50 protein-coding genes and 1 riboswitch (1 of these 51 running past the window's edge) are annotated in these 56,666 nt (G+C 61.4%); of the genes, 16 read left to right on the forward strand and 34 right to left on the reverse strand.

Annotation, left to right across the window (positions count from 1 at the left end):
- A protein-coding gene (locus AC3IT6_RS27110; RefSeq protein WP_489353673.1) for a substrate-binding periplasmic protein crosses the window boundary here: on the reverse strand, positions 1–675 show its 5' portion. Its footprint begins 63 nt before the window's first position; only the first 675 of its 738 coding nucleotides appear in the window; its start codon is at positions 673–675; its stop codon lies off the left edge, out of view.
- Between the two features lie 256 nt (positions 676–931).
- Here AC3IT6_RS27110 and AC3IT6_RS27115 point away from each other — a divergent pair, with 256 nt between their 5' ends.
- Positions 932–1,384 carry a GNAT family N-acetyltransferase gene (locus tag AC3IT6_RS27115; RefSeq protein ID WP_489353674.1) on the forward strand — a complete coding sequence of 151 codons (453 nt, stop codon included), beginning with the start codon at positions 932–934 and terminating at the stop codon, positions 1,382–1,384.
- Between the two features lie 123 nt (positions 1,385–1,507).
- On the opposite strand, the gene AC3IT6_RS27120 is transcribed toward AC3IT6_RS27115, so the two are convergent.
- Genes AC3IT6_RS27120 through AC3IT6_RS27130 form a run of 3 tightly spaced genes read right to left on the reverse strand, consistent with a single transcriptional unit; the run spans position 1,508 to position 4,501 of the window.
- Positions 1,508–1,804, reverse strand: a complete 297-nt coding sequence (locus AC3IT6_RS27120) for a winged helix-turn-helix domain-containing protein (RefSeq protein WP_007894945.1) — start codon at positions 1,802–1,804, stop codon at positions 1,508–1,510.
- Between the two features lie 36 nt (positions 1,805–1,840).
- Positions 1,841–2,332 (reverse strand): YgjP-like metallopeptidase domain-containing protein, encoded by a 492-nt coding sequence (locus tag AC3IT6_RS27125; RefSeq protein ID WP_223445447.1) that lies wholly within the window; start codon positions 2,330–2,332, stop codon positions 1,841–1,843.
- Positions 2,333–2,377: 45 nt separating this feature from the next.
- Complete coding sequence (locus tag AC3IT6_RS27130; protein WP_489353675.1) at positions 2,378–4,501, reverse strand: putative bifunctional diguanylate cyclase/phosphodiesterase; 2,124 nt, start codon at positions 4,499–4,501, stop codon at positions 2,378–2,380.
- A gap of 323 nt (positions 4,502–4,824) precedes the next feature.
- Here AC3IT6_RS27130 and AC3IT6_RS27135 point away from each other — a divergent pair, with 323 nt between their 5' ends.
- Entirely contained in the window at positions 4,825–5,493 is a 669-nt protein-coding gene (locus AC3IT6_RS27135; RefSeq protein ID WP_489353676.1) for a polysaccharide lyase family 7 protein, read from the forward strand.
- 193 nt (positions 5,494–5,686) lie between these two features.
- On the opposite strand, the gene fba is transcribed toward AC3IT6_RS27135, so the two are convergent.
- The 6 genes from fba to tkt all read right to left on the reverse strand — a co-directional run bounded on the left by fba (position 5,687) and on the right by tkt (position 12,066).
- Positions 5,687–6,751 (reverse strand): class II fructose-bisphosphate aldolase, encoded by a 1,065-nt coding sequence (fba, locus tag AC3IT6_RS27140; protein ID WP_007981624.1) that lies wholly within the window; start codon positions 6,749–6,751, stop codon positions 5,687–5,689.
- Between the two features lie 262 nt (positions 6,752–7,013).
- Positions 7,014–7,346 (reverse strand): MliC family protein, encoded by a 333-nt coding sequence (locus tag AC3IT6_RS27145; RefSeq protein ID WP_489353677.1) that lies wholly within the window; start codon positions 7,344–7,346, stop codon positions 7,014–7,016.
- Positions 7,347–7,402: 56 nt separating this feature from the next.
- Positions 7,403–7,624: a hypothetical protein gene (locus AC3IT6_RS27150; protein WP_150725097.1), complete on the reverse strand. Its 222-nt coding sequence runs from the start codon at positions 7,622–7,624 to the stop codon at positions 7,403–7,405.
- A gap of 35 nt (positions 7,625–7,659) precedes the next feature.
- The gene (locus AC3IT6_RS27155; RefSeq protein ID WP_489353678.1) at positions 7,660–8,823 is read right to left on the reverse strand and encodes a phosphoglycerate kinase; all 1,164 of its coding nucleotides are present in this window, start codon (positions 8,821–8,823) and stop codon (positions 7,660–7,662) included.
- A gap of 12 nt (positions 8,824–8,835) precedes the next feature.
- Positions 8,836–9,888 (reverse strand): erythrose-4-phosphate dehydrogenase, encoded by a 1,053-nt coding sequence (gene epd / locus AC3IT6_RS27160; RefSeq protein ID WP_150725095.1) that lies wholly within the window; start codon positions 9,886–9,888, stop codon positions 8,836–8,838.
- Between the two features lie 180 nt (positions 9,889–10,068).
- A complete protein-coding gene (gene tkt / locus AC3IT6_RS27165; RefSeq protein ID WP_489353679.1) occupies positions 10,069–12,066 on the reverse strand; it encodes a transketolase in 1,998 nt (665 codons plus the stop codon).
- Positions 12,067–12,327: 261 nt separating this feature from the next.
- Here tkt and AC3IT6_RS27170 point away from each other — a divergent pair, with 261 nt between their 5' ends.
- From AC3IT6_RS27170 to AC3IT6_RS27185, 4 genes are all read left to right on the forward strand, one after another.
- Positions 12,328–13,323 (forward strand): ArsR/SmtB family transcription factor, encoded by a 996-nt coding sequence (locus AC3IT6_RS27170; protein ID WP_489353680.1) that lies wholly within the window; start codon positions 12,328–12,330, stop codon positions 13,321–13,323.
- Between the two features lie 18 nt (positions 13,324–13,341).
- Positions 13,342–14,532 (forward strand): methionine adenosyltransferase, encoded by a 1,191-nt coding sequence (gene metK, locus AC3IT6_RS27175; RefSeq protein ID WP_008050251.1) that lies wholly within the window; start codon positions 13,342–13,344, stop codon positions 14,530–14,532.
- Between the two features lie 255 nt (positions 14,533–14,787).
- Positions 14,788–16,467: an NAD-dependent DNA ligase LigB gene (ligB, locus tag AC3IT6_RS27180; protein WP_489353681.1), complete on the forward strand. Its 1,680-nt coding sequence runs from the start codon at positions 14,788–14,790 to the stop codon at positions 16,465–16,467.
- A gap of 96 nt (positions 16,468–16,563) precedes the next feature.
- The gene (locus AC3IT6_RS27185) at positions 16,564–16,959 is read left to right on the forward strand and encodes a DUF1090 domain-containing protein (protein ID WP_057712960.1); all 396 of its coding nucleotides are present in this window, start codon (positions 16,564–16,566) and stop codon (positions 16,957–16,959) included.
- 159 nt (positions 16,960–17,118) lie between these two features.
- On the opposite strand, the gene AC3IT6_RS27190 is transcribed toward AC3IT6_RS27185, so the two are convergent.
- A complete protein-coding gene (locus AC3IT6_RS27190; protein WP_150755131.1) occupies positions 17,119–17,568 on the reverse strand; it encodes a c-type cytochrome in 450 nt (149 codons plus the stop codon).
- 128 nt (positions 17,569–17,696) lie between these two features.
- Between AC3IT6_RS27190 and mltA the strand changes: the two genes are divergently transcribed.
- A complete protein-coding gene (mltA, locus tag AC3IT6_RS27195; protein ID WP_223445423.1) occupies positions 17,697–18,881 on the forward strand; it encodes a murein transglycosylase A in 1,185 nt (394 codons plus the stop codon).
- 145 nt (positions 18,882–19,026) lie between these two features.
- Here the strand turns inward: mltA and AC3IT6_RS27200 are convergent, their stop codons facing one another.
- The gene (locus tag AC3IT6_RS27200; protein WP_008003453.1) at positions 19,027–19,410 is read right to left on the reverse strand and encodes an MAPEG family protein; all 384 of its coding nucleotides are present in this window, start codon (positions 19,408–19,410) and stop codon (positions 19,027–19,029) included.
- Positions 19,411–19,459: 49 nt separating this feature from the next.
- Entirely contained in the window at positions 19,460–20,293 is an 834-nt protein-coding gene (locus AC3IT6_RS27205) for an EamA family transporter (RefSeq protein WP_057712956.1), read from the reverse strand.
- Between the two features lie 315 nt (positions 20,294–20,608).
- On the opposite strand from AC3IT6_RS27205, the gene AC3IT6_RS27210 reads away from it, so the two are divergent.
- Positions 20,609–21,778: an MFS transporter gene (locus AC3IT6_RS27210; protein ID WP_489353682.1), complete on the forward strand. Its 1,170-nt coding sequence runs from the start codon at positions 20,609–20,611 to the stop codon at positions 21,776–21,778.
- A gap of 3 nt (positions 21,779–21,781) precedes the next feature.
- Here the strand turns inward: AC3IT6_RS27210 and AC3IT6_RS27215 are convergent, their stop codons facing one another.
- Positions 21,782–22,678: a formate/nitrite transporter family protein gene (locus tag AC3IT6_RS27215; RefSeq protein ID WP_489353683.1), complete on the reverse strand. Its 897-nt coding sequence runs from the start codon at positions 22,676–22,678 to the stop codon at positions 21,782–21,784.
- A gap of 175 nt (positions 22,679–22,853) precedes the next feature.
- Positions 22,854–23,258, reverse strand: coding sequence for an acyl-CoA thioesterase (locus tag AC3IT6_RS27220; protein WP_008050263.1), 405 nt, complete (start codon positions 23,256–23,258; stop codon positions 22,854–22,856).
- Between the two features lie 197 nt (positions 23,259–23,455).
- Positions 23,456–23,558, forward strand: a riboswitch (S-adenosyl-L-homocysteine riboswitch).
- Between the two features lie 23 nt (positions 23,559–23,581).
- Between AC3IT6_RS27220 and ahcY the strand changes: the two genes are divergently transcribed.
- The 4 genes from ahcY (at position 23,582) to rhlE2 (ending at position 29,100) form a co-directional block, all read left to right on the forward strand.
- A complete protein-coding gene (gene ahcY, locus AC3IT6_RS27225) occupies positions 23,582–24,991 on the forward strand; it encodes an adenosylhomocysteinase (RefSeq protein ID WP_489353684.1) in 1,410 nt (469 codons plus the stop codon).
- 162 nt (positions 24,992–25,153) lie between these two features.
- Complete coding sequence (gene metF / locus AC3IT6_RS27230; protein ID WP_489353685.1) at positions 25,154–25,999, forward strand: methylenetetrahydrofolate reductase [NAD(P)H]; 846 nt, start codon at positions 25,154–25,156, stop codon at positions 25,997–25,999.
- A 193-nt stretch (positions 26,000–26,192) separates the two neighbouring features.
- Complete coding sequence (locus AC3IT6_RS27235; protein WP_150755125.1) at positions 26,193–27,008, forward strand: substrate-binding periplasmic protein; 816 nt, start codon at positions 26,193–26,195, stop codon at positions 27,006–27,008.
- A 223-nt stretch (positions 27,009–27,231) separates the two neighbouring features.
- A complete protein-coding gene (gene rhlE2 / locus AC3IT6_RS27240; protein ID WP_223445413.1) occupies positions 27,232–29,100 on the forward strand; it encodes an RNA helicase RhlE2 in 1,869 nt (622 codons plus the stop codon).
- A gap of 246 nt (positions 29,101–29,346) precedes the next feature.
- Here the strand turns inward: rhlE2 and AC3IT6_RS27245 are convergent, their stop codons facing one another.
- From AC3IT6_RS27245 to AC3IT6_RS27255, 3 genes are all read right to left on the reverse strand, one after another.
- Positions 29,347–29,934, reverse strand: coding sequence for a YceI family protein (locus AC3IT6_RS27245; protein WP_150755123.1), 588 nt, complete (start codon positions 29,932–29,934; stop codon positions 29,347–29,349).
- Between the two features lie 32 nt (positions 29,935–29,966).
- Positions 29,967–30,518: a cytochrome b gene (locus AC3IT6_RS27250; protein WP_489353686.1), complete on the reverse strand. Its 552-nt coding sequence runs from the start codon at positions 30,516–30,518 to the stop codon at positions 29,967–29,969.
- A gap of 264 nt (positions 30,519–30,782) precedes the next feature.
- Complete coding sequence (locus AC3IT6_RS27255; RefSeq protein WP_489353687.1) at positions 30,783–32,546, reverse strand: flavin monoamine oxidase family protein; 1,764 nt, start codon at positions 32,544–32,546, stop codon at positions 30,783–30,785.
- 224 nt (positions 32,547–32,770) lie between these two features.
- Between AC3IT6_RS27255 and AC3IT6_RS27260 the strand changes: the two genes are divergently transcribed.
- Both AC3IT6_RS27260 and AC3IT6_RS27265 read left to right on the forward strand, forming a co-directional pair.
- Positions 32,771–34,177 (forward strand): adenosylmethionine--8-amino-7-oxononanoate transaminase, encoded by a 1,407-nt coding sequence (locus AC3IT6_RS27260; protein ID WP_489353688.1) that lies wholly within the window; start codon positions 32,771–32,773, stop codon positions 34,175–34,177.
- A gap of 151 nt (positions 34,178–34,328) precedes the next feature.
- Positions 34,329–35,048 (forward strand): 16S rRNA (uracil(1498)-N(3))-methyltransferase, encoded by a 720-nt coding sequence (locus tag AC3IT6_RS27265; RefSeq protein WP_489317529.1) that lies wholly within the window; start codon positions 34,329–34,331, stop codon positions 35,046–35,048.
- 106 nt (positions 35,049–35,154) lie between these two features.
- Here the strand turns inward: AC3IT6_RS27265 and AC3IT6_RS27270 are convergent, their stop codons facing one another.
- The 3 genes from AC3IT6_RS27270 to AC3IT6_RS27280 are packed head-to-tail and all read right to left on the reverse strand — an operon-like array spanning position 35,155 to position 37,709.
- Positions 35,155–36,057: a transporter substrate-binding domain-containing protein gene (locus AC3IT6_RS27270; RefSeq protein WP_008050279.1), complete on the reverse strand. Its 903-nt coding sequence runs from the start codon at positions 36,055–36,057 to the stop codon at positions 35,155–35,157.
- Positions 36,058–36,089: 32 nt separating this feature from the next.
- A complete protein-coding gene (locus tag AC3IT6_RS27275) occupies positions 36,090–36,440 on the reverse strand; it encodes a RidA family protein (RefSeq protein WP_489353689.1) in 351 nt (116 codons plus the stop codon).
- 27 nt (positions 36,441–36,467) lie between these two features.
- Positions 36,468–37,709, reverse strand: a complete 1,242-nt coding sequence (locus AC3IT6_RS27280) for a D-amino acid dehydrogenase (RefSeq protein ID WP_489353690.1) — start codon at positions 37,707–37,709, stop codon at positions 36,468–36,470.
- A 109-nt stretch (positions 37,710–37,818) separates the two neighbouring features.
- Here AC3IT6_RS27280 and AC3IT6_RS27285 point away from each other — a divergent pair, with 109 nt between their 5' ends.
- Positions 37,819–38,736, forward strand: coding sequence for a LysR family transcriptional regulator (locus AC3IT6_RS27285; protein ID WP_489353691.1), 918 nt, complete (start codon positions 37,819–37,821; stop codon positions 38,734–38,736).
- Here AC3IT6_RS27285 and trhA read toward each other — a convergent pair.
- A complete protein-coding gene (trhA, locus tag AC3IT6_RS27290; protein ID WP_150725075.1) occupies positions 38,733–39,350 on the reverse strand; it encodes a PAQR family membrane homeostasis protein TrhA in 618 nt (205 codons plus the stop codon). The two genes, AC3IT6_RS27285 and trhA, sit on opposite strands and share 4 nt — an antisense overlap.
- Before the next feature lie 131 nt (positions 39,351–39,481).
- Between trhA and AC3IT6_RS27295 the strand changes: the two genes are divergently transcribed.
- The gene (locus tag AC3IT6_RS27295; RefSeq protein ID WP_489353692.1) at positions 39,482–40,396 is read left to right on the forward strand and encodes a LysR family transcriptional regulator; all 915 of its coding nucleotides are present in this window, start codon (positions 39,482–39,484) and stop codon (positions 40,394–40,396) included.
- 110 nt (positions 40,397–40,506) lie between these two features.
- On the opposite strand, the gene madM is transcribed toward AC3IT6_RS27295, so the two are convergent.
- The 12 genes from madM to AC3IT6_RS27355 form a co-directional block, all read right to left on the reverse strand.
- Entirely contained in the window at positions 40,507–41,271 is a 765-nt protein-coding gene (gene madM / locus AC3IT6_RS27300; protein ID WP_489353693.1) for a malonate transporter subunit MadM, read from the reverse strand.
- A 1-nt stretch (position 41,272) separates the two neighbouring features.
- A complete protein-coding gene (madL, locus tag AC3IT6_RS27305) occupies positions 41,273–41,689 on the reverse strand; it encodes a malonate transporter subunit MadL (protein WP_489353694.1) in 417 nt (138 codons plus the stop codon).
- Positions 41,690–41,746: 57 nt separating this feature from the next.
- Positions 41,747–42,658: a malonate decarboxylase subunit epsilon gene (mdcH, locus tag AC3IT6_RS27310; RefSeq protein ID WP_489353695.1), complete on the reverse strand. Its 912-nt coding sequence runs from the start codon at positions 42,656–42,658 to the stop codon at positions 41,747–41,749.
- Positions 42,655–43,275 (reverse strand): malonate decarboxylase holo-ACP synthase, encoded by a 621-nt coding sequence (locus tag AC3IT6_RS27315; protein WP_489353696.1) that lies wholly within the window; start codon positions 43,273–43,275, stop codon positions 42,655–42,657. The genes mdcH and AC3IT6_RS27315 overlap by 4 nt, the downstream gene beginning before the upstream one ends.
- A complete protein-coding gene (mdcE, locus tag AC3IT6_RS27320) occupies positions 43,269–44,072 on the reverse strand; it encodes a biotin-independent malonate decarboxylase subunit gamma (protein ID WP_489353697.1) in 804 nt (267 codons plus the stop codon). Before mdcE ends, AC3IT6_RS27315 begins: the two co-directional genes overlap by 7 nt.
- A complete protein-coding gene (locus AC3IT6_RS27325) occupies positions 44,069–44,920 on the reverse strand; it encodes a biotin-independent malonate decarboxylase subunit beta (protein ID WP_489353698.1) in 852 nt (283 codons plus the stop codon). The genes mdcE and AC3IT6_RS27325 overlap by 4 nt, the downstream gene beginning before the upstream one ends.
- The gene (locus tag AC3IT6_RS27330) at positions 44,913–45,212 is read right to left on the reverse strand and encodes a malonate decarboxylase subunit delta (RefSeq protein ID WP_007975424.1); all 300 of its coding nucleotides are present in this window, start codon (positions 45,210–45,212) and stop codon (positions 44,913–44,915) included. The genes AC3IT6_RS27325 and AC3IT6_RS27330 overlap by 8 nt, the downstream gene beginning before the upstream one ends.
- Positions 45,212–46,087 carry a triphosphoribosyl-dephospho-CoA synthase gene (locus tag AC3IT6_RS27335; protein WP_489353699.1) on the reverse strand — a complete coding sequence of 292 codons (876 nt, stop codon included), beginning with the start codon at positions 46,085–46,087 and terminating at the stop codon, positions 45,212–45,214. Before AC3IT6_RS27335 ends, AC3IT6_RS27330 begins: the two co-directional genes overlap by 1 nt.
- Positions 46,087–47,757 (reverse strand): malonate decarboxylase subunit alpha, encoded by a 1,671-nt coding sequence (mdcA, locus tag AC3IT6_RS27340; protein ID WP_489353700.1) that lies wholly within the window; start codon positions 47,755–47,757, stop codon positions 46,087–46,089. Before mdcA ends, AC3IT6_RS27335 begins: the two co-directional genes overlap by 1 nt.
- A gap of 232 nt (positions 47,758–47,989) precedes the next feature.
- Positions 47,990–48,451, reverse strand: coding sequence for a chemotaxis protein CheW (locus AC3IT6_RS27345; RefSeq protein ID WP_489353701.1), 462 nt, complete (start codon positions 48,449–48,451; stop codon positions 47,990–47,992).
- Complete coding sequence (locus AC3IT6_RS27350) at positions 48,444–54,458, reverse strand: Hpt domain-containing protein (RefSeq protein ID WP_489353702.1); 6,015 nt, start codon at positions 54,456–54,458, stop codon at positions 48,444–48,446. Before AC3IT6_RS27350 ends, AC3IT6_RS27345 begins: the two co-directional genes overlap by 8 nt.
- A gap of 37 nt (positions 54,459–54,495) precedes the next feature.
- Positions 54,496–56,556 carry a methyl-accepting chemotaxis protein gene (locus tag AC3IT6_RS27355; RefSeq protein ID WP_489353703.1) on the reverse strand — a complete coding sequence of 687 codons (2,061 nt, stop codon included), beginning with the start codon at positions 56,554–56,556 and terminating at the stop codon, positions 54,496–54,498.
- Positions 56,557–56,666: the final 110 nt, after the last annotated feature.

Consider the following 56,666-nt stretch of genomic DNA (forward strand, 5'->3'; position numbering starts at 1 on the left):
GCGGTCGAAACCGGCAACGATCCGTGCATGCTCGGGATTCTTCAGGCTCACCATGATATGCAGGCTGTTCTCGCTCAACGCCTTGGGCAGGAATTCCACGGCGTTTCGCACCTTGGGTGACTCACGAGCCAGGTAGTAGCGGGCGACGAATTCATCCTCCAGCGTCAGCTTGACCCGGTCGGCCGCGAGCATGCGCACCGCCATGGCAAAACTGTGCACAGGGATTTTCTGCAACGACTCGTCGTTGTCGAACGGGGGCGAATAGGCGTATCCACGCACGACGGCAATCGGATAGGTGTGCAATTGCTGCAGTTTATTGAATTCGATGGGCGCGTCTTTGCGCTTGAGAAAGCGCACGCGATTGAGCAGGTACTCGCCGGAAAACTGGCCAAGCCGGGTCCGCTCCTCGGTGTACCAGGCGTTGACCAGCACGTCGTATCGGCCCTCGCCCAATCCCATCAAGGCCCGTGCCCAGGGTACCTGCTCGAATTCACTGGCATAGCCGGCCCTGGCGAGCGCGGTACTGACAATGTCCGTGGCCAAACCACCGTTGACGAGCGTGGCATCGGTAAAGGGCGGCCAGGCATCAGCGACCAACCGCAGTTTTTCTGCCGCCGCCCCCTGAACCAGCAACAGCAATCCAATCAAGGCAAAAGCTCGATGCAATCGCGGCATGCCAGGAAATCCTTAGCGGGCAGGTTGCCCGACGTGTTTTCAGCCAAACCCCAAGGCCCCGTACCGGCAAGTCCCGGGTACTGAGCATTAGCTCATAGAAGCCACAGCACAGCGCTTCGATCCAGATTACACAAAGAAGACATCTGCGCGAGAAATGAATGATGGCATTTTGGCCTATGTCACAGATTCTTCCGCCATAAAGACTTCTGGCGTGAGTGCGCTTAGTATCGGAACGACGTTTTCAGGGAATCAAAACATGACAGTCGATTGGATCTGCAAACACCACAGCGACCTGGGCAAGGAGCAGCTGTACGCCATTTTGCAGTTGCGTGCGCAAGTGTTCGTCGTCGAGCAGCAATGCGCTTATCAAGACGTGGATGGCCAGGACCTGGAAGGTGACACTTGCCACTTGATGGCCTGGGACAGCAACCAACTGGTGGCCTATCTGCGGCTGCTCGACCCGGAACTGCAAGGCGGGGACGTAGTGATCGGTCGGGTGATCATTGCTCCACACGCACGAGGCGCCGGGCTTGGACATGCGTTGATGGACCAGGCGTTGAAGCAGATTGAAGAACGCTGGCCGCAAATGCCGATCTACCTCTCGGCCCAGACGCATTTGCAGGGGTATTACGGGCGGTACGGGTTTGTCGTGACGGGCGAGGAGTTTGTCGAGGATGGCATTCCGCATATCGGGATGCGTCGTCCGTAAGGGCCTCTTCGCGAGCAAGCCCGCTCCCACAGGTTTCCGGTTGGATTGAATAATTTTGATCCAACCGGAAACCTGTGGGAGCGGGCTTGCTCGCGAAGGCGTCAGTCAAACCACTGAAAGATTTCAGGGATACTCCAACACCGCCTTGATCTGCCGCAGATTACGCTCGATCCACCCGCGATCGATCGCCCCCCACTCGCGAATCCGATAGCGCCCCGCATGGTTGCGCGCCCCCTCTTCCTGCTCGAACTCACAAACGATATCCAGATCCGCCAACGCCGCGATGGTGTCCTGTGCCGTGCGCCGGGGCATGCCGGTGACCTCGGTCAGCGCCGGGACACTGCTGGCCAGCCCGCTGTCGATCAGGTACGCCACGTACAACCGACGATAGAAGCTGCTCTTGGTCTTGCTCACGTCCATCCACACACTCCTTGTTGCGATTCTCGGCGGCGATAGCTATTGCATGTCCCGCCACGTCAGGTACACCCGCACATCGAATTCCACCTGGTGATAACCCGGCAGCATGTGCTCGCACAGTTTGTAGAAGGCCTTGTTGTGGTCCGATTCCTTGAAGTGCGCCAGCTCATGCACCACGATCATTTTCAGGAACTCGCAAGGCGCTTCCTTGAACAGCGAAGCGATGCGGATTTCCTTCTTGGACTTGAGTTTACCGCCTTGCACCCGGGAGATCGTGGTATGCAGGCCGAGCGCGCGATGAGTCAGGTCCAGGCGGTTGTCGAACAGCACCTTGTCGATGGCCGGGGCATTACGCAGGTATTCCTGCTTGAGGTCCAGGGCATAGGTGTACAGCGCCTTGTCGCTCTGCACCCCGTGCTTTTGCGGGTAACGCTGGCTCAGGTAATCGCCCAGCCGACCGTCGGCGATCAGCTGGCGCACCTGATCCTGCAAGGTGGCGGGATAGGCTTGGAGATATTTCAACACGGTCATCGGGGCGGCAATACAGGTCACTAAAAGTTCGCCAGTGTAGCGAATTCAGCGGGCCAGCGCGCTCCAGTCAAACGGTTGGACAAAGACCCCGGTGTCTTCGGCCATCATCGGCCGGGCCACCAGAAAACCTTGCACATATTCACAGCCATTGGCTTGCAGCCATTCAAACTGCGCGACGGTTTCGACCCCTTCGGCAATCACCAGCATCCCGAACTGTTTGCACAGGTCGATCACACTGCGCACCAGCGCCGCATCCCTTGCCGACTTCGGCAACCGGGCGATCAAATGGCGGTCGATCTTGAGGGTATCCAGCTCCAGGTCGCGCAAGTGCGTCAGGGAGCAGGGGCCGGCCCCGAAGTCATCCAATGCCACTCGTACGCCCAGATTGTGCAGCAGACGCAATTGCTTGCGGGTTTCTTCGGGGTTGTGCATCAAGGCCTCTTCCGTGACCTCGACTTCCAGATGACGCGGTTGCAGGCCATGGCGCTCCAGCACCTGGCGCAACTCGGTGACCAGATTCGGCATGCCGAACTGCGTACTGCTCAAGCTGACGCCGAGCACCAGGTCCTCGGTAAACAGAGACCCCCAGGCTTTGCGTTGCCCGATGCTGCGATAGTAGATCCAGCTGCCCAGGCGACTGATCAGCCGCGCCTCCTCCAGCAATGGCAAAAACAGCCCCGGGGGGACATCGCCAACGCTCGGATGCTGCCAGCGCAACAAGGCCTCGAAGCCACGAATCCGCCCGTCGGAAATCGCCACCTGAGGTTGATACACCAGATTGAAATCCCGGTTCTCGATGGCTGTGCGCACACTTTCTTCCAGCATCAGCCGCGTGCGCGCCCGGCCGTTCATTTCATGATCGTAGAAGCGATATTGCTGGCGGCCGGCACGCTTGGCTTCGTACATGGCGATGTCGGCCGCCCGCAGCATCCCGTCGAGATTGGCACCACAATCAGGGAACGTGGCGATGCCGATGCTGGCACCCAGGGCGATATCGAGGCCGTCGATCTGCTGACAGATCGACACTCGCTCGATGAGCTTCTCGGCAATCTTCGCCGCCTGCTCGGGGTACTCCAGATCCAGCAGCACAGTGAATTCGTCGCCGCCCATCCGCGCCAGAATGTCGAAGGGCCGCAGGCAAGCCTTCAACTGTTCGCAGACCCAGCGCAGCACCCGATCGCCGGCATCGTGCCCGAGCGAATCATTGACTCGCTTGAAGCCGTCGAGGTCCAGGTACATCAAGACCCAGGAACTGTCGGAACGCTCACCGCGCAACAGCAGGTTCTCTACGGTCTGGTAGAGCCCCCGGCGGTTGAGCAATCCGGTCAGCGGATCGGTGACCGCCTGAAACTCCAGTTGCTGATGCAGATGGCGCACCACCGACATGTCCAGCACGGTCACCACCATCGCCTGTTGCTCGGCGGGCAATGGCGCGCAGGACAAGGCCACCGGCACCTGCTGGCCGGGCGCCGTTCGTAGCAGGGCATCGTGCAGGCGCAGGGTTTCGCCGCGTTTGTATCCGGCCAGCAACTCGGAATCGGCCCAGATCGGGATATGCGGTTTTTGCAGGTAGTCCACAAACTCCTTGCCTTGCAGTTCCTGCACCGTGGCATTGAGCAAGCGTGACATCGCCGGATTGGCAAAACGAATCAGGCCGTCCTCACCCAATACCAGAATGCCTTCGGCTGCGTTATCCAGCACCGACGCATTAAAGGCACGAGCCGCTTCCAGATCATGACTCAGGCGCTGCAAGGCCCGGCGGTTACGCTGGTGTTCGAGCAACGCCTGGACCCTGGGCGTGAAGATCTGCGGGTCGAACGGCTTGAACAGGTAATCCACCGCACCACTGGCATAGCCCTTGATCACGGCGTCCCGGGACTGTTCGTTGGCGGTCAGGAAAATGATCGGCGTGAGACAGGTCCGCTGGCTACCGCGCATCAGGCGCGCCACCTCATAGCCGTCCATGCCCGGCATCTGCACATCCAGCAGTACCAGGTCGATGTCGTGTTCAAGTAACAAGCCGAGGGCTTCGAAACCCGAGGCGGCGGTAATGACCCGCCAGTCCTGGCGCTGTAACAACGCGCGCATGCTGATCAGGTTTTCAGGGTAATCGTCGACGACTAAAAGGGTTGAGCCGCCGTCTACTGGCGTGGGTTGCGCGCATTCCATGCTGCTTCTCTTATTGCGGGGTGTCAGGCCGGCTTCTCGTGAAAACCGGACAAATACGGTGCCATCACTCTAGACCCGGTTCTGCAAAAGCAGAAGGTGTCAGTAGGCCATCATCTAATCATTGTGTCTTTTTACCGACTAACGGTCGATGGTTCAGCTCCATGAAAACCGGGAAGATGGCATCGTCGACAGGATGTTGACGTCAACCACCCGTCAGGCGGGCATTAACAAAATCTCCCGCTACGCTTATAAAGGCCGCCCCAAAGGTGCGGTCTAGAGCTTCTGGCACGCCCGTTCTGCATGAATCGAGTGGAAGAACCGACATGATCGACCTCGCAACCTGGAACCTCAGCGTCCCCGTTGGCAGCCCGCCGTACACCGTCGAAACAGCCAAACTGGTGGATGGCTTCAAGGATCAATACTTCCATTCAGATACCGGCACATTGTTTTTCTGGACGCCCGTGACCGGCTCCCGTACTGAAAACGCGATTTACCCACGCACCGAACTGCGCGAAACCTACAGCAACGGCACGTTGAAAAACTGGTATTACCCGCAGGCCGACAATTTGTTGTATGCCACTCTGGCAGTGAACCAGGTGCCGAGTTCCGGGAAGATCGTCATTGGCCAGATCCATGCCTATCAAAGCCAGAAACCTCTGGTGAAGGTCGAATACCAATACAAAACCAGTACAGGCACCGGCAATATCGTTGCCAAGGTCCGGATGCATCCCTATGACGATACAAGCCGGGTGATTGTCGTTGCGACGGGGGTGAAACTCGACCAGGAGTTCAACTACCTCATTCACCTCAGCCCCGGTGGCGCCTTGGGCATCAGCGCGGCAGGTTATCAGTGGGATACGCAAATCAGCACAACCTGGCGCGACAAACCGCTGTACTTCAAGGCCGGGGTCTATGTGCAGGACAACACCGGGTACACCACTGAAGGCGGCAAAGTGACCTTCAGCAAGCTGGATATCGATCACAATCAATGATGTCGAGGCATCGTTGACACTGTGGGAGCGGGCTTGCTCGTGAAGGCGTAGTGTCAGATGACATTAACGCTGAATGACACACCGCTTTCGCGAGCAAGCCCGCTCCCACACTGACCACGCCGGCCTTAGATCATCGCCCACAAAAAACCCGCCTCTCGGCGGGTTTTTCATCGAAGCAGTTTAACGCTCAGGCTTAGTTGACCTTGGCGTTCAACTCACCTTTCAGGTAACGCTGATACATGCCTTCCAGCGAGATCGCCTTGATCTTCGAAGCATTGCCGGCAGTGCCGAAGGCTTCGTAGCGAGCGATACATACGTCGCGCATGGCGGTGACGGTGGCACCGAAGAATTTACGCGGGTCGAACTCGCTCGGGTTGGTAGCCATCAGGCGACGCATTGCGCCAGTGGATGCCAGGCGCAGGTCGGTGTCGATGTTGACCTTGCGCACGCCGTGCTTGATACCTTCGACGATTTCTTCAACCGGTACGCCGTAGGTTTCCTTGATGTCGCCGCCGTACTGGTTGATGATCGCCAGCCACTCTTGCGGAACCGAAGACGAACCGTGCATCACCAGGTGAGTGTTCGGAATACGCTTGTGGATTTCCTTGATGCGGTCGATGGCCAGCACGTCGCCGGTAGGCGGCTTGGTGAACTTGTAGGCGCCGTGGCTGGTGCCGATGGCGATCGCCAGGGCATCCACCTGAGTGCGTTTTACGAAGTCAGCGGCTTCTTCCGGGTCGGTCAGCATCTGGCTGTGATCCAGAACGCCTTCGGCGCCGATGCCGTCTTCTTCACCGGCCATGCCGGTTTCCAGCGAACCCAGGCAGCCCAGCTCGCCTTCTACCGAAACGCCGCAGGCGTGAGCCATGGCCACGGTTTGTTGGGTCACACGCACGTTGTAGTCGTAGTCAGTCGGGGTCTTGCCGTCTTCGCCCAGGGAACCGTCCATCATCACCGAGCTGAAGCCCAGCTGGATGGAGCGCTGGCAGACGTCAGGGCTGGTGCCGTGGTCCTGGTGCATGCACACCGGGATGTGCGGGAATTCTTCGATGGCTGCCAGGATCAGGTGACGCAGGAACGGTGCACCGGCGTATTTGCGAGCACCGGCCGAAGCCTGGACGATCACCGGGGAGTCAGTCTTGTCAGCGGCTTCCATGATGGCGCGCATCTGCTCAAGGTTGTTGACGTTGAAGGCTGGAACGCCGTAGCCGAACTCGGCTGCGTGGTCCAGCATCTGGCGCATGCTGATAAGTGCCATTGTGTATATCTCTCCCGGTTGAGGGTCGTTAATCGTGCCAGCCTGCCGTAGCGGCGGCGGCTATTCAAGTTTTTGCAGATCGGGGGTTGGCCCGGGCTGCGGATTCGGTGTTGCAAAAATCTCAAGAACTACACAGATCCACTGTGGGAGCGGGCTTGCTCGCGAATGCGGTTTCACATTCAACAGTGATGCAAGCTGATCCACCGCTTTCGCGAGCAAGCCCGCTCCCACATTTAGATCTCTGCGTATCAGATAAATCGTGTTACTGCGCTTTACAGCCACGGCCAATCAAATCATTGGTGGCGACCCAGTAAACCAGGCCTTCCTCACCTTTTATGTGAAACGCCAGCATGTCATTGCTGTACAGCGAACCCGATGCACCCGGTTCCTGCTTCAGGCGGTAGACCTGATCGGCACCGCCCAAGCGCACGTCGACCTCCCTAAGGCTGTCGTCGGTGTAGCGCCACAGCACTTTGGCCTGGCTGTCGCAGGTCCAGGTGGTCCAGTTATCCACAGGCGCGGACGACTGGAACAGGTTCAACTGAGCACAACCCGCCAACAACGCCAATGCCGCAACTGCGATAAAACCTTTCATCCGTGCCCCTCGACTGACGGCGCACGCCGCCAGCCCTGAGTAAAGAGTCAGACCCGTCAAGGACATCCATGTTCCTTGGCGGGTGCCTGGGTCTCGTATTTGTCCAGGCCCTCGGGACCTGCGCGCTTGTTGAGCACCGGATTGGTTTCCGCCTGCCAGTCGGCCTGGTAGCAACCGCTCTGTGGCGCAGACGGCGCAGGTTCCGGCGTGGCTTTCGGGTTACTCCCGCAAGCCGCCAGTGAACCTGCGACGATCAACAGCGCTAGCGTCTTGACCATTTCAACACTCCCTTGCCTGGTCAAACGGGCGACCCTCAGGCCTTGGCCCGGCTTTCCAGGACTTCAACGGCTGGCAACACTTTGCCTTCGACGAATTCGAGGAAAGCGCCACCGCCGGTAGAAATGTAGGAGATCTGCTCGGCAACGCCATATTTGTCGATGGCCGCCAGGGTGTCGCCGCCGCCAGCGATAGAGAACGCTGCGCTGTCTGCGATGGCCTGGGCCAGCACCTTGGTGCCGTTACCGAACTGATCGAATTCGAACACGCCGACCGGACCGTTCCACAGGATGGTTTGCGACGACTTCAGCAGCTCGGCGAAATTCGCCGCGGTCTGCGGACCGATGTCCAGGATCATGTCGTCGGCAGCAACGTCAGCGATCAGCTTGACGGTCGCAGCGGCGCTTTCAGCGAACTCCTTGGCAACCACCACGTCCACTGGCAGCGGTACGCTGACCTTGGCGGCGATGGCGCGAGCAGTGTCGAGCAGGTCCGGCTCGTACAGGGATTTACCGACCGGGTGACCGGCCGCCGCCAGGAAGGTGTTGGCGATGCCGCCACCAACGATCAACTGGTTGCAGATCTGGCTCAGGCTGTTCAGCACGTCGAGTTTGGTCGACACCTTGGAGCCGGCGACGATGGCCGCCATCGGCTGGGCCGGGGCGCCCAGGGCTTTGCCCAGTGCGTCCAGTTCAGCGGCCAGCAGCGGGCCGGCAGCAGCGACTTTGGCGAATTTGGCCACGCCGTGGGTCGAACCCTCGGCACGGTGAGCGGTGCCGAAGGCGTCCATCACGAACACGTCGCACAGGGCGGCGTATTGCTGGGCCAGCTCGTCAGCGTTCTTTTTCTCGCCCTTGTTGAAGCGCACGTTTTCGAACAGCACGATGTCGCCGGCTTTCACGTCGACGCCGTTCAGGTAGTCAGCTACCAGTGGCACTTCACGACCCAGAGCCTTGCTCAGGTAGTCGGCGACTGGCTTGAGGCTGTTCTCGGCCGAGAACTCGCCTTCGGTCGGACGGCCAAGGTGCGAGCAGACCATCACGGCCGCGCCTTTTTCCAGGGCCAGCTTGATGGTCGGCAGCGAGGCCAGGATACGCGCATCGCTGGTGACAACACCGTCCTTGACTGGGACGTTGAGGTCTTCGCGGATCAATACGCGCTTACCTTGCAGATCGAGGTCGGACATCTTCAACACGGTCATGGGTCGCACTTCCTACGGTTTTTTTGAAATTGCTGTTTGCAGATAATGTTCTGCAACGTCCAGCATTCGGTTGGCAAAACCCCATTCGTTGTCGAACCAGGCCAGGATGTTCACCAGCCGTGGGCCGGAAACGCGGGTCTGACTGGCATCGACGATCGCCGAATGTGGGTCATGGTTGAAATCACAGCTTGCGTGAGGTAGCTCGGTGTAGGCCAGCAGGCCTTTGAGCGGGCCGCTGGTGGCGGCTTCGCGCAGGATCCGGTTGACCTCGGTGGCGTCGGTCGCGGTGGCGGTCTGCATCGTAATGTCGAGGCAGGACACGTTGACCGTCGGCACCCTCACGGCTTTGGCCTGAATTCGTCCGGCAAGTTCCGGCAGCAAGCGTTCGATACCACGCGCCAGACCGGTGGACACCGGAATCACCGACTGGAACGCCGAACGGGTGCGGCGCAGGTCTTCGTGGTGGTAGGCATCGATGACCGGCTGATCGTTCATCGCCGAGTGAATGGTAGTGATCGACACGTAGTCCAGGCCAATGGCCTGATTCAGCAGGCGCAACAGCGGCACGCCGCAGTTGGTGGTGCAGGACGCGTTGGACACCAGCAACTCGTCGCCGGTCAGGCAATCCTGGTTCACGCCGTAGACGATGGTCGCGTCGACGTCCGTCTCGCTGGCCATCGGCTGGGAAAACAGCACACGCGGGGCGCCGGCGTCGAGGAAACGCTGGCCGTCTTCGCGAGTGTGATAAGCGCCGGAGCACTCCAGCACCAGATCGACGCCCAGGGACGCCCAATCGATGCCTTCGGGGGTGGCACTGCGCAGGACCTTCACGCAGTCGCCATTGATATGCAGACAATCGCCGTCGACCTTCACTTCGCCGGGGAACCGGCCATGGGTGGAGTCGAAGCGTGTCAGGTATTCGATGCTGGCCATGTCCGCCAGATCGTTGATCGCGACAATCTCGAACCCGGCCTTGTCGCCTCGCTCGAACAACGCACGCAAGACGCAACGACCAATCCGGCCATAGCCGTTGAGTGCAACTTTGTAAGGACGCGGTTGAGGCATGGGGTTCTCGATTACCGTGGTGAATCCGTTAGTGCGATGGCGCCTGGACCATCGCTTTCGCGAGCAAGCCCGCTCCCACAGGGGATTTGTTGTGAGACACAAATAGTGCTCACAACATTGACCCCATGTGGGAGCGGGCTTGCTCGCGAAGACGTCAGTCCAGACGACATCTTTTCTGGATCAGTCTTCCAGCAGCTCTTCAGCCTGACCCAGGATGTTTTCCAGGGTGAAGCCGAACTCTTCGAACAAGGCCGGCGCAGGCGCCGACTCGCCGTAAGTGGTCATGCCGATCACGCGACCTTCCAGACCCACGTACTTGTACCAGTAGTCCGCATGGGAAGCCTCGATGGCGATACGGGCGCTGACTTGCAACGGCAGGACCAATTGCTTGTAGCCGGCGTCCTGGGCATCGAACACGCTGGTGCACGGCATGGACACCACGCGAACCTTGCGGCCTTGCTCGGTCAGTTTGTCGAAAGCCTGAACAGCCAGGCCGACTTCCGAACCGGTGGCAATCAGGATCAGCTCAGGCTCGCCCGCGCAGTCCTTGAGCACATAGCCACCACGGCTGATGTCGGCGATCTGGCCGGCGTCACGGGTTTGGTGTTGCAGGTTCTGACGCGAGAAGATCAGGGCCGAAGGACCGTCCTTGCGCTCCAGCGCGTACTTCCAGCTCACCGCCGATTCAACGGCGTCGGCTGGGCGCCAGGTGTCGAGGTTCGGCGTGCAGCGCAGGCTGGCCAGTTGCTCGATTGGCTGGTGAGTCGGGCCGTCTTCGCCCAGACCGATGGAGTCGTGGGTGTAGACGTGGATCACACGTTGCTTCATCAGGGCCGACATGCGCACCGCGTTGCGCGCGTATTCCATGAACATCAGGAAGGTCGCGCCGTAAGGCACCAGGCCGCCGTGCAGGGCGACGCCGTTCATGATCGCGGTCATGCCGAACTCGCGCACGCCGTAGTACATGTAGTTGCCGCTGGCGTCTTCAGCGGTGACGCCTTTACAGCCTTTCCACAGGGTCAGGTTGGAACCGGCCAGGTCAGCCGAACCGCCGAGGAACTCAGGCAGCAACGGGCCGAACGCGTTCAGGGCATTCTGGCTGGCCTTACGGCTGGCGATGGTTTCGCCCTTGGCCGCCACTTCGGCGATGTAGGCCGAGGCTTTTTCCGAGAAGTCAGCCGGCAGGTCGCCGCTCAGACGACGTACCAGTTCGCTGGCTTCGGCAGGGAATGCTGCGGAGTAGGCAGCGAAACGCTGGTCCCACTCGGCTTCCACGGCGCGGCCGGCTTCCTTGGCGTCCCATTCGGCGTAGATATCGGCCGGGATTTCGAACGGGCCGTGACTCCATTTCAGCGCCGCGCGGGTCAGGGCGATTTCCGCGTCACCCAGCGGGGCGCCGTGGCAGTCTTCCTTGCCTTGCTTGTTCGGCGAACCGAAGCCGATGGTGGTCTTGCAGCAGATCAGGGTTGGCTGATCGCTTTTGCGCGCAGTGTCGATCGCCGTCTTGATCTCTTCCGGGTCGTGACCGTCGACATTGCGGATCACTTGCCAGTTGTAGGACTCAAAACGCTTCGGGGTGTCGTCGGTGAACCAGCCTTCGACTTCGCCATCGATGGAGATGCCGTTGTCATCGTAGAAGGCAATCAGTTTGCCCAGGCCCAAGGTACCGGCCAGGGAAGCGACTTCGTGGGAAATGCCTTCCATCATGCAGCCATCACCCAGGAACACATAGGTGTGGTGGTCGACAATGTTGTGGCCAGGACGGTTGAACTGCGCCGCCATGACCTTCTCAGCCAGGGCAAAACCCACGGCGTTGGCCAGGCCCTGGCCCAGTGGACCGGTGGTGGTTTCAACGCCCGGGGTGTAGCCGAGTTCCGGATGGCCCGGGGTGCGGCTGTGCAATTGACGGAACTGCTTCAGGTCGTCGATCGACAGGTCGTAGCCGGTCAGGTGCAGCAGCGAGTAGATCAACATCGAGCCATGGCCGTTGGACAGCACGAAGCGGTCACGGTCGGCGAACGATGGATTGCTCGGGTTGTGCTTGAGGTAGTCGCGCCAAAGTACCTCGGCGATATCCGCCATACCCATCGGGGCACCGGGATGGCCGCTGTTGGCTTTTTGCACGGCATCCATGCTGAGGGCACGAATGGCGTTGGCACGCTCACGACGGCTAGGCATCGCTGTTCTCCTGGGGGCTTGAATAAAACGAAACGGAAAAAAGGCGAGCATTTTCCCTCACCGGGACGCCTCGGGGCAATGACAGATAGTCATCTGAAGGCGTTTTTCCAATGGATAACGACGGTTTCGTTTGGTGAAACCTTTCCGCCGTCCGTTTGTTGACTGAAGCTAACGTTAAGAAGTGCCATCTATCGAGCAATATCAAAACTTTTTGATATTGCTCTTGCGATGCCTTCGACCCGTGACTAGACTGCCGGCCTTATGAATTTACGCGTGCCCTCCATTCAACATGACGATTGCGATGAGCTGGCGGCCTTGTGCAAGGCTGGCGGCGATCCCCTGCGTTTGAATGTTTTGCGCGCACTGGCCAACGACTCGTTCGGTGTGCTGGAACTGGCGCAGATCTTCGGCATCGGCCAGTCAGGCATGAGCCACCACCTCAAGGTACTGGCCCAGGCCGACCTGGTGGCGACGCGCCGCGAAGGCAATGCGATTTTCTACCGTCGCGCCCTGCCCCACACCGAACTGCTGGGCGGCAAACTGCACGCAGCACTGCTCGAAGAAGTGGACAACCTGACGCTGCCGACTGACGTACAGTCGCGCATCACCTTGGTCCATGGGCAACGGGCGGCCGCCAGCCAGGACTTTTTCTCGCGGGTTGCGGAGAAGTTTCGCGCCCAGCAAGACTTGATCGCCGGCCTGCCGCAATACCGCGAAAGCGTGGTGGCCCTGCTCGACAAGCTGAGCTTCGACAAAGACGCCACAGCCATTGAAGTCGGCCCCGGCGATGGCGCATTCCTGCCGGAACTGGCGCGCCGCTTCGCGCAGGTTACGGCGCTGGATAACAGCAGCGCGATGCTCGAACTGGCGCGCCAGGTCTGCGAACGCGACAAGCTGACTAACGTTAGCCTGCAACTGGCCGATGCATTGAACGGCGTCAGCCTCAAGGCCGATTGCGTGGTACTGAACATGGTGCTGCACCATTTTGCCGCGCCGGCCGATGCGCTCAAGCACATGGCCAATTTGCTGCAACCAGGCGGTAGCCTGTTAGTGACAGAGTTATGTAGCCACAACCAGAGTTGGGCCAAGGAGGCCTGCGGTGATCTCTGGCTGGGGTTTGAACAGGACGATCTGGCCCGTTGGGCCACCGCTGCGGGACTCGTTCCCGGGGAAAGCCTCTATGTAGGCTTACGTAATGGTTTCCAGATCCAGGTCCGCCATTTTCAGCGGCCGGCTGGCAACACTCACCATCGGTAATTTCAGGAAAACATCGAGATGAGCGAATACTCCCTTTTCACCTCCGAGTCCGTGTCTGAAGGGCATCCGGACAAAATCGCCGACCAGATTTCTGATGCGGTGCTGGACGCCATCATTGCTGAAGACAAGTTCGCCCGTGTGGCGTGCGAGACTCTGGTGAAAACGGGCGTGGCGATCATCGCCGGCGAAGTCACCACTTCCGCCTGGGTTGACCTGGAGCAGATCGTTCGTGACGTGATCACCAACATCGGCTACACCAGCTCCGACGTCGGCTTCGACGGCGCGACCTGCGGCGTGATGAACATCATCGGCAAGCAGTCCCCCGACATCAACCAGGGTGTCGACCGTGCCAAGCCTGAAGATCAGGGCGCCGGCGACCAGGGCCTGATGTTCGGCTACGCCAGCAATGAAACCGACGTGCTGATGCCTGCACCGATCACGTTCTCGCACCAGCTTGTACAAAGGCAAGCTGAAGCCCGTAAATCCGGCCTGCTGCCTTGGCTGCGTCCGGACGCCAAGTCGCAAGTGACCTGCCGTTACGAAAACGGCAAGGTTGTCGGTATCGACGCCGTCGTTCTGTCGACCCAGCACAACCCGGAAGTGTCGTACAACGACCTGCGCGAAGGCGTGATGGAGCTGATCGTCAAGCACGTGCTGCCGGCCGAACTGCTGAGCAAGGACACCCAGTTCCACATCAACCCGACCGGCCAGTTCATCATCGGCGGCCCGGTGGGTGACTGCGGTCTGACCGGTCGCAAGATCATCGTCGACAGCTACGGCGGCATGGCCCGTCACGGCGGTGGCGCGTTCTCCGGTAAAGATCCATCGAAGGTTGACCGTTCGGCAGCCTACGCCGGTCGTTATGTGGCCAAGAACATCGTTGCCGCCGGCCTGGCCGAGCGTTGCGAGATTCAGGTGTCCTACGCCATCGGTGTTGCCCAGCCGACGTCGATCTCGCTGAACACCTTCGGCACCGGCAAGATCAGCGACGACAAGATCGTCAAACTGGTCCGCGAAGTGTTCGACCTGCGTCCATACGCGATCACCACCATGCTCGACCTGCTGCACCCGATGTATCAGGAAACCGCTGCGTACGGCCACTTCGGTCGCACCCCGGCAACCAAGACCGTGGGTGACGACACCTTCACCACGTTCACCTGGGAAAAAACCGACCGCGCCGACGCCCTGCGTTCTGCTGCCGGCCTGTAAGACTTCCCCGCAACACCCGAAGCCCCGCATGGTTCGCGCCTTGCGGGGCTTTTTATTGGGATTCGCTTTACACCGCGTCGCAGCCTTCGCGGGCAAGCCCGCTCCCACAGTTGATCTTATAACTCCCTGTGGGAGCGAGCCTGCTCGCGATGAGGCCAGCACAGCCACCAGGAAATACCCGGCAAAATACCCCCTCTGCGCGCCACCCCATACTGACCTAGCCTTCACGCACCTCACCGAGCAAGGACGCTCAAGATGCTTCCCGACCTGCGCCTGTTTTTCGCCGCTCTACTGACCTTTGCCCACCTGACCGCCAACGCCGCCGAGTGCCCGGACTGGCCATCCGAACGCGCCCAGAACGAAGTCGGCAAACTGCAACAGCAAATCGACCTCTGGGACGACAGCTATCACCGTCAGGGACGCTCACTGGTCGCCGATGAACTCTACGACCAGTCCCGCGCGCGACTCACCCAATGGCGCCACTGCTTCAACCTGAGCCCGTCCGCAGACCCCTTGCGCACTGCGCGCGGCACGCTGACCCACCCCATCGTCCACACCGGCCTGGACAAACTGCACGATCGGCCCGCCGTGGAAAAATGGCTGCGTGACCGGGTGGACGTCTGGGTCCAGCCTAAAGTCGATGGCGTGGCGGTGACCCTGGTTTATCGCAACGGTCTGTTGGCCCAGGCAATCAGCCGCGGCGACGGCGAGAGCGGTCAGGACTGGACGGTTCCTGCGCGGCAGATTCCGGCCATCCCGCAACGGCTATCGCAGACCCGGGACTTGATCGTGCAAGGTGAACTGTATTGGCGCCTGACCGATCACGTGCAGGCCCGGGCCGGTAGCCTCAATGCTCGTGCCTCGGTGGCCGGTCTGATGGCACGCAAGTTCTTGAGCGCCGAACAGGCCGCCGGCATCGACCTGTTTGTCTGGGACTGGCCCCAAGGGCCGGCGAGCGTGCCCGCGCGTGCCGCGGCGCTGACTGCGCTGGGCTTCCCGAGTACCACGGCATACAGTCAGCCAATCGCCTCTGTCATCGATGCCGAACGCTGGCGCGAACACTGGTATAGCTCCGCCCTGCCCTTTGCCAGCGACGGCGTGGTCCTGCGCCAAAACCAGCGCCCGGCCGCCGAACGCTGGCAAGCCAGGTCACCCTACTGGGCCATCGCCTGGAAATACCCCTTCGCCCAGGCACTGGCCGATGTCCGCAAGGTTCATTTCAGGATCGGCCGGACCGGGCGAATCACTCCGGTACTTGAACTGACCCCGATAAAGCTCGATGACCGGCAGATCAAACACGTCAGCGTCAGTTCGTTGCAACGCTGGCAGGCGCTGGACATACGCCCGGGTGATCAGGTCGCCATCAGCCTGGCCGGGCTGACCATTCCCAGGCTCGATAGCGTTGTATCGCGCAGCAGCGAACGCGCCGAATTGAACGTGCCGCTGGCAGCAGACTTTCATTCATTGAGTTGCTGGCAACCGACTCCGGGCTGTAAGAGCCAGTTTCTCGCGCGCCTGACCTGGCTCAGCAGCAAACAGGGTCTGGCGCTGCCCAATGTGGGTCCGGGCACCTGGGAAAAACTTCTTGCAACAGGTCGCCTGAACGGTCTGCTGGATTGGTTGACCCTCGATGCCCAAGAGCTTGCTACCATTGACGGTTTCGGCGAGCGCAGCGCGGCTCGCCTTGCAGACAGCTTCAACCGAGCCCGGCAACGCCCGTTCGCGCACTGGCTGAAAGCCTTGGGATTGCCGCCGACAGGCCAGGCGCATCTCGGCGATTCATGGCAGGTACTGGCGCAGCGAGACATCGAACAATGGCGGGCCGAGGCCGATATAGGGCCAGGGCGCGCGGCGCAACTGAACGCTTTTTTCCGCGATCCGCAGGTCCAGGCCTTGAGTGAAACGTTACGTGATGCGGGGATTGACGGCTTTTAGCTGTCAGCCCTGCGCCCACCGGGAACCCCAGGGGACCGCTGGGCTCCAACAAGCCATTGCCACACCGGCTTGCTTGCTTTCCTACATGGAGCTTTTATGAAATTTCTTTCACCGCTCGCCCTGTTGACCCTTTGCAGCGTGCTGGCCACCCCGTTGATGGCGGACGAGGAAGCGCCGGGGCTGACCGGTTGCGCCGCCAAGAAGCAAGGTATCGTCAACCAGATCGAATTGGCCAAGGTCCATGGCAATGCCGACCAGCAGGCAGGCCTGGAAAAGGCCCTGAGCGAAGTCGAAGCGAACTGCACCGACGCCTCGCTGAAGAAGGAACGGGAAAACAAGGTGCTCGACGCCAAGCACGAAGTCAGCAAGCGTCAGGCGGACCTCGACAAGGCCATGAGCAAAGGCGACCCTGACAAGATCAACAAGCGCAAAGACAAACTCGCCGATGCCCGCAAGGAATTGCAGAACGCGCTGGATGAGCTGGATAAATAAGAACAGATAACGAACAAAGATCTTTGGTGTTGTCGAAGCAGTCTTCGCGAGCAAGCCCGCTCCCACATTTGACTCTCGGTTGACACAAATGCTGTGTTCACTGAAGAACCAATGTGGGAGCGGGCTTGCTCGCGAAGGCGTCAGACCGAGCAACACCAATCAATGATCCCGAAACGCCTTATGACAAGCACTGCAAGCATCTTCGACTTTCTGCACCGCCGGCCCCAGGTTGCTGGCCTTGTAGGGTTGAACCTGGCTGGCGATCACCAATTCACCGGTGGCGCTTTCAAGGTCGCGGGCCATTGCCTGAAAGCGTGTCTGTTGCTCCCAGACATCGCTCTTGGCGCTGGTGTGATCTTCCTCGCGCACTTGCGGAAAATGCTGCCACGGCTCACGGGACAACGCATCGAGTTTCACCGCGCCTTCGGCGAACTTCGGGCCATCGAACGCAATGCGCCCACGCAACATGCCGCCCAGGTCTTCGCCAGTATTGAGCATCTGCTTGAAAATCGCCTTGCGCTGGCCGAGCGGCGAGTTGGGGTCGATGCCGCCACAAGCGGACAACGTCAGGCAGGCCAGCAATACAACAGAAAGTCTTTTAAGAGTCATGGTGGCTTCAGGTCACGGGAAACGGCGGCCAGTATCCTCGCGTCATCGGCAAAGACCAATAGCCCTATTATCAACAAGGGTTGTTTGAACGCATGGAGCGCTCAGGCAACCGGCAAAGGAATCACTCCATGAACAGCCGTTTCAAGGCATGGCGTCACAGCCTGGCCTGGACCTTGCCGATGGTGGCCCTGCTCGCAGGCTGCACCGGCGGCGACAAACAACAACCGAAAACCCACGCCCTGGCCACCTACTCCAGCGCCACATGGGAAGCGCTGCCGGCGGTGTCCGACAGCGACCTGGTCGCCGGCTTCGGTTCGTGGCGCAGCGCCTGTACCCGACTCAAGTCCGACCCGGTCTGGGGTGGTACCTGTGCCGCGGCTGCCAACGTGCCGCAAACCGCCAGCGACATTCGCGGTTTCCTCAAACAGAACCTCGATGTCTATGGCCTGCGCGCCGCCAACGACAGCCCCAACGGCTTGATCACTGGCTACTACGAACCGGTCTATCCCGGGAGCCTGACCCAGACCGGCGTTGCCAATGTCCCGGTCTATGGCGTCCCCGAAGACATGATCATCGTCGCCCTCGACAGCATTTACCCGGAACTCAAGGGCAAACGCCTGCGCGGTCGACTCGAAGGTCGCGTGCTCAAGCCATACGACGATGCGGCAGCCATCGAAACCAAAGGGGTCAAGGCGCCGGTCGTGGCCTGGCTGACCGATCCGATGAACCTGCAGTTCCTGCAAATCCAGGGTTCGGGTCGTATCCAGCTCGACAATGGTCGCCAGTTGCGCATTGCCTACGCCGATCAGAACGGCCATCCGTATCGACCGATCGGCCGCTGGCTGGTGGAACAGGGCGAGTTGAAAAAAGAAGACGTGACCATGGGCGCCATCAGCACCTGGGCCAAGGCCAATCCGTCGCGGATTCCCGAACTGCTCGGCAGCAACCCCAGCTACGTGTTCTTCACCCGCAACCCGGACAGCAACGAAGGTCCGCGCGGCTCGCTGAACGTACCGTTGACCGCCGGTTACAGCGCGGCGGTGGATCGCAAGGTGATTCCGCTGGGCAGCCTGTTGTGGCTGTCCACCACCAAACCGGACGGCACAGCCCTGGTTCGCCCCGTGGCAGCACAGGACACCGGCGGCGCCATTGCCGGCGAGGTTCGGGCGGATCTGTTCTGGGGCACCGGCGATGCGGCCGGACAACTGGCCGGAGATATGAAACAGCAGGGGCAGATCTGGATGCTCTGGCCCAAAGGTGCTGCGCTGCCACAAGTACCGCAGGTGGCCGATGCGGTTAAAGCCAATCCTTGAGTCCCGCATCGCCTGACAGACAGCTTTCGTGAGCAAGCCCACTCCCACATAGGCTCACCGTCGAACACAAATTTTGTGTCCACTGAAAATCAAATGTGGGAGCGGGCTTGCTCGCGAAGAGGCCGGTGAGAACCCTGAAGATCTGTCAGACCGACACCACAAAGAAACTCACGATCAACGCCATCCCCACGAACCACACCAGCGACCGCAGCGTCGCCCAGTCCGCCAGGTAGCAAATGATGTAGAGCAGGCGGCTGGTAATGAACAGCACGGCCAGCACATTGATCGTCACCAGTTCGGCATTGCCGGCCAGGTGCGCCACGATCACCGCCGCGGCGAACGCCGGGGTCACTTCAAAGCTGTTCAGTTGCGCCGCATTCGCGCGCCTGCCCAAGCCGTCCAGCGAATCGAGAAAATCCCGGGGATCATGGTTGTCTCTCAACCTGAACCCGCCACTGATCTTGGCCACACCCACACACACATACGGCAGGAAGATCGCGATCAAAATGCACCACAGAGCAACCGTCATTACGCAGTCCCTTCTTCAAGTTTTAGAAAATCGAATCCATCAACGGCGATCAAAACTTCATCACCAGTATGCCGATCAGCACCAGCCCACAGGCTAAGAGGCGCGGCCCGCCAAAAGGTTCTTTGAGGTAACGCATGCCAAACAGCACCACCAGAATTACGCTGATCTCTCGCAACGCCGCTGCCTCTGCAATCGAGCCCAACTGCATCGCCCACAGCACCAGAGCGTAGCTGAACAACACGCAGAACCCGACGGCCAGGCCCAGTCGCCACTGCTCGCGCCAGAACAACATGAACGCGGGTCGTTTGCGCACCAATGCCAACAACGGAAACGGCCAGGCACTGAGCAAGGTGACCCAGACCAGGTAATCCAGTGGATGGGACCAGCGCCGCAACGCCTGCCCGTCGATGTAGGTGTAGCAACCGATGCACAGGCCGATCAACGCCACCACCGGTAGCATCGACCATGGAAGGCGCGCTCCGCCGCCGCCCTGCCAGAGCAGGCACAGCATGCCGAACGGGATCAGCAGGATGCCGAAAATCTGCTGATGGGTCAGTACTTCCCCGGCAAAGATCAGCGTCAGCGCCAGCACCACCAAGGGTGACAGGCCGCGCATCAATGGATAGACCAGCCCGAGGTCGCCGACCCGATAGGCCTGGATCAGCAAATAGCGATAGAGCAACTCGAACGCCGCCGATGCCAGGATCCATGGCCAGATCTCCAGCGGCGGTACGCTCAGGAACGGCAACATCAGCACGACAAAGAGCAGCGCCACGCTGTCCATGCAGGCCACCACCAACAACCGCTCCGCACTGAACTTGATCAGGGTATTCCACGCCGCATGCAACAGCGCCGCCACCAACACCAACGCCGTCGCAAGCACGGCCTACTCCTTTTTTTGACCCTGCCCTTTGTAGGAGCGAGCTTGCTCGCGAAAAACGTGAGGGCACCGCAGCCAACCAGTGAATACACGTCTTCGTTCACGTCCATCGCGAGCAAGCTCGCTCCTACAGGGGCCAGGTACAGAATTGATTCGCCATATTTCAGTGGCTGTTTATACTGCAAGCGACCACGCCGCACTCAGTTGCGCACAGACTAATTCCTATAAAAATTCTGCCCGGCCCGCTCTCATCGAGAACGGTCGTCGGCCTGCGTATGCCTGATCACAGCGTCAAGACTACCGACAGAGACCTCGCGCATGCCACTCGCTTTGCTTGCCCTCGCTGTTGCCGCGTTCGGCATCGGCACCACTGAATTCGTCATCATGGGTCTTTTGCCCGATGTCGCCCGCGACCTCAGCGTGAGCATTCCCGATGCCGGATTGCTGATCACCGGCTACGCCCTGGGCGTGGTGTTCGGTGCACCCATCCTCGCGGTCGGCACCGCCAACATGCCGCGCAAGGCCACCCTGCTGGGCATGACACTGATGTTCATCCTCGGCAACATGCTTTGCGCACTGGCGCCGAACTACGCCACGCTAATGGCCGCGCGAGTGATCACGGCACTGTGCCACGGCGCATTTTTCGGCATCGGTTCGGTGGTGGCCGCCGGGCTGGTGGCACCCAACAAACGGGCTCAGGCGATTGCCATGATGTTCACCGGCCTGACCCTGGCCAATGTGCTCGGCGTGCCACTGGGCACCGCACTCGGGCAATACGCAGGTTGGCGCTCGACCTTCTGGGCGGTGTCGGTAATCGGGGTTCTGGCCGCGATTGCGCAATGGGTCTGGCTGCCGAAAAACATCGCGATGGATAAAGCCAACCTGGCCAGCGAGTTCAAGGTACTGGGCAAGGCCAACGTGCTGCTGGCCTTGGGCATGAGTGTGCTGGCCTCGACCAGCCTGTTCAGTGTGTTCACATACATTGCGCCGATCCTGCAGGACATCACCGGTGTCAGCCCCCACGGCGTCACCATCATGCTGCTGTTGTTCGGCGTTGGCTTGACCGCCGGCAGCATGCTCGGTGGTCGTCTGGCGGACAGCCGCTTGCTGCCTTCACTGGTGGGCATGGCGCTGGCGGTGCTGGTGGTGCTGGCGGTATTTTCGCAAACCAGCCATTCGGTGATCCCGGCGGCAATCACACTGGTGTTGTGGGGGACGTTTGCCTTCGCCCTGTGCCCGATCCTGCAACTGCTGATCATCGATCAGGCCCACGAGGCACCGAACCTGGGGTCGACCTTGAACCAGAGCGCCTTCAACCTTGGCAACGCCGCCGGGGCATGGATTGGCGGCTTGGTGGTGGCCAGCGGCGCGGACCTTGCGGACTTGCCGTGGACCGGTGCACTGGTCAGCGGACTGACCGTGTTGACTGCACTGTTTTTCATCTATCGCCAGCGTCGCGGTGCGGCTGCGCTTGATGTGGCGGGCTGAGGATCAGCTTGATTGTTTTTTGATCACCTGCGGATCGGGCGCTTCGCTCTGATCCGCTGATTTCTTCGGCGGCCCACTTTCGCTGCGAATCTGCGCATGGCTGATCAGCGCGAAAATAAAACTGCCACCGATGATGTTCCCCGCCAGCGTCGGACCGGCGAACACCAGCCAGAAATCACTCCACGGCAACTCGCCGGCAAATACCAGATACGAAACCTCCAGCGAACCGACCACGATGTGGGTGAAATCCCCCAGCGCCATGAGGTAGGTGATGAGGATGATGATCCACATCTTGGCGCTCTCCATGGACGGGATCATCCAGACCATGGTGGCGATCATCCATCCGGAAATGATGCCCTTGGCGAACATCTGGCTGGCGTGGTTTTCCATGACCTTGCGGCCGATATCGAGGAAGGCGACATCGGTCTTGCTGTCGAAAATCGGCAGCTCCAGCATCACGTACGCCACCAGCAAGGTGCCACTGAGGTTGCCGACCAGCACCACCGTCCACAACCGTAGCAGCCGGCCGAAGTTGGCCAGCGTCGGTTTGGTCATCACCGGCAGCACGGCGGTCAGGGTGTTTTCGGTGAACAGTTGCTGACGGGCCAGGATCACGGCGAGAAAACCGGCGCAGTAACCGAAACTCGCGATCACCTTGAATCCTTCGCCATCCGGCAGACGCGAATTGAGCAACCCCATGCCCATCAGCGAAAGGCCCATGGTCAACCCCGCCGCCAGCGCCGACCACCACAACGCGGCAATGCTGCGCTCCAGTTCCTGGTCGCCCTGGGTACGGATGATCTCGTGCAACACCGCGGCACGGGGTGGCTGGCTCTTTTCGACTTCGTGCTCTTCTTGCGCCGAAAGGTTCGGGGTCTTGCCGTCTTGTGCCGAGTTCATGGGATGCGCAACCGGTGGCGGGCTATTTAGCTACGACACGCGGGGTTTACGGCTGTTCAGTACTCAGACAATTCTTCGGTGAATACAGAACCGCTTTCGCGAGCAAGCCCGCTCCCACATGGACGGCGCTGTACCTGTGGGAGCGGGCTTGCTCGCGAAGAAAGCAACGCAGATGTTACTGACCGGCGTCATCATCCTGGAACTGGTCCTTGACGTACTTGATCTCGGTCCGGCCATGAGGTGCCGGCAAGCCGTCCTCACCGAGGTTCACGAACACCATTTTTTCAACGGTAAGGATGCTCTTGCGGGTGATCTTGTTGCGTACCTCACACGTCAGGGTGATCGAAGTGCGGCCGAATTCGGTCGCCGTGATGCCCAGTTCGATGATGTCGCCCTGGCGCGAGGCGCTGACGAAGTTGATTTCGGAAATGTACTTGGTGACCACACGCTGGTTGCCCAACTGGACGATGGCGTAGATCGCCGCCTCTTCGTCGATCCAGCGCAGCAGGCTGCCGCCGAACAGCGTGCCGTTGGGGTTGAGGTCTTCGGGTTTTACCCATTTGCGGGTGTGGAAGTTCATGTTCACTCCTGAGCGTCTTGCCGAATGATGCTGACCATCATGGCAGAGCCCGACCTGGAGCTCTATTGAGCATCGTCTATGGTCTCGATTACCGTTCGGACATTGACCGACAGAAACGCTTTGGAAGATCGACATAGCCCGCTATAATCGCCACCGTTTCAAAACGGTCATCTTCAATTGCTACCGTTTCCCGCCACCTGTCCGAGGGGCGCTGCAGCAGGTTTGACCTGTCAGGCTCGGATGGGGCGTTGCCTGGCCTTTACTGGCTGGACACTAAACGCACAACGGCGCCCATTCGCATACATTACGAATGGAGGCTCTTCATGAGCGCTGTTATCACGCCTGCAGATTTTACCGACTACAAAGTCGCCGACATGTCCCTGGCTGCCTGGGGCCGTCGCGAAACCATCATCGCCGAGTCCGAAATGCCAGCCCTGATGGGTCTGCGTCGCAAGTACTCCGAAGAGCAACCGCTCAAGGGCGCGAAGATCCTCGGCTGCATCCACATGACCATTCAGACTGCCGTGCTGATCGAAACCCTGGTTGCCCTGGGTGCCGAAGTGCGCTGGTCGTCCTGCAACATTTTCTCGACTCAGGACCAGGCCGCCGCTTCCATCGCCGCTGCCGGCATCCCGGTTTTCGCCTGGAAAGGCGAGACTGAGCAAGAGTACGAGTGGTGCCTGGAGCAGACCATCCTCAAAGATGGCGCGCCTTGGGACGCCAACATGATCCTCGACGACGGCGGCGACCTGACCGAGCTGCTGCACAAGAAGTACCCACAGGTTCTGGATCGCGTCCACGGCGTGACCGAAGAAACCACCACCGGCGTTCACCGCCTGCTGGACATGCTGGCCAAGGGCGAGCTGAAAATCCCGGCCATCAACGTCAACGACTCGGTGACCAAGAGCAAGAACGACAACAAGTACGGCTGCCGTCACAGCCTGAACGATGCGATCAAGCGCGGTACCGACCACCTGCTGTCCGGCAAGCAAGCGCTGGTTATCGGCTACGGCGACGTGGGCAAGGGCTCCGCTCAGTCCCTGCGTCAGGAAGGCATGATCGTCAAGGTTTCCGAAGTCGACCCGATCTGCGCCATGCAAGCCTGCATGGACGGTTTCGAGCTGGTTTCGCCGTTCATCGACGGTATCAACAACGGTACCGAAGCAAGCATCGACAAGGCGCTGCTGGGCAAGATCGACCTGATCGTGACCACCACCGGCAACGTCAATGTTTGCGACTCGAACATGCTCAAAGCCCTGAAAAAGCGTGCTGTTGTCTGCAACATCGGTCACTTCGACAACGAAATCGACACCGCTTTCATGCGCAAGAACTGGGCATGGGAAGAAGTGAAGCCGCAGGTTCACAAGATCCACCGTACCGGCGCTGGCGATTTCGATCCGCACAACGACGACTACCTGATCCTGCTGGCCGAAGGCCGTCTGGTTAACCTGGGTAACGCAACCGGCCACCCGAGCCGCATCATGGACGGTTCGTTCGCTAACCAGGTTCTGGCTCAGATCTTCCTGTTCGGCCAGAAGTACGCCGACCTGTCGCCAGCCCAGAAGGCCGAGCGCCTGACCGTTGAAGTACTGCCGAAGAAACTCGACGAAGAAGTGGCCCTGGAAATGGTCCGCGGCTTTGGCGGCGTCGTGACTCAACTGACCAAGACCCAGGCCGATTACATCGGCGTGACCGTCGAAGGTCCGTTCAAGCCGCACGCTTACCGCTACTGATCGGATCTGCTGCCTGCTCTCCCTTGTGGGAGCGGGCTTGCTCGCGAAAGCGATTTATCATTCAACATTCGTGTCGTCTGACCCACCGCTTTCGCGAGCAAGCCCGCTCCCACATTGGGATGTGCAAGCCTCACAGGCTTACGCGTTTTCAAGGGTATTCCCATGTCCCAAGATCGTCGCTACAGCTTCGAGTTCTTCCCTACGAAGACCGATGCTGGGCAAGAAAAGCTGCTGGCCACTGCTCGCCAGCTGGCCGCCTACAACCCCGATTTCTTCTCCTGCACCTACGGCGCCGGCGGTTCGACCCGTGATCGCACGCTGAACACCGTGTTGCAGCTAGAAAGCGAAATCAAAATCCCTGCCGCCCCGCACCTGTCCTGCGTGGGCGATAGCAAAGCTGACCTGCGCGGCCTGCTGGCCCAGTACAAGGCCGCCGGCATCACGCGTATCGTCGCCCTGCGCGGTGACCTGCCTTCGGGCATGGGCATGGCCAGCGGTGAAATGCGCCACGCCAATGACCTGGTTGAATTCATTCGTGAAGAAACCGGTGATCATTTCCACATCGAAGTCGCCGCTTACCCGGAAATGCATCCGCAAGCGCGCAATTTCGAAGACGATGTTGCCAACTTCGTGCGCAAGGCCAACGCTGGCGCCGACAGTGCGATCACCCAGTACTTCTTCAACGCCGACTGCTACTTCTACTTCGTGGAACGCGTGCGGGCATTGGGTGTGAACATCCCGATCGTGCCGGGCATCATGCCGATCACCAACTACAGCAAGCTGGCGCGCTTCTCCGATGCCTGCGGTGCGGAAATCCCGCGCTGGATCCGCAAGCAACTGGAAGCCTACGGCGACGACACACAGAGCATTCAGCGCTTTGGCGAACAGGTCATCACCGAGATGTGCGAACAACTGCTGCAGGGTGGCGCTCCAGGGCTGCACTTCTACACACTGAACCAGGCTGAAGCGAGCCTGGCGGTGTGGAACAACCTGAAGTTGCCGCGTTGAAGCAGCTGCAAGTTTCAAGCTGAAAGCTACAAGCAAGATCAAAGGATCGCATTCTTCGGCAGCTCCTGTAGGAGCTTTCGCAGGCTGCGATCTTTTGCTTTCAATGCACTATTAATGTGCGGCAATCCACGGAGTTAGAGCATCTGCGGTCAGTTTCTGGCTCTTTCCGGATTCTCGTCGTAATCTCAAGCCCATGCCTTTGATCACGCAGTTAGTCGCCGTGCTTGTCTTCACTTGCCTGAGCTTCGCCGCCCGGGGCGAGAAGCTGCGCATTGTCACGGAGCCGTGGGCGCCTTATGTGTACGAAGACAACGGCAAATCCCTGGGCCTGGACTACGAAACCACCGCCATTGTCTTCAAGCGCCTGGGCATCGAAGTGGAGTGGCAATTCCTGCCATGGAAACGCTGCCTGTCGATGCTTGAATCAGGCCAGGCCGACGGCGCGCTGGACATCTTTCACAGCGACGAACGCGATGCGACCCTGCTCTACCCCAGCGAACCACTGTCTGAAGTCCAGTTCGTGATGTTCTACGCCAATGAACGGCCCCATCCGTTTCGCACCCTCGATGACTTGCAAGGCCTGACCATCGGCACCTCGCCGGGTTACCTGTACAGCAAGGATTTCAGCGATTCGACGCTGTTCACCCGCGAGCCGGCCCCCACCCATGAGGCCAACTTCGGCAAACTGGTACGCGGGCGGATTGACCTGCTGATCACCGACCGCCGGGTCGGCCAGCATTTGCTCGATGAACTGGGCATCCGCGACAAGATCACCGAAAACCCCACGATCATCAGCCAGCAAAGCCAGTTTCTCGCGGTGCGGCGCAATGCGGGCATGGATCTGCTGGTGCAGCGTTTCGGCGCCGAACTCAAACGCTTCAAGCGCGAGCCCGCCTACGCTGAACTGAGTGCCCGCTACGGCGCGGAACCGGCAGCCAGCGTGAAGACTGAAAAGACCACGGCCGCCACGGAAAAAACCGTTGAGCAGCAGGAAAGCGGCGCACAGTGATTGCTCTGTTATACTCCGGCCTTCCCGCCAGGCTCACGCCCGGACGCTCGGAATCGTTAAAGGCATCTCAACCCCGCTACTGCGCAGCTTTCAGCCCGCGCGAGCGCTTGCAGACGAGCCTTCGAGACCCAGCAGGACCGGACGGGATTGCGTCCTCTTAAACGCCATTCGCGCCAGGCAAGACTCCCATTGGGCCAAGCCCTAACTTAAAACAGGATTACTCATGTCCTTTGCTTCCCTCGGTCTCTCCGAGGCTTTAGTCCGCGCCATCGAGGCAGCGGGCTATACCGAGCCTACTCCGGTGCAACAGCGGGCCATTCCCGCCGTGTTGCAAGGTCGCGACCTGATGGTCGCGGCACAGACAGGTACTGGTAAAACCGGCGGTTTCGCCCTTCCGATCCTGGAGCGGTTGTTCCCCAACGGTCACCCGGACAAATCCCAGCGTCACGGCCCGCGCCAGCCGCGCGTACTGGTCCTGACCCCGACTCGCGAACTCGCAGCCCAAGTGCATGAAAGCTTCAAGGTCTATGCCCGTGACCTGAAGTTCGTCAGCGCCTGCATCTTCGGCGGTGTCGGCATGAACCCGCAGGTTCAGGCCATGGCCCGTGGCGTAGACGTGCTGGTGGCCTGCCCTGGCCGCCTGCTCGACCTGGCCGGCCAAGGCAGCGTCGATCTGTCCCACGTGGAAATCCTCGTACTGGACGAAGCCGACCGCATGCTCGACATGGGCTTCGTCCATGACGTGAAGAAGGTCCTGGCCCGTCTGCCGGCCAAACGCCAGAACCTGCTGTTCTCGGCGACCTTCTCCAAGGACATCACCGACCTCGCCGGCAAGCTGCTGCACAACCCGGAACGCATCGAAGTCACTCCGCCGAACACCACGGTCGAGCGTATCGAACAGCGCGTATTCCGCCTGCCGGCCAGCCACAAGCGTTCGCTGCTGGCGCACCTGATCACCGCCGGCGCCTGGGAACAAGTGTTGGTGTTCACCCGTACCAAGCACGGCGCCAACCGCCTGGCCGAGTACCTGGACAAGCATGGCCTGAGCGCCGTCGCGATCCACGGCAACAAGAGCCAGAACGCCCGCACCAAAGCCCTGGCCGACTTCAAGGCTGGCACCGTGCGCATCCTGGTGGCCACCGACATCGCCGCCCGCGGCCTGGACATCGACCAGTTGCCACACGTGGTCAACTTCGAGCTGCCGAACGTCGATGAAGACTACGTGCACCGCATCGGCCGTACCGGCCGTGCCGGTCGTTCGGGCGAGGCGATTTCGCTGGTAGCCCCGGACGAAGAAAAACTGCTGAAAAGCATCGAACGCATGACCCGGCAGAAAATCGCCGACGGCGACCTGATGGGCTTCGATGCGAGCGCCGTGGAAGCCGAGAAACCTGAAGTGCGCGAGCGTCCGGACATGCGTAACCCGCGCAATCCACGTGGTCCGCGCGGCGACGGTCCGAACGGCAGCGGTGGCGGCGGCGGTCGCAAGGACAAAGGCAAGGACAAGGGCAAGGAAAAACCGGCCGGCGAACGCGGCGAGCGCCCTGCCCGTCAGCAAAAGCCACGTGAAGGTACTCCGGCTCGCGAACAGCGTCCGTCGCAGCCTCCTCGTGCCGCCGCTGATCGTGCCCCGGACGAGTTCCTGGACGACGATATCGATAACTTCGGCAACCGCGTCGACTACGTGCCGCAGCAGAAACCCGCGCAAGGCCGTGGTCGTCGTCCGGGTGCTCCGGCACAAGGCACCGCGGCAGGTTCGGGCGCTCCACGTTCCGGCAAGCCACAAGGTCGCCAGAACGGTCCGCGCAACAGCGATGGTGCCAGTACCGGCACTCCACCGGCCAAGCGTAGCGGCCCTCGCAGTGGCGCACCGCGCGACGGCCAGGCTCGCCGCGAAGACTCGCGCAATCGCCGCCCGGCCCGTGACGACCAGCCGCGTTCGGAGCCTGCCGTACAGAATCCGCGCGGTCCCGCGCCGAAGATCATGCACAAGGAGTCGAAGGCTGACCGCTTTCCGACACCTGAGCAGCTGGATCAGCTGCCAAGCCGTCCTCGTGGTGAGAAACCAGCGCTGCTGACCCGCAATCGCTGAGTTATCGCTGCAATGAAAATGCCCCGGTTCGAAAGAGCCGGGGCATTTTTTATGGCTGACCAATTACCTGTGGGAGCGGGCTTGCTCGCGAAAGCTGCAGTACATTCAGCATCTACGGTGACTGACCCACCGTATTCGCGAGCAAGCCCGCTCCCACAATGGTTATGTGTCACTCATAAAAATGATCCCCCAAAAAAAACGCCCCTGGCCTTTCGATCAGGGGCGTTTTCCATGCTCGAGCGAAAGTTACTTCGCTTTTACACCTTCAAAAGTCACGTACATCTCAACCGCATCGGACGATGGGCCCAGGTCTTTCTGCTTGCCGAAATCGGAACGCTTGAGGCTGAAAGTACCCTCAAAGCCTGCACGGTAGCCGCCCCATGGATCCTTGCCTTCGCCCAGGAAAGTGGCCTTGACCACGATTGGCTTGGTTACACCGAGGATCGTCAGGTCGCCAGCTACGTCAGCAGTGTCCTTGCCAGCGGCGTTTTTGCCGGTGGGCTTGACGCTGGTGGAAACAAACTTGGCTTTGCTGGCGTTCAGGAAGTCTTTGCTGGCGATGTGCTTGTCGCGCTCGGCGTTGTTGGTGAACACGCTGGCGGTGTTCACGTTGAACTCGATCTTGCTGTCTTCAGGCTTGGCAGCGTCGAAGCTGAACTTGCCGTCGATGTCCTTGAAAGTACCGGTGATGAAGCTGTAGCCCAGGTGGCTGACCTTGAAGTCAACAAAGGCGTGCTGGCCTTCTTTGTCAACCACGTAGTCAGCGGCCATTACGTTACCGGCGGACAACAGGGCGGAGCCGATTGCCAGAGCGGCCAGAGTCTTTTTCAACATGCTTTGTTTTCCTTTGGAGTCGAGGTTGAACTTCAGGCTTTGCGACCCAGCATTCGCTTGAGGGTCACATCACGATCGATAAAGTGGTGCTTCAATGCTGCCAACGCATGGAGGCCGGAAAAAATTACCAGCACCCACGCCAGGTAGAGGTGAATCACGCCAGCGGTATCTGCCTGGTCCGGCAGTCCGGATACCAGCGCAGGGACTTCAAACAGGCCAAACACCGGGATACCGACACCTTCTGCGGTGGAAATCAGGTAACCGGCAATCAACACGGCAAACAGACTGAGGTACAGAAAGCCATGGCCGAATTTAGCGCCGAGGCGCGTCATGCGGCTGTAGCTGGCCAGGGTTGGTGGCGGTGGGCTGATGAAACGCCACAGCACCCGCAGCAACATCACACCCAGCAACACCAGGCCGATGCTCTTGTGCAGGTCCGGCGCGTCTTTGCGCCAGGTGCTGTAGTAGTCGAGCCCGACCATCCACAGCCCAAGCGCGAACAGACCGAAGACCGCCAGTGCCACACCCCAGTGAATGACGATACTGACCCAGCCGTAGCGGGAAGTAGAGTTACGTAGCTGCATTGCCTAGATCCTGTAAGTGCTGGCCCAAGACTATCGAGTTATCTATCGAATTAAAGCGGAAAAATTTGCTTTGAAATATCGAAAAATGCGATCAAGAGTCTGAAGCCTGCGAGTTAAGGAAAGATTAAAGTCGAAATTGTGAGAAAAAGTGAATACAAAACAGAGAACACCTGTATCAAAAAGTTTATTCGATTCTGGTCCCGGTTTTTCTTCAGGCAAAAAAAAGCGCGGCCTTGAGCCGCGCTTTTTTACGCCTGAACGTTACTACGCCTTGGCATCCGTTGTCGGAATCGCCGCGGGTTTAGCCACTGGCTTCTTCGCCGTCTCGGTTTTCTTCACTGGTGCCTTGGCCGGAGCTTTTTTCGTTTCGGTCTTGGCTACCGGTTTGGCTGGGGCCTTGGCCGGTGCCTTCTTCGCAGGCTCGGCTTTTGCCGGGGTTAGTGGCTTCGGTGCTTCGACCGGAGCCGGTGCTACGGCCGGGGCCGGGGTGGGCACCGGAGCAAGTGCTACCGGCTCTGGCGCCTTGACTGGCTCTGGCTTCTTCTCGTCATCCGAGCCGCCGAACAGGTTGCTGAAGAAGTTGCCCTTCTTCGCCGCCACCGCACCGGCGCCCGCCGCCGCAGCGACTGCCGGGACTGCCTTGGCCGGTTCGAACGACTTGCCCGCCGCCAGGTCTTCAACCTGGCCGGCTGCACGTTGACCGGTACGCAGCGCACCTTCCAGGGTGCCGGGGTACAGGGTGTCGGTGTGTTCGCCAGCGAAGGCTACGCGCTGAATCGGGCGTTCCCACAGGCGCCAGAATTTGCTGATCTGGCCCGGACCGAAGGCCAGGTACGCGCCACCCATCGACGGGTCGGTGCTGTAGCGACGGATTTCATAACCGGTGAACGAGCCACGGGCCTGTGGATAAAAAGCGTGCAGGCGAATCAGTACCTGATCGGCCATCTGCTTGTCGCCGAACGCCTGCATGACGCGGGCGTTGTCGCCGGACAGGTTGATCACCACGTTTGCACCGCCCTTCAGGGCAGGCTCGACCCACAGCATCCCCAGGCCGGTGTTGCTGTAGATCTCACCGGACATGCGCGCCTTGCTTTCCCACACCGGCGTCTTGAATTTGAGCAAGATCTGGTCGCGCCAACCGTAGTTGGTACCCTTGATCGCCGCCAGGTGCTGGGCGTCCAGCGCCGGGGTCATCTGGACCTTGTTCAGGGCGCGCAACGGCACTGCCAATACAACGTAGTCAGCTTTATAACCGACACTGTCGACTTTGACGGTCACGCCGTCCTTGTCCTGAATGATCGCCGAGACCGGGGAGCTGGTCTTGATGGTTTTCAGCTGTTTGACCAGGGCCTGGGCCAGCACCGGACTGCCACCAACCAGGCGCGAAGCACGCAGGTCACGATCGGAGACGCCACGGTAGACGCGGCTCTGCTGCGCGAAATACAGCAGCGACAAGCGCGAAGGCTCGTCGTAGCGAGTACGGATCTGCTGGTTGATCAACTGGCGAGCGGTGGCCGGCAGGTTCTGCTTGTCGAGCCAGCTCGACACGTTGATCTGGTCCAGCGCGTGCAGCGTGTTGTTGGCGGCCGGGTTCTGCGGGTCGTCGATCGAGCGCGCCAGATCGTCCACGGTCTTGTCGAAACGCTTGAGCGCCTCGGCGGTGGCCGGCTGTTTGGTCGCCAGGTCGGCGGCGGAGAAATACTCTCCATCGATCAGGTAGCTTGGGGTCCGCACGAATTCAGGGGCCGGCGTGGTGCTCAGCTTGAAATTCGATACGTACTTGTTCAAAACCGGTTGGACCTTGTCGTTGCCGATCCACTCGCTGGTGGCCATGCCGGAACGGCCGCCCAGGCTCGACTTGGCTTCCAGCAGGGTGACCTGCCAGCCCTTGTTCTGTAGCTCATACGCAGCAGTCAGGCCCGACAGGCCGCCGCCGATCACGATCGCGGTTTTATCCTTGGCCAGCGCAGACACGCTGAACAGCCCCAACATCACCAGCGCACAGGCGCGCAGCCAACCGACAGACATTCAGCGAACTCCGGAATCACACGAGGAAAACAGTAGTATTTTGCGAGCCAGACGGCTCAAGAACCGCGAAGGATACGTCAGCCTTCAGACGCCCGCCAGCAACGTCTATCGGCCTGTACAAAGTAGCTGATTCGACACAATGGGTTGTCCCCGTGGCACGCATTGCATAGGCTTGCGCGATTGTTTGTCCGCGCTGGTCACGGACCGCCTCCAGGAGAGTGAAAATGGGCCTGAATAATCAGTGGATGCAACGTGATCTCGCCGTGTTGTGGCATCCCTGCACCCAGATGAAAGATCACGAAAAACTGCCGCTGATCCCGATCAAGCGCGGGGAAGGCGTGTGGCTGGAAGACTTCGAAGGCAAGCGCTACCTCGATGCGGTCAGCTCCTGGTGGGTCAATGTGTTCGGCCATGCCAACCCGCGGATCAACCAGCGCATCAAGGACCAGGTCGACCAGCTCGAACATGTGATCCTTGCCGGCTTCAGTCATCAACCGGTGATCGAGTTGTCCGAGCGCCTGGTGAAGATGACGCCGGAAGGCCTGACCCGGTGCTTCTACGCCGATAACGGCTCGTCCTGCATCGAAGTCGCGCTGAAAATGAGCTTTCACTACTGGCTCAATCGCGGTGCGCCTGCCAAGAAGCGCTTCGTCACCCTGACCAACAGCTACCACGGCGAAACCATGGCGGCGATGTCGGTGGGCGACGTGCCGCTGTTCACCGAGACCTACAAAGCGCTGTTGATGGACACCATCAAGGTGCCGAGCCCGGACTGCTACCTGCGTCCCGAGGGCATGAGCTGGGAACAACACTCGCGCAACATGTTCGCGGCCATGGAGCAGACCCTGGCCGAAAACCACGACACGGTCGCGGCGGTGATCGTCGAGCCGTTGATCCAGGGTGCCGGTGGCATGCGCATGTACCACCCGGTGTACCTCAAGCTGCTGCGAGAAGCCTGCGACCGCTACGGCGTGCACCTGATCCACGACGAAATCGCCGTCGGCTTCGGCCGCACCGGGACGATGTTCGCCTGCGAACAGGCCGGCATCCGCCCTGATTTCCTGTGCCTGTCCAAGGCCCTGACCGGCGGTTATCTGCCGCTGGCGGCGTGCATGACCACAGACGAAGTCTACAGCGCGTTCTACGACGACTACCCGACCCTGCGCGCCTTCCTGCACTCGCACAGCTACACCGGCAACCCGCTGGCGTGCGCGGCGGCCCTGGCGACCCTGGATATTTTCGAAGAAGACAACGTCATCGAGAACAACAAGGCCCTGGCGCAGCGCATGGCTTCGTCGACGGCGCATCTGGTCGATCACCCGAACGTGTCAGAAGTGCGCCAGACCGGCATGGTGCTGGCCATCGAGATGGTCAAGGACAAGGCCAGCAAGGAAGCTTACCCATGGCAGGAACGTCGCGGCCTGAAGGTGTTCCAGCACGCCCTGGAGCGCGGTGCTTTACTGCGTCCGTTGGGCAGCGTGGTGTATTTCCTGCCGCCGTATGTGATCACCCCGGAGCAGATCGACTTCCTTGCCGAAGTAGCCAGCGAAGGGATCGACATTGCAACCCGTGACAGCGTCAGCGTGGCGGTGCCGAAGGACTTCCACCCGGGGTTCCGTGATCCGGGTTGATTTGATTTATTCAACATTTGTGGTGCCTGGACTGCCGCTTTCGCGAGCAAGCCCGCTCCCACAGGGAAGTGCATTCCAATGTGGGAGCGGGCTTGCTCGCGAATGAAGTCGACACCGATTCATCTGATTCACATCTTTCCCGAGAACCAAAATGAGACTCTCCCGCTTCTTTATCGACGCCCCCCTGAGCATCGGCGAGCACGAGTTGCCCGAAGCCCAAGCCCATTACATCAGCCGCGTGCTGCGCATGGCCGAGGGCGATGCGTTGCAGTTGTTCGACGGCTCGGGTCAGGAGTTTCGCGCCAGGCTGGTCGACGTCGGCAAAAAGCGCGTCGTGGTGCAGATCGATGAAAGCTTCGCCGGGCAGGTCGAATCGTCGCTGCAAATCCATCTCGGCCAGGGCCTGTCCCGGGGCGAGCGCATGGACTGGGCGATCCAGAAAGCCACGGAACTGGGCGTCACTGAAATCACCCCGATCTTCACCGAGCGCTGCGAAGTCCGGCTCAAGGACGAGCGCGCCGACAAACGCCTGCTGCACTGGCGCCAGGTGGCGATCAGCGCATGCGAACAGTGCGGGCGCTCGCGAGTGCCGGTGATTCATCCGCCGCTGTTGCTGGCCGACTGGTTGAAGCAGACGCAGGCTGAGTTGAAGCTGGTGCTGCATCCGGTGGCTGAGCCGTTGGTGAGCCATGCCAAACCTTCAAGCCTGGCATTCCTGATCGGTCCGGAGGGTGGTTTGTCCGATGCCGAAGTCGATCAGGCCAAGGCCAGCGGCTTCCACGCCGCCCGCCTCGGCCCACGGGTGCTGCGCACCGAAACCGCGCCGGTTGTTGCACTGGCGGTGGCCCAGCAACTCTGGGGCGACTTCTAGTGCCTCTTCGCGAGCAAGTCGGATCGCCGCACCGCCGCTCCCACAGGGGAATGCGTTCCAATGTGGGAGCGGGCTTGCTCGCGAAGGCAGCGCCTCGGTCTGCACACTACTGCACCGGATCACTCACCGGTTTGGCAATGATCGCCTTGAGTTCGCTGGTCATCGGGAACTCAAGGTTCAACCCCTTCGGCGGGATCGGCTGCTCGAACCAGCGCTTGTAGATGCCATTGATCTCGCCCGAGCTGTACAGATCCGCCAACGCGCCGTTGACCAGCGCCAGGAACTGCGGATCGTCCTTACGCACCATGCAGCTGTAGATCTCCCGCGATTGCTCCTCCCCGACCACCACCCACTTGTGCGGGTCATTGGCCTTGGCGCGCTCGCCGTAGAGCAGCGCATCGTCCATGTAGAACGCCGCCGCCCGGCCCGACTGCAGCATCTGGAAGGCTTCGCCGTGGTCCTTGGCGCTGATCACGAACATGTCGATCTTGTGATCGACGTTGTAGCTTTTCAGGAAGCGCTCGTTGGTGGTGCCGGCGGTGGTCACCACGTTCTTGCCGCGCAGGTCGGCGAAGCTCTTGATCCCGCTGTCCTTCGCGGTCAGCAACTGGCCTTTGACGTAGATGAAGCCATAAGAGAACGCCACCTGCTTCTGCCGTTCGGCGGTCACACCGGTGGAGCCGCACTCCAGGTCTACGGTGCCGTTCTGCACCAGTGGAATGCGGGTCTGCGAGGTCACCAGGTTGTACTTCACCTTCAAGTCCGGCAGCGCCAGTTGCTGCTGGATGCGCTCGACGATCTTGCCCGCCAGATCCACCGAGTAACCCATCGGCTTGCCGCTGTGATCGCCCACGTAGGAGAACGGCACCGAAGCATCGCGATATCCCAGGGTGATGCTGTTGGCGCTGGCTATCTTGCTCAGGGTGCCGGTCAGCGGCGCTTCATTGGCCTGAACCTGACTGCCGAGCAACAGGCCAAGCGTACAAGCGAGCAACGTGATTTTTTGCATTGTTATTCTCCGTTGTTGTGGGTGTTGTTTTATCAGACGCGCGCAGCGATGACGGTGATTTCCACCAGCACCTGCGGGCGGGCCAGTTCGGCCTGCACGGTGGTGCGGCTCGGTGCCTGCCCCGGCGATAGCCAGGCCGACCAGACCTCGTTCATCGCGGCGAAATCTTCGGTGATGTTCTTCAGGTAAATGGTCGCACTGAGCAGATGATCCTTGTCGCTGCCCGCCTCGGCCAGCAAGGTATCGATTTTCGCCAGCACTTCGTGGGTTTGGCCGCTGGCATCCCGGGAATCGTCCGGCACCTGCCCGGAGAGAAACACCAGGTCGCCAAAGGTCACGGCGCCAGCCAGGCGCGGATTGCTGTGCAGTCGGGTAATGGTCATTGCAGTGTCCTCTTCAGAAATCGGTGTTCAGGCGGCCCGGTGGTTGAAACCGCGCAGGTCGATGGAAGGCCGGCGCTCGCCGATCAGCTCACTGAGCAAGCGCCCGCTGCCGCATGCCAGGGTGAAACCCAGCGCGCCGTGGCCGAGGTTGAGCCACAGGTTGCGATACGCCGTCGCGCCCAACAACGGCACGCCGCTAGGGGTGGCCGGGCGCATGCCAGCCCACTCGACGGCTTCGTCATAGGCGCCGGCATTTGGAAAGGTGTCATGGGCCTGACGCTTGATCAGCGCCAGGCGCTTGGGGTCCAGCGCAGGGTCGAAGCCGACGATGTCGACCATCGCCGCCACTCGCAATTGCTTGCCGATGCGGGCATAGACGATCTTGCGATCGTAGTCGGTGATGCTCACGTCCGGCGCCCGGTGACCGGCACCGATCGGCACGGTCAGGCTGTAGCCCTTGAGCGGATAAAGCGGCAGTTGCAGCCCGGGCAGCGCCAACAGCGGACTGCGGTGACCGGCGGCGATCACCAGTTGATCGACCGGCAGCACTTGCTCGCCCAGTTCGATGGCGTTGACGCTGCCGTTGCTGTGGCGAATGCCGGTCACCGCTTGTCCGAGACGAAACTCGCAACGACCGGACGCTTGCAGCCGGGCGGCCAATTGCTGGCAAAAACCGTGGCAGTCGCCGACCTCTTCGTCCGGCGTGTAGATCGCCCCGACAAAGGGCGCATCGAACAGCGCCGGTTCCAGTTGCGCGCATTCGGCCGGCGACAACACCTGCTGTTGCTGCGGGTCGGCCAGGCCCTGGCGCGCATGCTCGAAGCTGCTGTTCTGGCGGAAAGTCACCAGTTTGCCATTGCGCCGCCACTGGAATCCCGCCAGTCCATCGTCCTCGCGCCAGGACTTCAAAGTGTCCTGGCTGAACAGCGCCAGACGCAGCAAGTGCGCGGCGTTCTCGCGGTTGACCGAGCGGCGGCAGGCGCCGAGGAACGACGCCATCCAGCGCCACTGGGCCGGGTCGAAGCGCGGACGCAGCTTCAACGGTGAGTCGCCGCGCAGCATCCAACCGATGGCTTGTAAAGGCACACCGGCGTCGGCCAGGGGCGCGACATAGCGATAGGACAACTGGCCACCGTTGGCGAAGCTGGTTTCGCTGCCCAGCGAGTCCCGAGCCTCGACCACCGTCACCTCAAAGCCGTCGCGCACCAGCGCATAGGCCGTTGCCAGGCCAATCACGCCGCCACCGATGATGCACACATGCTGAGCCATGTCCGTCCTTAAAACCGTTGTGAAGACGAGGCCAAGGGTAGAGCCAGGTGACAGGCGTTGAACAATGCATAAAGATGGCAAACCCATAAACAAAGGTTATGGACTTGCCATGCGCCTTCGCCATATCGAAATTTTCCAGGCCATCCGCCAGACCGGCTCAATCAGCGCTGCCGCGCAATTGCTGCACGTCTCTCAGCCGGCGGTGAGCAAGGTGTTGCAGCACGCCGAGCAACAATTGGGTTTTCCGCTGTTCCTGCGGGTACGCGGCAAGTTGCAGGCGACGCCGGAAGCGCTGGAACTGGAGCGCGAAGTGGATAAGGTCAGCGAAAGCCTGCAAGGCGTGCGACGCCTGGCGCAGAGCCTGCGCCGCGAGCCTGGCCACAGCCTGCGCATCGGTGCCACCCCGGCGCTGGCCCTGTCATTGTTGCCGCCGGCCATTCACGAATGGACCGGGCGTTACCCGGACATCGTTTGCGAACTCTCCAGCGCCCACAGTCGCGAACTGGTGCAGAACCTGTTGATGCGTGAAGTGGATGTCGCCCTGACCCTGCAACGCCCGGATCACCCGGGGCTCAAGGCCCAGGCGCTGGCGTCCGGCGTGCTGGTGGCGCTGGCGCCGAGTGGTTACTGGCCTCAGGAAGATGTGGGTAAACCGTTGCCGCTGATGGCGCTGGCGGATGCGCCGCTGATCGGTTTATCCAGCGCCGATCCACTGGCCGCGCGGCTCGACAGTTACCTGGAAGCGGTCGAACCGCCGCCCCGGGTACGCATCGCCGTGCAAACCTACTCACTGGCACGGGCGATGGTGGAATCTGGCGCGGGCCTGGCGGTGATCGATCCGTTCACCGCCCTTGGCGCCTCTCCCGCCACCACAACGATCCGCCCTCTGGCACCGCCGTTACCCATCACCCTGTATGCAGTCACCCGCGCCGCCGAACCACCGCCCCACACCTTGAACGACCTGTTGCAGGTATTCAGCCGTCGAGCCCGGGAGCAGCTGGATCGCCTGGTCCCGGTACAGCCTTAAAGGACATAAAAGAAAATCGCCACAAAGTGCAGCAAGCTCCCGGCGATCACGAACAGATGCCAGATCCCGTGGGCATGGCGCAGGCGATGATCGAGGGCAAAAAAGATAATCCCGACGGTGTACAGCACCCCGCCCGATGCCAGCCACGCAAACCCGGCGGGGCCCAGCGCCGCGAGCAGCGGCTTGACCGCCACCAGCACGATCCAGCCCATCACCGCATAAATCACGATCGACAGAATCCGCGCTTCCGAACGCGGCTTGATCTCCTGCAGGATGCCGATCAGCGCCAGTCCCCAGACAATCCCGAACAAGGTCCAGCCCCACGGCCCGCGCAGGGTCACCAGGCAGAACGGCGTATAGCTGCCAGCGATCAACAGGTAGATCGAAAAGTGATCGACCTTCTGCATGATCGCTTTCTTGCGCCCGCGCACGCTGTGGTACACGGTCGATGCGCTGTAGAGCACCAACAAGGTAAAGGCGTAGATCGCCATGCTGACGATCTTCCACGGGCTGCCGTCGAGACTGGCCAGCACAATCAGCCACACTCCGCCGATAAACGCCGCCACGGCCCCGAGCAGATGCGTCCAGGCGTTCAGTCTTTCCCCGTGATACATGCGTTGCTCACCTCGAATTTCATTGTCGCAGAGCGCAAGGCTCAGGCTTGAAGCGTAAAAGCGCAATGTTTCTGTACGACGGGCCCGGCGTAATTGGGCACAATCGAGTCATTCCAAAAAGAGTCCGCCCCATGCTGATCGATGAAGAGTTGACCCTGAAAAAACTCGAGGTGTTCCTGGCCTTCATGCGCACCGGCAACCTGGCGCGGGCCGCTGCCGAGTTGCAGACCAGCAACGTCAGCGTGCATCGGGCGATCCATTCCCTGGAAAGCGCCCTGCGCTGCCCCTTGTTCAAGCACGAAGGCCGCAGCCTGACGCCGCTGGAAAGCGCTTATGTGCTGGAAGAACGGGCGCAGAAGCTGATTCAGGATGTCGTCGAATGCGTGCGCCTGACCCGCGAAGCCGCCGGGCTCTCGGCCGAACGTTTCAAACTCGGCTCGCTGTATTCACTGACAGTGAAGACCGTGCCGCAGCTGATCATGGGTTTGAAGATCCGCCGCAGCGAACTCAACATCGACCTGATTCTGGGTTCCAACATCGATCTGCTCTACAAGCTCAAGAACATGGAAGTCGATGCGGCCCTGGTGTCGCTGGACGAGAGTGTCAACGATCCGGATTGCGAGCAGATCCCGCTGTTTTCCGACGACATCTTCCTCGCCACACCCGCCGACTCGAAGTTTGCCCAGCGAACCGAAGTCGACCTGGCCGAGGTCCGCGACGAAACCTTCATCACCCTGACCCAGGGCTTCGCCACCCATCAGGACGGCAAGCGGGTCTTTGAGCAGGCAGGGTTCGAGCCGAAGGTGGCGATGCAGGTCAACGACATCTTCACCCTGCTGAGCATGGTCAGCTCGGGCGTGGGTTATGCGTTGCTGCCGGGGCGGATTGCGGCGGTGTACGAGAACCGGGTGAAGCTGATCCCGTTGCAGGAAAAGTACCGGTTGCAGCAGCACATTGGCGTGGTGTTCCTCAAAGCCAAGGAGCGTGATCCGAATCTGCTGGCGTTGTTGGCGGAGTGTCGGATGTATGCCAATCGGCAGGCTTGAAATCGAGTCGCGCCCTTCGCGAGCAAGCCCGCTCCCACATTGGAATGCAATCCCTGTGGGAGCGAGCCTGCTCGCGAAGACGTCGGTACAGTCAGCGAAAATCCCGAGATTTACCCAACAATCCCGCGAACAATGAAGTACAACAGCGAAGGCCCGAGCAAGCAGCCAAGCCCGGTGTGGAAGGTCGCGGTCAGCGCGCCATAAGGCACCAGGCGCCGATCCGTTGCCGCCAAGCCGGCGGTCACGCCACTGACCGTCCCGGCCAGCCCGCCGAACACCATCGCCGAGCGCGGGTTATCCAGGCCCATCCAGCGCGCCGCCATCGGCGTGCCGACCATCACCAGAATCGCCTTGATCAGGCCGGTGGCAATCGACAGCGCCATCACATCCGAAGTCGCACCGATTGCCGCACCGGTCACCGGCCCGACGATGTAAGTCACCGCACCGGCGCCAATGGTGGTCATGCTCACCGCATCGCGATAACCGAAGGCCCAGGCCATGCATGCGCCGACAATGAACGGCAGCACCGTGCCCAACAGCAGCGCGATCACACCGATCAAACCGGCCTTTTTCGCTTCCGTGGCCTGCACTTCAAATGCCGTGGCGACGATGGCGAAGTCCCGCAGCATGGCGCCGCCCATCAGCCCGATGCCGGAAAACAGCGTCAAATCCGCCAGGCCTTTTTGCCCGCCGGTCATCGTGCCGCCGACCCAGGCCAGTACCAGGCCGATGACGATCGCAATCGCCGAGCCGTGGATTCGCCCGAAGGTCAGGCGTTTGGAGATCAGCACTGACACCCACATGATCACGCCGACAAAGGCGAATGCGGTGACCAGACCGTTGTGTTCCAGACCGTTCTTGATGAGATCCCACATATCAGCGACCTCCTGCCGGCGCGCCAACCGGCGCTACATCCGCCGGTTCATCGGGCAAGGGTTCGCCTCTATGGGTCCGGCTGATCAGGGCAATGGTGCAGCCGCAGATCACCACCGAACCGATCGCCGCCAACACCGCCACCGGACCACCATGCAGCGCCGTGACTACGTTTTGTTGCGCCGCCATCGCCACTACCACCGGGATGTACATCGCACCCCAGAAGGCGACGCCCAGCTCGCAATCCTTGGTCATGCCGCCACGGTTGTGCATCCACAACCGTGCGCAAATCAGCAGGATCATCGCGATCCCGACGCCGCCGACGTTTGACTTCACCCCCAGCAACACACCGAGCATGTCACCCATGATCACCCCTGCCAGCGTACAGATCGCCAACAGCGCCACACCGTAAATAATCATTGTTGTAGTCCTCAAAGTGCATTTCGAATGTTGTTTTTGTTGTTCGAAGCCTGAGTTTTAGGAGTGGCGACTTCCCTCCTCACGCATCAGCGCCTGCAAGGTATCGAGCCGGGCACCGTCGAAGGCAATCACGGTGCCCTGCTCGAACACCCGGCGCGCCAGCCCGGTCAGCACCGCACCGGGCGGCAGTTCGATCTGTAGACGTACGCCACGCTCGTAGGCGCTTTGTACCGTGCCTCGCCAATCGACGATGCGGCACATGTTGAAGGCCAGGTCGTCACGCAAGGCTTCAGGCTTGATCAGCGGACGCGCACGACTGCCGCTCAGGTAACCGATCTTCGGAGTTTGCAGCGGCACCTTGGCGAAGGCTTCGGCCAACCGTTGTGCGGGTGCCTCAAGCAATGGGCAATGGGACGGCACGCTCACTGCCAGACGCTTGGCCAAGCCAGCTCCGCAACCTTTCGCCAACTCGGCCATCGCTTTCATCGCCGCGTTGCTACCGGCAATCACCACTTGGTTATCGGCGTTGATATTGGCCAGATAAACCGGCATTTGCGCGCTGTGCACCCGGGCCAGCAATCCTTCCACCGTGGCCAGGTCCAGACCGATGATCGCGGTCATGCCGTAGCCCTGTGGATAAGCCTGCTGCATCAACTCACCGCGCAGGCTGACCAGATGCAACGCATCGCTGAAACCCAGGGCGCCAGCCACCACCGCTGCCGGGTAAGCGCCGATCGACAAGCCGGCCACGTAATCCGGGGCCATGGCCAGTTGACGTGAAGCGGCGACGCCGGCTATCAGCAGGCAAAGCTGAACCGCCCTTGTCGACTGCAACGCCTCGGCAGAGTCCAGTTGAGTCACATCTTCACCGAGCAGGTCGCTCGCCTCGTTCAACGTTTCCCGAGGCAAACGCGCGAGCATCCCGGGTTGTTGCGCGCCCTGGCCGGGGAACACCAGCAAGCTACTCATGCTGCTTGCTCCTGTGGATTCCACGGATCAGTGACCAGGCTGGCCTGAGTGGCACTTTTCAACAGGACCCGCGACGAAGCACCGGCCCATTCGCGCAAGGCAACGGCACCCGACGGTGTTTGCAATTGCAGGTCCACGCGGCACACGGCGGCATCAAGAACGGCTACCAACGCCTGGGCGTCGACACGACTCAACGGACGCGGAGTACGCAGGATCAGGTCGAGGTCGCTGCCTTCGTGCAAAGCGGCAAACCCACTGGCCAACTCGAACCCGGCGCTGCCGCTGACACCCCAGACCCAACCACTGTCATCGAGGTGCGAGCGCAGTTGCGCCAAGGCCCGCAGCGCCGGAAAATCGCGCTGGCCTTGAACATGGCAGAGTTCTTCCGGCCGCACCCGCCGCGTGACGGCAGCGACTGCCATCACCGCTGCAAATCGCTGTTCGCGCAGCGGCCCGCGCACGCCCACCGCCACCTGCCCCGCCGCGCTCAAGGCACGACGGACCACCACCGGCTGGCCGGCACTGATCGACTCGATCACCCAGGCAGGCGCATCCGCGGGCAACTGCTGCGGGGTCATGCCCCACAGCAGGTCGTGAGCCATTAGCGTGCTCACCACTGCGCTCTCAGCAATTGGCGAACCTTGCTCGACGCCGCCCGATTGGCCGCACCCAGGCGACCGCTCAGATCAGGGCCAGCGGCGGCCACATCGCCAATCGCCTGATGCAGGCACTCGGTCACCCGCGCCAGATCCGCCGCCGTCGGCTGCTCGATCTGCTCCACCGACAAGGTTTCCCACAGCAGCCCGAGGCCGGCATAGCTGTCGATGTCATAGGCCATCGGCGGCACGCTGGCCGCCAGGGCTTCGAGCTCTTCGACACTGCGCAAGGTCACCCGCGCCGCCGACGCCTTGCCCATGGCGTGCACCATCACCCCCGGATCGCGCAGGGCGATCAAGCGGTTGGCCTGATAGCCGTGGGCCAGAAATGCCCCGGACATCGCCTTGCCCACCAGCAAGCCGATCACCGCATGACCGGCCAGACGGGCACGGGCATAACTGCCCGCCGCAGCGGCCAGCGCCTGATGAATGCCGAGGGCTTCCTCCCGTCGACCGTAAGCCTGGCTCGGCACGTCGACGATGGCGATCAGGGCGCGCTTGTGTGCCTTGTCCTGATCGGCGGCGATGACTTCATCCACGGCCTTGGCCAGGCCCCAGCCTTCAAGTAAACCCACCTCGCCGTTGCGTGCACGGACGAAGCGGTTTTCCGGGTCGGCCACCACCGCGATGAAGCGCACAGGCTGATCGCCCAGCGAACCGTCCGCGACCTTCAGCGAAGCCGGCAAACCTTCGACCGCTTTCGCCCCGGCACTCAAGGCGTTGAACCAGTTCAAGCCCCGCAGGGAATACGAACTCATGGGCGTTCTCCTTGGTACAGATCGCGAACCACAGACGGCTCGATTTGCGGTTCGGCATCCAGACGCGCCAACCGTTGCAGGAACAGTTCGGCCTGTTGACTACGTGGTTGCGCCGGCAATCCTTGCTGGAGCAACTCGCCGACTTGCTGGCGAATCTGCGCCACGTCGTCGGCAACATAACGGTCCACCAGACCACTGGCGAAGCGCTGCTCGCCACCGGTCAGGCTCCAGATGAAGGGCCGGTCGCGGGAGTCGTATTCCTCGAGTCCGGCTTCCTGCTCAATCACCTGAGGGCCGTTCAGGCCGAGCCGCGCCTCCTGGGTCACCAACAGATAGCTGCACAACCCGGCGGCAATCGACATGCCGCCAAAGCACCCGACGCTGCCCGCCACCACACCGACCACGGGTTGGTACTGCTGCAAATCGACAATCGCCGCGTGGATGTCGGCAATGGCCGCCAGGCCGAGGTTGGCTTCCTGCAAGCGCACGCCGCCGGTTTCCAGCAGCAACACGGCGCGGGTCGGGATGCCGTTGCGGTTGTCTTCGGCGGCCAGTTCCAGTGCACCGGCAATTTTTGCTCCACCGACTTCACCCAGGCTGCCACCCTGGAATGCGCCTTCGATTGCCGCGATCACCACCGGCAAACCATCGAGATTGCCCTTGGCGATCACCACGCCGTCGTCGGCTTGCGGCACCACGCCCTGGCGCGACAGCCACGGCGACATGATCCGTTGAAAGGGATCGAGCAGTTCGCGGAAGGTGCCGGCGTCGAGCAACGCCTTGGCCCGTTGCCGCGCACCGAGTTCGACGAAGCTGTGCTTGCTGAGCAAGGCTGCGCTGTCAGTCATGGCCGATCTCCTCGAAGCCTTGTTCCAGACGCAGGCGCACCACGCCGGGTGTCGCGCCGAAATCGTGGATATCGATATCCATGGCCGGCGGCGTCTGGCCGTCGAACATCCGCGCGAACAGATGCTGCCAGCGTTGTTCGCTGCCATTGACCGAGGTCTGCACGTTGATCGTCAGCTTGCCGGCCTGGCCCGGTTCGATCAGCACTTCCAGATCGCCAGAGCCGACACAACCCACCAGGGTGCGACCGCGTGGCGGCTGCCCGGCGGGGAATTCAAAGGATAAGGTTTCCATCAAAACACTCCCTGGATAAGGCCGTCGCCAGACCCGATACGGTCGATGAACAGGCAGACTGCGAGCAGGTCGGCAGCGCCGCCGGGCGAGGCATTCAACGCGATGAGTTGTTGGTCCAGCTCATGCAGGCGGCGACGCCCGCCGAGGCTGGCACTGCCACCCGCATCGAGCACCGCACGGGCGCCCAGTTGCATGGTGTTCAGGCCTTCTTCACCGGCGCGGTAAAGCACGCAGGTGTCGGCCAGATTGGTCATGATCGCCAGCAGCGCATCGAGCCGGGCGTTCTGTTCGCCATGACCGGCGGCGCGGCTGCGCAGCAGTTGTGGCAGAGCACGTTGGGTCACCGCCGGAAAACCCAGTTGCGCTTCTTCACGGGCACCGCGAGCGCCATAGCGTTGGGCGACTTGCGCACCGTGACTGAGCGGACGCGGAGCAAAACGGTCGTCGAGCAGGGCCAGCCGCGCAGCCCGTAACGCCACGCTGTTGGCGCTGCAGGATTGAGGCTCCAGCGCCGCGGCAGTGATCAACAAGCCCAAGGCCCAGATCGCCCCGCGATGGGTATTCACGCCGCCCGTGGTGTCGAGCATCGTTTGCTCGCCTTCACGACCGATTCGTCCCACCGCTTCGCGCAGGGGCAAGCCAATTTCGCCGAGCTCGATGGCGGCCTCCGCCATTTCTTTAAAGGCCGGCCACAAGGACAGCGCTGATGCGTGCATCAGCCCCAAGTGCAAATCGGTGTGGGCGCCATTGCCGCGACGGTCGACCAGTGCCGGTTTTGGCGACAGATCAGCCTCATCGATCAGCGCGTCTACCGCCAGGTCCGCCAGTCGTTCGGCCAGGCTCAGGTTTTTGGGTTGCAGGTTAAGTGCGTGCATTACCAGCTCCTGAACTTGGCGGGCGGGTTGTAGAGACCACCGGACCACTCCACCAGATCGGCCACGCTTTTCGCCGCGAGCAACTCGCGAGTGGCGTCGGTGCGGCGGATGCCGAGGTCTTCGGGCAAGGCAATCAGGCCTTCGCGGCGCATGCGTGCGGTGTCTTTGGGGTTGTGGCGCAGGCCGATGGCGGTCACCCCGGCGACGGCAGCGATCATCGCCTGGCGTTCTTCCAGCGAGCGCGCCTTGTACAGGTAGGCAATGCCTTCTTCGGTCAACAGGTGGGTCACGTCGTCGCCGTAGACCATGATCGGCGCCAGTGGCATGCCGCTTTTCTTCGCCACATCGACCGCATCGAGGGTTTCAACAAACGTCGGTTTGCCGCCCTCCTGGAAGGTTTCGACCATCTGCACCACGAGTTTCTTGCCGCGTTCGAGCATCGGCTCTGCCACGTCGGTGTTGCGCATGTCGAGCCAGGCCGGTGTGCTGTGACGACGACCGCGCGGGTCGTGGCCCATGTTCGGTGCCCCGCCGAAACCGGCCAGGCGTCCGTGCGTCACGGTGGAAGAATGACCGTCGCCATCGACTTGCAAAGTCGCGCCGATAAACAGGTCCACGGCGTATTGCCCGGCCAGCTGGCTGAACATCCGATTGGAACGCAGGGAGCCGTCGCGCCCGGTAAAAAACACATCCGGACGCGCCGCAATGTAGTTTTCCATCCCCAGTTCGGTGCCGAAGCAATGCACGCTTTCGACCCAGCCACTTTCGATGGCGGGAATCAGGGTCGGATGCGGGTTGAGGGTCCAATTGCGGCAGATCTTGCCTTTGAGGCCGAGAGACTCGCCATAGGTCGGCAGGATCAGTTCGATGGCAGCGGTATTGAAACCGATGCCGTGGTTGAGGGATTGCACGTTGTGTTTTTCGTAGATGCCGCGGATCGCCATCATCGCCATCAGCACGTGCACGGGCTTGATGTGCCGAGGGTCGCGGGTGAACAGCGGTTCGATATAGAACGGCTTGTCGGCCACCACAACGAAGTCGACCCAGGAGGCGGGAATGTCTACCCGCGGCAGGTCGCTGACGTCGTCCACCAACTGGTTGACCTGGACGATGACGATGCCGTCGCTGAAGGCCGCCGGTTCGATCAGCGCCGGGGTGTCTTCGGTGCTCGGCCCGGTGTAGATGTTGCCGGCGCGGTCGGCCATGAACCCGGCCGAAAGCACGACGTTGGGAATCAGGTCCACCACCAGCCGTGCGTAGAGTTCGATGTAGGTGTGGATCGCGCCGACTTCCAGCAGACCGTCTTCGAGCAACTGGCTGATGCGCAGGCTCTGGGTGCCGGCGAAGGAGAAGTCGAGCTTGCGGGCGATGCCGCGTTCGAACAGGTCCAGGTGCTCGGCGCGCCCGACGCTGGGCATGATCATGTGCAAGTCATGCAGCTTCGCGGGGTCGGCCTTGGCCAGGGAGCGCGAGAGGAAATCCGCCTGCTTCTGGTTGTTGCCTTCGAGCACCACTCGGTCGCCGGGCAGGATCAGCGCTTCAAGCGCCGCGACGATGTTGTCGGTGGGCAACACCACACCGTCGGCAAGACCTCGCACCAGCTCGAGGCGCCGCTGCTTTTCGCTGCGCCGCCGCGTCCATCGCGAGTCGGGGGATATTGTTGTTGTCATGACCACTCCACGGGTTCGCTGTCGTGGAGCTACCTTAGGAGTGTTGGGCGTAGCGTATCAATCAAGCAGAGTGGTGGATCGTTACGCTCAGGTTAATGATCGAGATCTGCGTCGTTCATGCTGGCCTCTTCGCGAGCAAGCCCGCTCCCACAGGGTTTTGTGTTCACCACAGATCAACTGTGGGAGCGGGCTTGCTCGCGAAGGGGCCGGTCAGATCACCGCTGAATCGGGATCAGTTGATTAACCCGGCATCCACCAACAACGCCTCCAGCGCCAACAGATCCGGCACCTTGGCCACCTGCTCGCCCACCTGCACCGCCGCCCGCTCCAGCGAACACAACGGCACATCCACGTAACTCAACTGGCTATCGAGCTTGCAGGAGCGCGGAATCCCCTGCACCAACAGCGCGATGAACTTCAGCTCGGGGCGCCCGCCCAGGGCGTTGAGAATGACGATCCGCGCGCGTTCGCCGATGACGATTTTCTGCGCGCATGCCGACTCGAAACTCAGCAGCGGAATCTGCAGGTTACGCCAAGTCACCAGGCCCAGGTACCACGGCGGTGTGTCGAGGTCGAACGTCCCCGGCTGCTGGTAATCGATCAGCTCGGCAACAGCGACGTTGGGCAGGATCAGGTTGCGGTCGACCAACGGCAGCAGCAGGCCGGTGAGGTTGCTGGTGCGGTGCTCAAGCATGGGTCTTGCTCCACAAGGCGATGCTTTCGAGCAGCACCGATTCCTGGTACGGCTTGCCCAGGTAGTCGTTGACGCCGATGGCCATGGCGCGGTCGCGGTGTTTCTGCCCGGTGCGGGAGGTGATCATGATGATCGGCAGGTGTTGCAGGCGTTCGTCGTTGCGCACCTGGGTCGCGACTTCGAAGCCATCCATGCGTGGCATTTCGATGTCCAGCAGCATCAGGTCGGGCATGTGCTCTTCCAGCAGCAGCATGGCATCGACTCCGTCCTTGGCGGTCAGCACGTTCATACCGTGGCGTTCGAGCAAGCGGCTGGTGACCTTGCGCACGGTGACCGAGTCGTCGACCACCATCACCAAAAGCGGCCGATGCGGTTCGGCCTCGATCTCTTGCCCCGCCGGACGCTGGGGTACACGGGCCTGCATGGCGCGGATCGGCGCCAGCAAATCCAGAATCAGTACCACCCGGCCGTCCCCGAGAATCGTCGCCCCGGACACCCCTTGCACCGCCGCAAACTGCGGGCCCAGGCTCTTGACCACGATTTCGCGAGTGCCGGCCATGGCGTCCACCAGCACCGCAATGTGCCGTTCGTTGCACTGCACCAGCAACACCGGCAATGGCAGGCTCTGGCCCAACAGCTTCGGGCGCGGGCTGGTTTTCAGCAGCTCACCCAGGTAGCACAACTCGTAACGTTGTCCGGCGTATTCGTAGGTCGGCGAATCGAAACGGAAATACCCTTCGAGTTCATTGGGCAGGACCCGCACGATACCGTCGATGGTATTGAGCGGGATCGCGTATTGGTCCTCACCGCACTGCACCATCAACGCCCGGTTGACCGATACGGTAAACGGCAGGCGAATGCGGAAATGCACACCCTGCCCGGGCACCGAGTCGATGCTCATGCTGCCGCCCAGTTGCCGCACCTCTTCGTGCACCACGTCCATGCCGACGCCGCGCCCGGAGATCTGGGTGATTTTTTCGGCGGTGGAAAACCCCGGTTGCAGGATGAACTGCAACACGTCGTGATCACTGATGACGCTGTCCGGGGCGAGCAGGCCGCGCTTGATCGCCTTGCGCCGCACCGCGTCCAGCGGCACACCGGCGCCGTCGTCGCGGATATCGAAAATGATGTCACCCCCTTCGCGCAGCAGATCGAGGGTGATCTTGCCCTTGGCCGGTTTCCCCGCCGCCAGCCGCACGTCGACGGACTCTAGGCCATGGTCGACGGCGTTGCGCAGCATGTGTTCCAGCGGCGCGGCCATGCGTTCGAGAACGTTGCGATCCATCTCGCCTTCGGCGTTGTCGACGATGAAATCCACGTCCTTGCTCAGTTCACTGGACACCTGCCGGACGATGCGCTGCAAACGCGGGAGCATGCGTTCGAACGGCACCATGCGCGTGCGCATCAGGCCTTCTTGCAATTCGGTGTTGATGCGGCCCTGCTGTTGCAGCAGGTTTTCCGTGTCCTGATTGCGTCGCTCGAGGGTTTCCTTGAGGTCGAGCAAGTCAGAGGCCGACTCGAACAGCGCCCGGGACAACTGCTGCAACTGCGAGTGGCGGTCCATTTCCAGCGGGTCGAATTCCTCGTAGCCCAGGCGTTCGGCGTCGACTTGCTGGCGGCTGAGGATCCGCCCCTGGGTTTCGGTATCGAGGCGGCGCAACTGGTCGCGCATCCGCTCGATGGTGGTCTCCATCTCATTCAGGGCGATGTGTGCATCGTTGACCTGCTGTTCGATCCGGCCACGGAAGATCGATGTTTCACCGGCCAGGTTGACCAGGTCGTCGAGCAGCTCCGCCGAGACCTTGACCATGTCTGCGCCGGCATCGGACGGCGGCGCCAGCGGCTCGGCCTTGGGCGTGGCCGGCGGCGCAACCGACGCGGGCGCTTCCGGCACGGCCGGGTGGCTGAAGTTCTTGATCGCATCGATCAAACGGTCGGCCGGTGGCATCGGCTCACCGGCGCGGGCCGCATCGAGCATCTGCGCCAGGCGGTCATGGCTGCGCTGCAACAGCGCGAACAACGGCTCCGTCGGTTGCAGCACGCCGGTGGACAGGCCTTCGTAGAGGAACTCCAGTTCATGGGCCAGATCGCCAATCGCGGCGATTTCCACCATGCGCGCACCGCCCTTGAGGGTGTGCAGGTCGCGCAGCAGGGTTTCCACTTCCTGACGACTCGAAGGCTGGGCCTGCCAGCGCTCCAGCGCCGCCCCGGAGCTTTCGATGATGTCGAAACCTTCCTCGAGGAAGATCTCCAGCAATTCCGGATCATGCGCAGCCGAGTCGTTGTCGGTCGCCTGCCGGGCCGCCTCGGCGATACCCGCATGCCCTTGACGGTAGGCACGGATGGCTTCGATCAGGTCACGGGCATCGTCCAGCGGCTGGTTGAACTGCAACTGTTCGAGATACAACGCCAGTCGCTCATGGCTCTGTTGCAGCAGCAGCGCCAGTGAATCGCTGAAGGCATAACGACGGTCCACCAGGCCCTGGTAAAGGCTTTTCAGTTCATGGGCCAGATCGCCGACCGGCCCGACCTCGGCCATGCGCGCGCCGCCTTCGAGAGTGTGTAAATCCCGTTGCAGGGACGACAGCGGCGCGGCGTTGTCCGAGTCGCGCAACCAGCGTTGCAAGGCCTGACCGGCGCTTTCGAGGATATCCACCGCTTCTTCAAGGAAGATCGCAATGATTTCCGCATCCAGCTCGCGCCCCTCTCCTGTAGGAGCGAGCTCGCTCGCGATGGGCTCACCGGCGCCGCGTTTATCCAATGACAACGCGTCATCGTTAACGTCCATCGCGAGCGAGCTCGCTCCTACAGGGGTAGGGGGTAGCGTGCGCTCAAGCTCTGCGGTGGCGCTGCCCAGTTCACGGATGCTCAGGCTCCGGCTGCCATCGCTGCGGATCAGGCCCATGGCCGACGGGTCAAGGCTCTCGTCGAGCAGTTCGCGCAAGGCCCTGATTCGTTGCGGCTGCGGGCTGACTTCCTGGCCGGCGGCCAGTTCGTCGAGCATGTTGATCAGCGCTTCGTGGGCAGCCTGTGCTTCATGGAAAAACCGCTCGCTGACCGCCAGGCTGCTTTCCTCCACGGCACCGTACAGGTCGAGCAACGCTTCGCACAATTCATCCACCGGGTGCAAGTCGGCCAGATGGGCACCTTCGCCGAGGGTGGTCAATTCGTCCAGCAGCGCGCTGAGCTCCTGACGTTCGCCGGGGTGTTGCTGCCAACGCTGCAACAGGCTTTCGGCGTCCAGCAGGATGTCCATGCCCTGGGCGAGGAAGTTGTTGATCAGCTGCGGATCACGTTTGATCCGCAGCCCGGTGTTCGGCGTGAGGTTTTCCAGTCGCTCGGCCAGCAACGCCTTGGTGCGCTCGGTCAAACCCTGGGCGCCGGGAATTTCCGCCAGCGGATCGCGTTTGAGCTGGCGCAAGCCGAGGCGGAACAGTCCTTCTGCTTCCAGCAGCAATTCGACTTCGTCCAGATCCAGCGCGATCAGGTGTGCCTTGTATTCCCGGGCCAGTTGATCCAGCGGCGCGGCCAGTTCGGCAACCGGCAGCACACCGGCCATATAGGCGCTGCCCTTGAGGGTGTGCAAGGCGCGCTGCAATTCGTCGCTGGCCTGCAACGGCACATGTTCGGCGGCCTGATCAAGGAAGCGATTGAGGCTGCCCAGGTGGGTTTCGGCCTCTTTGCGGAAGATCTCCAGCAACAGCGGGTCGAGGGCCGCGACATCTTGCGTATCCTCATCGGACACCGGTTCATCGCCCTTGGCCAGGGCGTGGGCACGGGCGGCCAACTGATCGACATCGTCGCGCTGACGCTGGGCATTGGCGGCGTATTCGGCCACCAGCTCCGGCAGCAGGTGCAGCACATCGCCGATCAGTTGCTGCACCGTAGCGCCCGGCTCCACGCTGTCTTCCAGTACGCGATTGAGCAGGTTTTCCACGGCCCAGGCCAGCTCGCCCAGCACCAGGGCGCGCACCATGCGGCCACTGCCCTTGAGGGTATGGAAGGCGCGGCGCAACTCACCCAGGGCCGAGCGGTTGTCAGGATTGGCTGACCAGCGCGGCAAGTACTCACACAGGATGTCCAGGACTTCGTCGGTTTCTTCGAGGAACACTTCGCGCAGCTCCTCGTCCACCGGCTCTTCGCCTGCGGGCGGCGGCAGCAGGCTGCCCGGGGTGTTCAGCGCGGGCGGGTTCAGCGTCGAAACCGGGCTGGCGAGCACATCGGCCAGGGTCTGGACGATCTGTGGATCATCCAGCTCCTGCATCATCTGCATGACCTGCGCTTCGCTCGGGTTGAGCACATCATCAAGCACGGGCACATGCTGCTCACTGGGGAAAAACCCGAGGCTCGCCAGGCTTTTTTCCGCGACATCGAGCAGGTTTTCACCTTGCGTTTGCGGGTCATCATTGAGGCGCTCGAGGTAGTACTCGATGCTGGTGATCACGTCGGCCAGGCTGTCCAGTTCCTGCCAGCCCGGCTGACCCGGCTCGAGCAACAGGTGCTCGCGGATAAAGTGATTGCAGGTTTCGACCAGGCTCGCCACCCGGCTCAGCGGAATCATCGCCAGCGCCCCGCGCACCTGGGTCAGCAAGGCCGGCAGCGCCTGCAAATGCTGGCGGTCCCAATCGGCGTCGATGTAATCGACGATCATGTCCTTGGCCTGCAGCAAACAGATGCGGGCCTCCTTGATCACGATCTGATGGATCTGCGTCAGGTCGGTGGTCGGCAGGCGGTTGTCGTCCTGGCTCTCCGGCTCAACGGTTCCGACCATGCCGGCCAGCGTCGCTTCGACGTACAACAAGGCTCCGGCAACGTCCATGAGGATCGCATCGTTGGGTTCGCGCTGGCCCTGAGCGAGGCTGAGCACCACCGCCAATTGATCGATGATCACCTTGCGCGGCTGGCCGAAACCCAGCACCGCCAAGGTGTCGGCGATTTGCCGCAGCGGCGCCAGCAGGCTGTCGAGGTCGGAGGTGTGCTGGCGGTCACTGCGCACGAACAGGTCCAGGCGTTCCTTGACCCGCACCAGCTCTTCGCACAGCGCAGCCAGCACCGAGCGCATGGCGTCGCGGTCGGGACCGGCCAGCCGCGCGCGTTCTTCATCGACCATGGCGCTGTCGGGCAGCGCGTCGTCCAGTGAGTAGCGTTCTTTCATGGTCAGCATCTGCCCGGTGGGTTGTTCGGCCTTGGCAATGTAGAACAGCAAACTCTTGAGCAGCTCCGGCGGGGCCGGTTGATTGATGCCGGACATGCCTTGTTCGAGCAGGCGCTTGAGTTCCTTGTCGGCCTCCTTGAACAGGCTGCGCAAGGCCGGGCTGTTGGCGATCGCACCGCCCTGCATGCCTTCGACCAGCGCCGATGCCACCTGCCATAACGGGCTCAGGGGTGCATTGGCGCACAGTGCTTCGAGGTGGGTGAAGACCTTGGCCAGGTAATCGAGGGTGGTGTCGTGGTCCTGTTCACGCAGGAATCCGACCAGCGCCATTTGCAGCATCTGCCGCAGCTTGCGCAGCACACTGGGCAATTCGGCCGGCTCCAGCTGCGCCAGCGTTTGTGCATCCAGCGCCGGCAACTCGGGCAATTGCGGGCTGAACAGACTGGTTTCCGACAGCAGGCTTTCGCCGCGGGCGCTGCGCAGGTCGTTGATCAGGGGCAACACCACCAGTGGCAAGTCGCGACGCGCGCCTTGCACCCGGTCGAGGTAGATCGGCAGCTGCCCGAGGGCCTGCATCAACAGGTGCAACGCCTCGTCGCGATGGCTGACACGGTTGCCCTGCAAGGCCATGGCCAGTTGTTCCATTTCTTCGGCGAGCAACGCCGCGCCGTAGAACTCGACCATCTGCAAACTGCCGTGGACCTGATGGATGCACGCAAGGCAATCATCCAGCGCTTGCGTCGCCTGCGGGTCATCCAGCACGGTTTCGATCGCGTGATGAGCCTGTTTCAGCGTTTCGGCAATCTCGCCCTTGACCCACTCGAGGGCCACATAGTCGTGCCGATCACCCATAACCACTCCAATCACCATTCAGATACCCATGGGCGGTTCAAGCTTTGTCCACAACCTGCGCCTTGGCATCCGGCAAGGTGAAACCGGACACCGAACGACGCAACTGACTGGCCATTTTCGCCAGGTTGCCGATGCTGTCGGCCGTGGCGGTGGAACCCGACGACGTCTGCGAGGTGATCTGCTGGATCACGTTCATCGTCAGGGAAATCTGACCGGCCGACGACGTCTGCTGTTGCGCCGCATTGGAAATGCTCTGGATCAACGCCGCAAGTGTCTTGGATACGCCCTCGATTTCTTCCAGGGCCACACCGGCATCCTGCGCCAGACGAGCGCCGCGCACCACTTCGGTCGTCGTCTGCTCCATGGAGATGACCGCTTCGTTGGTGTCGGTCTGGATCGCCCGCACCAGGGTTTCGATCTGCCGGGTGGCGGCGGATGAGCGCTCGGCCAGGCGCTGCACTTCATCGGCGACCACGGCGAAACCGCGACCGGCGTCACCGGCCATGGATGCCTGGATGGCCGCGTTGAGGGCAAGGATGTTGGTCTGGTCGGCAATGTCATCGATCAGGCTGACAATGTCGCCGATTTCCTGGGAGGACTCACCCAGACGCTTGATGCGTTTGGCGGTGTCCTGAATCTGCTCGCGAATGTTGTCCATGCCGTGGATGGTGTTGTGCACCACCTCGTTGCCCTTGTTGGCGATCTCCACCGAGCGTTCGGCAACCGCCGAAGATTCCGCCGCGTTGGCCGACACCTGGTCGATGGACTCAGCCATGTCGTTGATCGCCATGGAGGCTTCGGAAATCTGCTGGGCCTGATGTTCCGACGCCTGCGCCAGGTGCATGGCGGTGGCCTGGGTTTCCTGCACGGCGGCGGCCACCTGGCCGGCGGTGAGGTTGATGGTCGCGACCAGATCGCGCAACTGGTCGACGGAGTAATTGATCGAGTCGGCGATGGTGCCGGTAAAGTCTTCGGTCACCGAGGCCGTTACCGTAAGGTCGCCATCGGCCAGGTCTTCGATCTCGTCGAGCAAGCGCATGATCGCGTTCTGGTTTCGCTCGTTTTTCTCGGCGGTTTCGCGCAACTGACGATTGGTTTCGCGCACCATCACCATGCCGATCAGGATGATCGAAGCCAGCGCCAACAAGCCCAGCACGTAACCGCCTATGGTGTCGGTGGTGCGCCCGCCGACCATGTTTTCGAAACCGCTGGCCAGGTGTGAGGCTTCGTCGAGCAGGGTTTGCGACAGGCTGAAAATGTTCGAGGCCGATTCGCGGACCTTGAACAGCTCCGGCGAGGTTTCGAGGATCTCGTCCACCGAGCCCGAAACGAACTCGAACAGCTCGGAGATTTCCGCGAGTCGCGCACGGGCGTCGCGGTCTTCGACCTGGCTGACCTTGAGCGCCGGGTCGCCCTGGAGCATGCCGTTGAGCACCTTGCCAAACTGCGTCGCGTCGCGTCCGAACGCATCGGCGGCCTGCTGTGAATTTTCGTCGCCGGCCAACACCGTGTTGACCGCGCCGAGGATCCGTTCGGCCAGCAGCGATTGGCGCTGGGCCATGGCCACCTGAGCCGCCGGGGCGCCCCGCTGCAGCAGGATCTCGACGACTTTCTCGTACTCGACCTGCAACTGCGGCACGGTTTCGGCCAGGGTCGCGGCGACCTGATGCAGCGACAGTACGGTTTGCTCGCTGGAGAGAATCGCATCGGTGTTTTTCAGCAGGCGTTCCCAGTCCTGTTGCACCGCGCGCATCTCTGGACGCACGGTGGCGGGGGCCGGTGGCAGGCCGGTGACCGGATCGCCCTTCTTCAGATAACCCCAGCGCCGGGCAAAATCGTTGCGCGCATCGCTGAGCAACTTGAACGCGGCAGCCTTGCCGGCGGCAGCTTCGGTGGCGTTCTTGGCGATCCGCTGGGACAGCACGCGCAGCTCGCCGGCGTGGCCGATGTACTGTTTGTCGTAGATAGCCTGGGTGTTGAGGTACGCGAAGTTGGCGAACAGCAGCATGATGAAGATGATCAGCGCGATGAACAGCACGATTATCTGCGACCGGCTGCGCGACCCTTCCAATGGTTTACCTGCTTTTGCTTTTATCATCGGTCCTCGCCTGTTAACCCATTTCCGGGCCTGCCCGGGACCCTGTGGGAGCGGGCTTGCTCGCGAAAGCGGTAGATCAGCCAATATCAATGTTGAATGGACTGCCGCCT

The sequence above is a fragment of the Pseudomonas sp. KH_017 genome (assembly GCF_057840285.1).

What these genes read in the sequence shown, in the direction of transcription:
- mdcA (WP_489353700.1), bottom strand. Translation starts at nt 47,757, where the DNA reads ATGACAACAACAATATCCCCCGACTCGCGATGGACGCGGCGGCGCAGC.
- AC3IT6_RS27280 (WP_489353690.1), bottom strand. Translation starts at nt 37,709, where the DNA reads ATGGCTCAGCATGTGTGCATCATCGGTGGCGGCGTGATTGGCCTGGCA.
- AC3IT6_RS27135 (WP_489353676.1), top strand. Translation starts at nt 4,825, where the DNA reads ATGATCGACCTCGCAACCTGGAACCTCAGCGTCCCCGTTGGCAGCCCG.
- AC3IT6_RS27170 (WP_489353680.1), top strand. Translation starts at nt 12,328, where the DNA reads ATGAATTTACGCGTGCCCTCCATTCAACATGACGATTGCGATGAGCTG.
- madM (WP_489353693.1), bottom strand. Translation starts at nt 41,271, where the DNA reads ATGTGGGATCTCATCAAGAACGGTCTGGAACACAACGGTCTGGTCACC.
- trhA (WP_150725075.1), bottom strand. Translation starts at nt 39,350, where the DNA reads ATGTATCACGGGGAAAGACTGAACGCCTGGACGCATCTGCTCGGGGCC.
- tkt (WP_489353679.1), bottom strand. Translation starts at nt 12,066, where the DNA reads ATGCCTAGCCGTCGTGAGCGTGCCAACGCCATTCGTGCCCTCAGCATG.
- AC3IT6_RS27150 (WP_150725097.1), bottom strand. Translation starts at nt 7,624, where the DNA reads ATGGTCAAGACGCTAGCGCTGTTGATCGTCGCAGGTTCACTGGCGGCT.
- rhlE2 (WP_223445413.1), top strand. Translation starts at nt 27,232, where the DNA reads ATGTCCTTTGCTTCCCTCGGTCTCTCCGAGGCTTTAGTCCGCGCCATC.
- AC3IT6_RS27185 (WP_057712960.1), top strand. Translation starts at nt 16,564, where the DNA reads ATGAAATTTCTTTCACCGCTCGCCCTGTTGACCCTTTGCAGCGTGCTG.
- AC3IT6_RS27125 (WP_223445447.1), bottom strand. Translation starts at nt 2,332, where the DNA reads ATGACCGTGTTGAAATATCTCCAAGCCTATCCCGCCACCTTGCAGGAT.
- AC3IT6_RS27120 (WP_007894945.1), bottom strand. Translation starts at nt 1,804, where the DNA reads ATGGACGTGAGCAAGACCAAGAGCAGCTTCTATCGTCGGTTGTACGTG.
- AC3IT6_RS27335 (WP_489353699.1), bottom strand. Translation starts at nt 46,087, where the DNA reads ATGCACGCACTTAACCTGCAACCCAAAAACCTGAGCCTGGCCGAACGA.
- AC3IT6_RS27270 (WP_008050279.1), bottom strand. Translation starts at nt 36,057, where the DNA reads ATGCAAAAAATCACGTTGCTCGCTTGTACGCTTGGCCTGTTGCTCGGC.
- ligB (WP_489353681.1), top strand. Translation starts at nt 14,788, where the DNA reads ATGCTTCCCGACCTGCGCCTGTTTTTCGCCGCTCTACTGACCTTTGCC.
- AC3IT6_RS27260 (WP_489353688.1), top strand. Translation starts at nt 32,771, where the DNA reads ATGGGCCTGAATAATCAGTGGATGCAACGTGATCTCGCCGTGTTGTGG.
- AC3IT6_RS27220 (WP_008050263.1), bottom strand. Translation starts at nt 23,258, where the DNA reads ATGAACTTCCACACCCGCAAATGGGTAAAACCCGAAGACCTCAACCCC.
- madL (WP_489353694.1), bottom strand. Translation starts at nt 41,689, where the DNA reads ATGATTATTTACGGTGTGGCGCTGTTGGCGATCTGTACGCTGGCAGGG.
- AC3IT6_RS27235 (WP_150755125.1), top strand. Translation starts at nt 26,193, where the DNA reads ATGCCTTTGATCACGCAGTTAGTCGCCGTGCTTGTCTTCACTTGCCTG.
- AC3IT6_RS27285 (WP_489353691.1), top strand. Translation starts at nt 37,819, where the DNA reads ATGCGCCTTCGCCATATCGAAATTTTCCAGGCCATCCGCCAGACCGGC.
- AC3IT6_RS27115 (WP_489353674.1), top strand. Translation starts at nt 932, where the DNA reads ATGACAGTCGATTGGATCTGCAAACACCACAGCGACCTGGGCAAGGAG.
- AC3IT6_RS27330 (WP_007975424.1), bottom strand. Translation starts at nt 45,212, where the DNA reads ATGGAAACCTTATCCTTTGAATTCCCCGCCGGGCAGCCGCCACGCGGT.
- metK (WP_008050251.1), top strand. Translation starts at nt 13,342, where the DNA reads ATGAGCGAATACTCCCTTTTCACCTCCGAGTCCGTGTCTGAAGGGCAT.
- AC3IT6_RS27325 (WP_489353698.1), bottom strand. Translation starts at nt 44,920, where the DNA reads ATGACTGACAGCGCAGCCTTGCTCAGCAAGCACAGCTTCGTCGAACTC.
- mltA (WP_223445423.1), top strand. Translation starts at nt 17,697, where the DNA reads ATGAACAGCCGTTTCAAGGCATGGCGTCACAGCCTGGCCTGGACCTTG.
- AC3IT6_RS27255 (WP_489353687.1), bottom strand. Translation starts at nt 32,546, where the DNA reads ATGTCTGTCGGTTGGCTGCGCGCCTGTGCGCTGGTGATGTTGGGGCTG.
- AC3IT6_RS27130 (WP_489353675.1), bottom strand. Translation starts at nt 4,501, where the DNA reads ATGGAATGCGCGCAACCCACGCCAGTAGACGGCGGCTCAACCCTTTTA.
- AC3IT6_RS27155 (WP_489353678.1), bottom strand. Translation starts at nt 8,823, where the DNA reads ATGACCGTGTTGAAGATGTCCGACCTCGATCTGCAAGGTAAGCGCGTA.
- AC3IT6_RS27275 (WP_489353689.1), bottom strand. Translation starts at nt 36,440, where the DNA reads ATGACCATTACCCGACTGCACAGCAATCCGCGCCTGGCTGGCGCCGTG.
- AC3IT6_RS27190 (WP_150755131.1), bottom strand. Translation starts at nt 17,568, where the DNA reads ATGACTCTTAAAAGACTTTCTGTTGTATTGCTGGCCTGCCTGACGTTG.
- AC3IT6_RS27210 (WP_489353682.1), top strand. Translation starts at nt 20,609, where the DNA reads ATGCCACTCGCTTTGCTTGCCCTCGCTGTTGCCGCGTTCGGCATCGGC.
- AC3IT6_RS27250 (WP_489353686.1), bottom strand. Translation starts at nt 30,518, where the DNA reads ATGCAGCTACGTAACTCTACTTCCCGCTACGGCTGGGTCAGTATCGTC.
- fba (WP_007981624.1), bottom strand. Translation starts at nt 6,751, where the DNA reads ATGGCACTTATCAGCATGCGCCAGATGCTGGACCACGCAGCCGAGTTC.
- ahcY (WP_489353684.1), top strand. Translation starts at nt 23,582, where the DNA reads ATGAGCGCTGTTATCACGCCTGCAGATTTTACCGACTACAAAGTCGCC.
- AC3IT6_RS27215 (WP_489353683.1), bottom strand. Translation starts at nt 22,678, where the DNA reads ATGAACTCGGCACAAGACGGCAAGACCCCGAACCTTTCGGCGCAAGAA.
- AC3IT6_RS27265 (WP_489317529.1), top strand. Translation starts at nt 34,329, where the DNA reads ATGAGACTCTCCCGCTTCTTTATCGACGCCCCCCTGAGCATCGGCGAG.
- AC3IT6_RS27295 (WP_489353692.1), top strand. Translation starts at nt 39,482, where the DNA reads ATGCTGATCGATGAAGAGTTGACCCTGAAAAAACTCGAGGTGTTCCTG.
- metF (WP_489353685.1), top strand. Translation starts at nt 25,154, where the DNA reads ATGTCCCAAGATCGTCGCTACAGCTTCGAGTTCTTCCCTACGAAGACC.
- AC3IT6_RS27355 (WP_489353703.1), bottom strand. Translation starts at nt 56,556, where the DNA reads ATGATAAAAGCAAAAGCAGGTAAACCATTGGAAGGGTCGCGCAGCCGG.
- AC3IT6_RS27145 (WP_489353677.1), bottom strand. Translation starts at nt 7,346, where the DNA reads ATGAAAGGTTTTATCGCAGTTGCGGCATTGGCGTTGTTGGCGGGTTGT.
- AC3IT6_RS27350 (WP_489353702.1), bottom strand. Translation starts at nt 54,458, where the DNA reads ATGGGTGATCGGCACGACTATGTGGCCCTCGAGTGGGTCAAGGGCGAG.
- mdcH (WP_489353695.1), bottom strand. Translation starts at nt 42,658, where the DNA reads ATGAGTAGCTTGCTGGTGTTCCCCGGCCAGGGCGCGCAACAACCCGGG.
- AC3IT6_RS27245 (WP_150755123.1), bottom strand. Translation starts at nt 29,934, where the DNA reads ATGTTGAAAAAGACTCTGGCCGCTCTGGCAATCGGCTCCGCCCTGTTG.
- AC3IT6_RS27345 (WP_489353701.1), bottom strand. Translation starts at nt 48,451, where the DNA reads ATGCTTGAGCACCGCACCAGCAACCTCACCGGCCTGCTGCTGCCGTTG.
- epd (WP_150725095.1), bottom strand. Translation starts at nt 9,888, where the DNA reads ATGCCTCAACCGCGTCCTTACAAAGTTGCACTCAACGGCTATGGCCGG.
- mdcE (WP_489353697.1), bottom strand. Translation starts at nt 44,072, where the DNA reads ATGAGTTCGTATTCCCTGCGGGGCTTGAACTGGTTCAACGCCTTGAGT.
- AC3IT6_RS27200 (WP_008003453.1), bottom strand. Translation starts at nt 19,410, where the DNA reads ATGACGGTTGCTCTGTGGTGCATTTTGATCGCGATCTTCCTGCCGTAT.